Below are 57671 nucleotides of genomic sequence, written 5' to 3' on the forward strand. Positions count from 1 at the left end.
TAACAAACAACGTCAGTTGAATATGCCTTTTGAGACATTTCAAACTTAACAATTGTTGCTAATCGATATATTTGCTTTTAGTGATCCCTGCTATAAAATAAATCAACGATTTCTAATAAGTGTTTTGTATTGAATTGTTCATCAATTTGCATTAGTTCATCCACTGCTGCGTCTCTATGATAAGTCAATTTATCTTCTGCGCCATCTTTTCCTAATAAACTCACGTATGTACTTTTATTATTTTCAAGATCGCTGCCCACTTTTTTACCTAACTTCGCTTCATCACCATAGCAGTCTAATAAATCATCTTTAATCTGAAACATCATACCTAAATGATAACTATAACTTTCTAAATGTTCTTTAGTTGCATCATCGACATTAGCGATATCTGCTGCACTCATAACCGCAAATGTTAATAGTGCTCCTGTTTTTGTTTTGTGTATCATTTCCAAAGTTTCAAGATCAATTGGTTGGCCTTCGCTTTGCATATCTAACATTTGACCGCCGACCATTCCAACATGACCACTTGCTATTGACAGCCGTTGTAGAACTTTTATTTTTACTTCATCAGTTAATCTATCATCACTTGAAATAAGTTCAAATGCTTTAGTTAATAAAGCATCACCTGCTAATATCGCAGTCCACTCACCATATACTTTATGATTTGTTAATTTCCCTCGTCGATAATCATCATTATCCATCGCTGGTAGGTCATCATGAATAAGTGAATATGTATGAATCATTTCTAGTGCAATTGCGCTCTTCATACCTAACTCATACTCGGTATTTAGTGAATCTAAAGTGAGTAATAACAGAACTGGTCTGATGCGTTTACCTCCAGCATTTAATGAATACAACATACTTTCTTCTAGCTGAGTATCCATTACTGATTTATTTATCGCAACCGATAATTCATTATTGACTTCATCTATTAATTTATTCATCGGTAGATTCGTCATTTTTTACATCCTCAGCTTCTTCTTTTATTAAGTCATTCACCTTTTTTTCGGCATTTTTTAAAGTTGTGTCACAAGCTGCTGATAGTTTCATACCACGTTGGTATAAATCTAATGATTCCTCTAAAGATACTGTTTCATTATCTAATTTTTGAACAATTTGCTCTAATTCTTGCATCATTTCTTCAAAACTTTGCGTTTCTTTAGTCATTATTACACCTTACTTTCGTAACTTTTGCATCTACTAAGCCATCTTTCATTGTTAACGTCAATTGATCATTTTCTGTTAAATCTTTAGTACTCGTAATGACTTCGTCTTTTTTATTAACAATTGCATATCCACGCAACATTGTATTAGTTGGACTTAAATTGTTTAAGTTTTCTACTTTATTTTTCAAATCATTTTTATAACTTAATATCTTAGAATTCAATAATTTAACAAGTTGGTTTGTCAATTGAAGATTATTTTGTTGTTCTTGATTAACACTACTTAGTAACGCTTTTAAATTATAGCGTTGTTGCAACAGCATTAATCGATGTCTCTGTTGTTCAAAAGTTGCCTGAATTTGTTGTTTAAGTCTCTTTTCTAAATCATCACGACGTTGTATCTGTTGATCATACAATAAAGTTGGTTGTTTAAACTTGTAATACGATGACAAATGTTCAACATGTTTACGTTGTTGTTCTAAATGTTTCTTGATGAAACGAGTCAATGTAAACTGATATTGCTGTATTTGTTGCAGCAATTCATATTGGTCTGGTGTTGCAATAACAGCAGCTTGAGTTGGGGTCGCAGCTCTGATGTCTGCAGCAAAATCACTTAATGTAAAGTCTGTTTCATGACCTACTGCTGATATAATCGGTGTCTTACAATTATATATTGCACGGACGACAGCTTCTTCGTTGAAATTCCATAAATCTTCTATGGATCCACCGCCTCGACCTACAATAATGGTATCTACACCTAAACTATCTGCATATTCAATTTTTTCAATAATGTCGTCTTTTGCTTTTTCACCTTGAACCAAAGTACTAATTTGTATTTGTTCAGCTAATGGAAAACGACTATTTATCGTTGAATGGATATCTCGAATTGCGGCACCTGTACTCGCTGTTAAAACTGCAATTTTTTTAGGAAACTTAGGTATTGATTTCTTATTCGCTTTATCAAAACAACCTTCTTCAGTTAATTTTTTCTTTAATGCTTCTAATTTTTGATATAAGTTCCCTATACCATCTAATTGCATTTTATTTACATAAATTTGATAGTTTCCACGACGTTCAAAAACAGAAACACGTGCTTCTAATAAGACTTCATCTCCTTCTTTAGGTTCGAAGTTTAATTTAGAAGCACTACCTTTGAACATCATGGCACTTATAACGCTTTCTTTATCTTTCACATTAAAGTATAAATGACCACTTGAATGCTTTTTGAAATTTGAAAGCTCACCTTTAATCAATACAGATTGGAGATGTGGATCTTGATCAAATTTATATTTAATATATTTCGTTAAAGCTGAAACACTTAAATAATCTGACATATAACATCACTCAATTTTATTTTTTTATATTACTCAATACACCATTTATAAATTTATAATGATCATCATCACTGAATTGTTTTGTTAATTCAACTGCTTCATTCATTACGACTTTAGCAGGTGTATCACTGTGTAATATTTCATATGTTGCCATTCTTAAAATAATACGATCCGTTTTTAATAAACGTGCAATAGTCCAATCTTTTAAATAAGGACTAATTGTCTCGTCTAATACAGGTTCGTGATCTTTAACGCCAGAAACTAGCCAATGAATAAATTCGAAGTCTAAATCTGGATTATCGTCTTTAATAAAGCTTATCGCTTCATTTATCGTTAAATCACTGTCCTTCATTTCTAATTGAAATAAAGTTTGAAAAGCTTGCACTCGGGATTCTTTACGACTCATTTTTAACTCCTTCAAACGTTTGTATTTTTCTTTATTTAATTACTGAATTAGGTATGACATTACTTTTCAATAACGATTTGTGTAATGTGAATATTAATTTGCTTAGGTTCTATCGCTGTCATATTAGAAATTGAATTAAAAATTGACGTTTGAATTTTGTTTGCAGTTTTTGAAATATTAACACCATGTTTTAATGCACAATATACATCTATATATATGCCATCTTCTTTACTCTCGATTTTTAAATCACGGCTTAAATTTTTACGACTAACTTTTTCTAAATTTGTTTCTTTTAATTCAGCAAAATGGCCAGTGATGCCTTCGACTTCCGAAGTAGCTATACTTGCAATAACAGATAGCACTTCTGGCGCTATTTCTACTTTACCTAATTTTGAATTTGAATAATCAGTTACTTTGACCATGGATTGACCTCCTATTAACCTTCATCATTCATAATGCTATTTTGCTCTAAAAAGTTTGTATTAAATTTACCGCTTCTAAATATATCGTTATTCAATAATTTAATATGGAATGGAATAGTTGTATCAATACCAAGAACCACAAATTCACTTAATGAACGAATGCCAGCCATAATCGCTTCATCTCGTGTCGGTTCATGTATGATTAATTTCGCTACCATCGAATCATAATATGGCGGTATCGTATAATTAGTATAACATGCTGACTCTATTCGAACACCATATCCACCTGGTGCAAGATATTGCTCAATTTTACCTGGTGATGGCATAAAGTTCTTGTAAGGATTTTCAGCATTAATTCTAAATTCAATTGCGTGTCCTGTTAATTTAATATCTTCTTGTTTATACGGTAACACGTCACCTATAGCAACTTGTAATTGTAATTTAACTAAATCAATTCCTGTTACCATTTCAGTTACAGGATGTTCTACTTGAATACGTGTATTCATTTCCATAAAATAAAATTTATTATCATTTAAATCATATATAAACTCAATTGTTCCCGCATTTTCATAATTTACAGCTTTCGCTGCACGAACTGCGGCATTTCCCATTTCACGACGTGTTTCGTCATCTAAAATTGGGGAAGGTGCTTCTTCCACTAATTTCTGCATACGTCTTTGAATTGTACAATCACGTTCTCCTAAATGAATTACATTACCATAGCTGTCCCCAACAATTTGGATTTCAATATGGCGGAAGTTTTCGATGAATTTCTCCATATAAAGTCCACCATTACCAAATGCAGTTTGAGCTTCTTGTTCTGTCATTCGGAAGCCAGTTTCAAGTTCTTTTTCATCACGAGCAACACGGATACCTTTTCCGCCACCACCAGCAGTAGCTTTAATGATGACCGGATAACCAATTTTTTTAGCGATTTTCTTAGCTTCTGAGACGTCTTTCATTAAACCGTCACTACCAGGAACAACTGGAACATTAGCTTTGATCATTTCTGCCTTAGCAACATCTTTGATACCCATTTTTTGGATAGATTGATAACTTGGTCCAATGAACTTCAATTGGCATGCTTCGCATAATTCTGCAAAGTCAGCATTTTCAGCTAAAAAGCCATAACCCGGATGAACGCCATCACAACCTGTAGAAGTTGCAATAGATAAGATGTTCGGAATATTTAAATATGAATCTTTAGACAAAGTGGGACCTACGCAATATGCTTCATCAGCAATTTGAGTATGTAGCGCATCTTTATCCCCTTCAGAATAGATTGCAACAGTTTGGATGCCTAAATCACGACAAGCGCGAATAATCCTAACTGCGATTTCACCGCGGTTTGCAATTAAAACCTTTTTCATTATTTCACCTTAAATAACGGTTGGCCATACTCTACCATTTGCCCGTCTTCTACTAAGATTTCAACAATTTCACCTGAAATTTCTGCTTGAATTTCATTAAATAGTTTCATTGCTTCTAAAATACACACTGTTGTTTCATTTGAAACAGTGTCCCCAACTTGCACATACGCTTCTTCGTCTGGAGATGGCGATTTGTAAAATGTACCTACCATAGGTGCATTAATTGTTTTGTGATTATCTGAAGTTGGCTTTGGAGCTTCAGTTTTATTGCTATCAGTTGATTGTACTTGAGGCATAGGCATTGCCGCAGCTTCAACTGGCATTTGTGAGATTTGTGGCGTGATAATCTCAGTTTCTTTTTCTTTCTTAAGCGTCACTTTGCCTTTAGTATCTTCAATATTGATTTCCGTTAAAGTTGATTTATCCAGAATTTCAATTAATTCTTTGATTTCTTTAAAGTTCATTATTACTGACTCCTTCAGTTTGTTTTCATCTACCCGTCTATTTTACTTGAGACAACTCTTCAATTCAAGCATGTTCATATTGCTGGCGACATTATAAGTCTATCCCAAAGTTATAATAAAACCACATTTTAAATTAAAAACACTTGTGGATTTATTACTTAACATTGCCTCATCTTAACTCTTGATTAAAAATTTTATACATTCAGTTAAACATATCAATGTTATTTTTATTAGCTATTATGTTTTATCCTCAACAATATGATATGTAGATATATACCCTTACTTATGTCTATGTGTTTTTTCTACCAATTAGACGATTCGTTTTATATTTTAAAATTTAATTTAAAAATAAAAAGCCTCATATCAGCATATAACCTATAATCATTTTAGGCAATAGCTTTATGAGACTTATTTGGAATATCTTACGTTAAATCAGAATAGTGAATACAAGCTATTTGTTAACAAATTAAAGATTATCCTCTTGAAATGTAGCTTCCATCACCAGTGTTGATAATTAAAACGTCACCTTCGTTTACAAATAAAGGTACATTTAATGTATAACCAGTTTCAACAGTTGCCGATTTAGTAGCACCAGTTGCAGTATCACCTTTAATACCAGGTTCTGTTTCAGTTACTGTTAATTCAACAGTTTTAGGTAATTCAACACCGATAGTTTCACCTTCGTATGTTTGAATTTGTACTTCCATACCTTCTTTTAAGTAATTCAATTCTTCTTTTAAGTAATCACTTGAAAGTTCTGTTTGTTCAAAGCTTTCATTATCCATAAATACATGATTATCTCCGTCAGCATATAAATATTGCATGCGACGATTTTCAATCATTGCTGGTTCAACTTTTTCACCAGCTCTAAACGTTTTCTCTTGAATTGCACCAGTTCTTAAATTACGTAATTTTGAACGAACGAATGCTGAACCTTTACCAGGCTTTACATGTTGGAAGTCTATAACTTTCCAAATAGCGTTATCAACAGAAATTGTTAAACCTGTTTTAAAATCATTAACCGAAATCATTCAGTTTCCTCCTCATTTTACACGCTTATGTTAAAACTATAAGGTCTTTTGTGCATTTAGTAAAGACTTGACAACCATTTTCTGTAATTAAAATATCATCTTCTATTCTTATACCGCCCAAACCTTCTATATAAACACCAGGTTCTACTGTAACACAGTTGTTAACTTGAAGTTTATCTTGTATCGTACGAGCCAGCATTGGCCCTTCATGGATTTCTAAACCAATACCATGTCCTAGTGAATGTCCAAATTCTTTTCCATACCCTTTTGACTCTAAATAGTTTCTTGAAATGGCATCAGCTTCTGCACCAGTCATGCCAGGTCTAATCTCATTAATTGCTTTCATTTGAGATTCAAGTACTATTTGATATATTTCTTTCAGTTTAGGATCTGGTTCTCCAATAGCAAATGTTCTAGTAATATCTGAACAATAGCCGTTATAATACGCGCCAAAATCTAATGTAATCATGTCGCCTTTTTCAATAATTTTATCACTTGCGACACCATGTGGTAATGCACCTCTATGACCAGATGCTACAATCGTATCGAATGATGGTCCATCTGCTCCTAATTCTAGCATTTTACTTTCTAAAATTGCCTTTAATTCTTTTTCAGTCATGCCTGCTTTTACAACAGTTAAAATATATTCATATGTTTCATCAACAATATTAGCTGCTTTTTGAATTAAAGCAATTTCGTCAGCATCTTTGACGTCTCTAATTTTATCTACAGTATTAGAAATGCTTATTAATGATATACGGCTTTTATTTAATTCAAGGTATGTATCATAACTTACATGGTGCCCCTCAAAACCTACATTTTCAAAATTTTCTTGGTGTAGTAATTCTTTAATCTCACCAATAATAGTAGATTTACGATTAATAATTTCATAATTTGGCGCCTGCTTAGATGCTTGATCAATATATCTAAAGTCTGTTATCAAATATTGTTTATCTTTAGATATGATAAGTGCTCCACTGGTACCAGTAAAACCTGATAAATATCTTCTATTGTAATCCGAAAGAATGATAATCGCATCTAAATGTTTTTGTTCTAAAATACGATGCACTTGTGTTATTCTGCTCATCTTATTACCTCCTAGTGAAACGTTTGTGCATTTCAACTTTATACATTAAAATAATATCATAATAAGGATAAAAAATAATAGATATTGATTTTAGGGAGATAGTAATGAAAAAATTGGTTTCAATTGTTGGCGCAACATTATTGTTAGCTGGATGTGGATCACAAAATTTAGCACCATTAGAAGAAAAAACAACAGATTTAAGAGAAGATAATCATCAACTCAAACTAGATATTCAAGAACTTAATCAACAAATTAGTGATTCTAAATCTAAAATTAAAGGGCTTGAAAAGGATAAAGAAAACAGTAAAAAAACTGCATCTAATAATACGAAAATTAAATTGATGAATGTTACATCAACATACTACGACAAAGTTGCTAAAGCTTTGAAATCCTATAACGATATTGAGAAAGATGTAAGTAAAAACAAAGGCGATAAGAATGTTCAATCGAAATTAAATCAAATTTCTAATGATATTCAAAGTGCTCACACTTCATACAAAGATGCTATCGATGGTTTATCACTTAGTGATGATGATAAAAAAACGTCTAAAAATATCGATAAATTAAACTCTGATTTGAATCATGCATTTGATGATATTAAAAATGGCTATCAAAATAAAGATAAAAAACAACTTACAAAAGGACAACAAGCGTTGTCAAAATTAAACTTAAATGCAAAATCATGATAGGAGTCTTTTAATGCGTAATATAATATTTTACCTTGTACTTATTATTGCTGCGATTGGATTAGTAATGAATCTAGATGCCTTTATTTTTTCAATCGTCAGAATGTTAGTCAGCTTTGCTGTAATAGCTGGTATTATTTATCTGATTTACTATTTCTTCATCTTAACTGAAGACCAACGCAAATATCGCAAAGCAATGCGTAAGTATAAAAGAAATCAAAGAAGAAAATAGATAAAAAAATGGAAGCACTTGTAGGTAAAATAGTCTACGTGCTTCCATTTTTTATTCTAAAAACTACTTTCTAAACATCCATTCATCTGAACGATATTTTTCAGTTAATTCTTCCACTTCTGCCAATTGAGCTTCTGTTAATTCAAGTGGCTTTAATTCTATATTTAAACCTTTCTTAAAACCTTTCTCGAAAGCTTCTTCCATTTGACTAATAGTAATGTGTTCATCTGAAATATCATTGATGGCAACTGCTTTTTCAACGAATGCCTCTTTCATTTTTAATTTTAATCTTTCATTTTTATAAATAAACATATCAAACAATTCGTCAATATCAATATCTTGTAAAATCGAACCGTGTTGGAGGATTACGCCCTTTTGTCTCGTTTGAGCACTCCCAGCAATCTTACGGCCTTCAACAACTAGCTCATACCAACTTGGTGCATCAAAACACACTGAACTTCGAGGTTGTTTTAATTTTTGACGCTCTTCAGGCGTTTTAGGTACCGCAAAATAAGTATCAAATCCTAAGTTTTTAAATCCTTCTAATAATCCTTGTGAAATCACTCTGTACGCTTCTGTAACAGTAGAAGGCATATTGGGATGCGATTCAGGCACAATCACACTGTAAGTTAGCTCTTTATCATGAAGCACCCCACGGCCACCAGTTTGACGCCTTACGAGACCAAAACCTTTCTCTTTAACCTTATCAATATCAATTTCTTTTTGTAGCCTTTGGAAATATCCTATTGATAACGTTGCAGGATTCCATGTGTAAAAACGTATAACTGGATCAATTTCACCTCTAGAGACAAAATTTAATAACGCTTCATCCATTGCCATATTATAATATGGGTCTTTACTTCCTGTATTAATAAAATTCCAAGTTTCAGTCATATTCAAGAACTCCTATCAGCAAAATGTATAATATTTGATTCGCTAATTAATCAATTTAACTAAATGAATAATAATTGCAATTCTTTAGTGAAATATTTTGATAATTTGACCTAACAGTCTTATAATTATATTATCGTTTAATTAGGGAGGATGCAAGATGAGTGCTAGTTTGTACATCGCAATAATTTTAGTTATAGCAATTATTGCTTATATGATTGTTCAACAAATTCTTAACAAGCGAGCTGTTAAAGAATTAGATCAAAATGAATTCCATAACGGGATTAGAAAAGCTCAAGTCATCGATGTTAGAGAGAAAGTTGACTATGACTACGGTCACATTAATGGGTCTCGCAATATTCCTATGACAATGTTCAGGCAACGATTCCAAGGATTAAGAAAAGACCAACCGGTATACTTATGTGATGCCAATGGGATTGCTAGCTATAGAGCCGCTCGTATTTTGAAAAAGAATGGATATACAGATATCTATATGTTAAAAGGCGGCTATAAAAAATGGACTGGAAAAATAAAGTCTAAAAAATAGTTTTGTAAATTTAATATACGATTTAATAAAATCTGAGTGTTAATTGATCATCAATAACAATACTCAGATTTTAATTTTTTAACAAAGACTGTTACTATATTTCTCTAGCTTCACAGATCATTAAATTTAGTTTCTGCATAATAAAGAAAGTTCAACTCATTTTCAATACGATTCAATTACCGCAATCTAAAAAGTGAAAAGACAATTTCTATGAAAGAATAATGCCAAACCCTAAGAGTTATTAGTTCGGTTTAGTTTTCTTTTTCAAATAGAAATTGTCTTTTTTAATTGATTTTGAAACCATTATCCTTAAATCTTCATGCAAAAGTAGAATAATAATTCCCGGAATATGTGTTTAATACCTTATTTTTCCTGTTTAAGATTTTCAAATTTTAATATTGGTTTACGAGCAGCTGTAGCTTCGTCTAATCGATCAATCACAGTTGTATGTGGTGCTTCTAGCACTTTATCAGGATCATTTTTAGCTTCTTCAGCAATACTAATTAATGTATCGATAAAATAATCAAGTGTTTCTTTAGACTCTGTCTCAGTCGGTTCAATCATCATACCTTCTTCAACATTTAATGGGAAGTAGATTGTTGGTGGATGTACACCGAAATCTAATAATCGCTTAGCCATGTCTAAAGTACGTACACCAAATTCTTTTTGACGCACACCACTTAACACAAACTCATGTTTACAATATTGTTTATAAGGTATTTCAAAGTGTTCAGATAAACGTGCTTTAATATAATTCGCATTAAGAACCGCTGCTTCGGAAACCTCTTTAAGTCCAGTTGCTCCCATAGTTCGAATATACGTATAAGCTCTTAAGTAAATACCAAAGTTACCATAAAATGGTTTTACACGTCCGATAGAATTTTTAATGTCATTATCATATTTAAATTTGTCGCCATCTTTAATAACCATTGGCTTTGGTAAGTAACTTGCTAGTTCTTTTACTACACCGACTGGACCTGAACCAGGACCGCCGCCACCATGTGGACCAGTAAATGTTTTATGCAAGTTTAAATGAACAGCATCAAATCCCATATCTCCTGGGCGAACTTTGTCCATAATAGCGTTTAAATTCGCACCATCATAATATAATAGACCACCAGCATTATGGACGATTTCACGGATTTCCATAATGTTTTTTTCGAAAATGCCTAAAGTGTTTGGATTGGTTAACATAATAGCTGCTGTATTTTCATTTACAACACGTTTCAAGTCATCAATATCAACTTCGCCACGTTCGTTTGATTTTACAGTAACTGATTTAAATCCTGCAAATGAAGCTGAGGCTGGATTCGTACCATGCGCAGAATCTGGCACAATGACTTCATCACGATGACCTTCACCATTATTCTCATGATAAGCTTTAAATATCATCAATGCAGTCCATTCACCATGTGCACCAGCAGCTGGTTGTAATGTTACCTCATCCATACCAGTAATTTCTTTTAATTCTTCTTGCAAACTATAAATAATTTCTAATGAACCTTGAACTTGGTCTTCATCTTGTAATGGATGTGATTCACTGAATCCTGGTATTCTAGCAACCTTTTCATTAATTTTAGGGTTATATTTCATCGTACATGAACCCAATGGATAAAATCCGTTATCTACACCGAAATTTTTATTTGAAAGTTCAGTATAATGACGTACTAAGTCTAGTTCAGCAACTTCAGGAAACTCCGCTTTGTTTTTACGAATAAATTTATCATCTAACAATGACTCAACAGAATTTGTTTTAATATCACTTATTGGTAATGAATATGCATATCTGCCTTCACGAGATTTTTCAAAAATTAATGGACTTGATTTACTAGTCATTTAACTCACCAGCCTTTTCTACAAATGTATCGATTTCATCCTTTGTTCTTAATTCAGTTACAGCTATTAACATGTGATTTTTAAAGTCGTCTGAAACAACACCTAAATCAAAACCACCGATAATATTGTACTTCACTAATTCCTCGTTAACTTGTTGAATTGGTTTGTCAAATTTGACTACAAACTCATTGAAAGACGTACCATCTAATACTTCAAAACCTTTTTTAATAAATTGTTGTTTAGCATAGTTAGCATGTTCTATATTTTGAACTGCAATATCATAGATACCTTGTTTACCAAGTGCTGACATTGCAATTGATGACGCTAGGGCATTTAATGCTTGGTTAGAACAAATATTAGATGTCGCTTTATCGCGTCGAATATGTTGTTCACGTGCTTGTAATGTTAATACAAAGCCACGATTACCTTCATCATCTTGTGTTTGACCGACTAATCTACCTGGCACTTTACGCATTAACTTTTTCGTCGTTGCAAAATATCCACAATGTGGCCCACCGAATTGAGCAGGAATTCCGAATGGCTGAGTATCACCTACAACAATATCTGCACCAAATGAACCTGGAGGTGTAAGTAATCCCAATGCTAATGGATTTGCATATACGATAAATAATGCTTTTTTATCTTCAATAAAGCTATGAATCTTTTCAAGATCTTCAATTGAACCGTAGAAGTTTGGATATTGTACTGCAACAGCTGCTGTTTCATCATCCACTGCTGCTTCTAATTTTTTCAAATCTGTAACAGTGCCATCTAAATCGATTTCCACTACTTCGAATTCCTTACGCGTCTTAGCATAAGTATGAAGTACTTGTAATGCTTGATAATGCAAACCTTTTGAGACTACAATTTTATTTTTCTTTGTTTGACTAAATGCTAAAATACATGCTTCTGCAAAGCTAGTCATCCCATCATACATAGAAGAATTTGCTACATCCATATCTGTTAATTCACAAATTAAAGTTTGGAACTCAAAAATGGCTTGTAATTCACCTTGAGAAATTTCCGGTTGATATGGCGTATATGCTGTGTAAAATTCTGATCTTGAAATCATAGCATCCACAACTGATGGCGCGTAATGATCATAAACACCAGCACCCAAAAATGATGTATGCGTTTCTTTAGTGATATTCTTGCTTGCAATGCGATTTAATCTTCTAAGTAACGTTGTTTCCGCTTCGCCTTCAGCAATATTTAAATCTCTATTTAATAAAATGTCACTTGGTACATCACCGAATAATTCTCCTATAGATTTTGCACCAATTGTTTGTAACATTTCTTGCTTGTCTTTTTCAGTTAAAGGTATATAACGATGACTCACAATGCACACCCCTTTTTAATTATTTATCAATTTGATTTTTCTTAACAATTTTCGCTTTTAATTGACGCTTACGAACTTGAACAAGCAACTCTCTACCCATTTCAAACTCATCTCTTTTTATCATTGCAAGTGCAATTGATTTTCCTGATGATGGAGACTGTGTTCCTGAAGTTACTTCTCCAATAATATTTCCATCTAAATCCATAACTTCATAACCAGTTCTTGCAATTCCTTTTTCAAGTAATTCTAATCCCACTGTTCTTCTTGGTGCACCATTTTCTTTTTGATCTTTTAATACAGATTTACCAATAAAATCAGCATCAATTAATGGTTTACTTGCAAAAGCGATACCACCTTCATATGGTGTAATTGATTCAGTTAAATCTTGTCCATGTAATGGCAATCCGGCCTCTAATCTTAATGTATCACGAGCGCCTAACCCACATGGCATAACATTATACTCTAATAAACCATCCCAAATTTTTTCAGTATCATCGATATTACAATAAATTTCAAACCCATCTTCACCTGTGTAACCTGATTGAGATAAAATGACGTTTGCTCCAAATAATTTGACACCCTGTTTAAATTCAAACATTTTCATTTCAGTTACATCTTCATCAACTAATTGATTAATTAAATCTCTAGCTTTTGGTCCTTGTATTGCTAATTGACCATATTGGTTTGATACATTTTGTACTTCAACATCATATTTCTCTTTGTGTTTTAAAATCCAATTAAAATCTTTTTCAGTATTAGCAGCATTTACGACTAATAAATAATTGTCGTCAGCTAATTTATATATTACTAAATCATCAATAATACCGCCTTCTTCATTACATAAAGCAGTATATAATGCTTTTGAAGTAGTTAAATTATCAGTATCATTTGATAATAAATATTGCACAAACTGACTAGCATCTTTACCTGTTACTTCAATTTCACCCATATGACTAACATCAAACAGGCCAATTTCGTATCGAACAGCATTATGCTCCTCTTTAATACTTGAAAATTGAACAGGCATCGCCCATCCTCCGAATTCCACAATTTTTGCACCTCTATCAACATAATTTTGATATAAAGGTGTTTGTTTTAAATCACTTGACATTGAAATACCCCCTTAAAATTATAAAAACAGGATAGCAATCGCTACCCTGTTTATAAATCACCAATTCAGGAACGCGTTACAGTATTATCCTTTTGCCTGAGAGTTTCGTAATAAATTACTTGCACCTTCGGCGATAGAGTCTTAACGCTCTATTCTCTCTAATACTGATCACTCGCTTTTATTAAATTTAGCAATTCATAATATATTTCTGAAATTGATAGCAAATGACTATCAAATTTCTTGAATGCGATTTCATTATATCTTAAAATCCGCGAGCAATACAAGTCATTTAACTGCTTGATTGTCTTATTATTTGCATTAGGTCGATGTGGGTCATCATTGATTCGACTATATATAATATCAATATTACAATCTAACCAAATAATGTTTTTTTGATTTTTCAAAAAATTAAATGCCTCTTCACTTTCAATAATACCACCACCAGTAGCAATTATATCTGCAGTGTTAATACATTCTTGCAAACATGTGAACTCTAAATTCCTGAAATATTGTTCACCATGTTTACTAAATATTTCTGGTATTGTTAACTTATACTTCTCTTCGATATATGAATCTATATCAATAAATGATAAATTTTGCTCATCTGCAACGTATTTACCAATCGTAGATTTACCGGTACCCATGAAACCAATTAAAATTATTGGTGATTTATCATGATTCATGCGTTTTCCCTTCTTTCAATAACAAAACAATCTTATAGTTATAGTCAGTTTCAATATTATATAATGTCTTTAATTTTAAACTATATTGACTGATATAAAAAGTGAAAATGGAAAAATAAATTGCTGTTAGCATCAATAAGAACGGCGTAACATATCCTTTTTCTTTATATAAATCAAAATTAATAAATTATTTCACATCCTTTTTAATAGTACTCATTTAAATTCTAGTAAGTTATACATAAATAGTTTTAGTCTGCAGATTTGTACCGACTTTAACTGTTATCGTTATTTTAATAATAGATTTATAGTAGATATTTGCAGTAAATGCTGTAACATTATTAATCAATGTTATATTTCCTCTGTCATTTACAACTTTAATAATTTTATTATTTATTAATTTGTATTCGATCATTTCTTCACCTTTATGTAAAATGATACGCTGTTGCCTAATTTCAATATCGTTTCTATCTACTCCTTTAAAATCCTCTAGAATATCTCTTGAGAAAAATTCGAAATCTACAGTTGTTAATTCCCTACTTTCAATTAGAAAAGTTTTGCTAAGTCTAATTAAGTCTGGAACAATTAGTAAAGTTATACTTATAACCATCATCGCTACTAACATTTCAATAAGCGAAAAAGCTTTGACATTAATACTGTATACATGTCTTTTGATAAGAAGTGGTATTTTTTGAAATAGCACAAATTTGTTGGTCACTTTGCTTAATATCATACTTCCCTATAGTTACCCCCTTCTTAAGTTCTTCTTTATTAATTTTAGATACAGTCGTCAAAATTACTTTAGAAGCATCAATTGTTTGTAGTTTATGGTTTATACTCGCTTGCATTTGATTCATCATTGGTATCAATAGTAATGTAATCAATACAATTAGCAAAAATCCAGCCATACTATCTATTAAGAATGATCCTTTACACTTATAGCTTTTCATAACGAATTCTTCCTTTTTCAATATGGAATATTATTCTATAAATTGAATTGTTATTGTCAATTGTTATGCTACCAAATTTATTGATATTCCCTTTTTTATCAAAGGCAATAATATCAACTTTTGCAACATTAATTATTTTGCCTACTTTTAATTTTAGAAATCGTATTTTATTATTCTCTATTACTTTAATAGTGTCACTGTTTTCATAAAATCTAACATTGATATATCCTTGATTTGCTATAGCTTGCGACTTAAAATAATTCAATTCAGTAATAAGAGAAATGATATTTGCCTCATCATCTATTACTCTAAGATTGCTTAATCCTTTAGATGTCATTGTCAAAAGTAAAAATATACTGATTAACATCATTACCACAAGCATCTCAATCATAGTAAATGCTGACTGCTTTCTAATTTGCAACTGCTTCTCCATTACTAATTGTTATTGTCTCTCCTGATTTACATGTCTTTTGTGCTTCTTTTATAAAACCATCTGCAATTAAGTCTTCAATAGACGATGGATTTCTATTATGTTTCAATGCATACGCTTCAATTTGACTATTAACCATTTTTACCTGTGCATTACAACCTGTTGATTGTATGTGAGCAGTTTGTTTAGCAATATTTGGAATGATTAAAATTAATAATAAACTGATGATTAATAACACTAATAGCATCTCTATCAATGTAAACGCTTGAGTTTTCTTTAGAAATTTAAACATATATTAACCTCCATTATTTTATACTTTGCATCATTTGAAACATTGGTAACATAATTACTAAATAAATTGCGACAATAAATAAACCTAAAATCAAAAATAAAATAGGCTGTAAAAACTGAGTCTGTTTTATCGCTTTATCTTCTATTTGTTTTACTAATATTTGCGAATATAACTTTAGTTCTACTTCTAGCTTCCCTCTCTTTTCACCTTGTAGCACAAACTTAATTAATTGAGGCTTAAAGCATTTTAATTTTTCTAAAATTTGAGGCAAACCATATCCCATTTCTGAATAAGTTAATAAGTATTTACCTAGAAACTGTCTAAATGGATCACTACTATGGTTAATATAAACGTCTACTATTGATTGAAGTGTAATACCATTTTTATAAAACAACACTAATTCATTAGTTACAAAATAAGTTTTAAATAATTGGAAATAGCCTGATATTAGCGGTAGTTTCATCACAAAGTTTATCTTATTGAGCATATTCAATTTGTTGTAAATTAACTTCATAATAATAGCCAACATAGATACTATTATGAGCATTACTACAATTATAGTAGGTAAGCTGGTAATGAAAAAAGACAATGTTTTTTGAAAAGAAGATAGTTGAATATTCATAGAAGTATATAATTGTTGAAACTGTGGGATTACTGTGAGGTTTAATATAATAATCATAGCAATAAAAATAGAAATTAGTATTAAGGGGTATTGCAGTGTCTTTAACAATCGTTGTTCTGACTTTCTATTCACTTTCATATAATTTACGGTTTCTTCTAGAACGTCTATAATATTGCCAAATCTTTCTGCCAAATATACTTGCATGACGATAGTATCGCTATAACCTATCAGTGATAATATCTGATTGCATGGTGCACCATTTGAAATTTCACTTAGAATGGTGGTACCTAATTGCTTATTTTTATATGTCATTTGAAGATTTAAAAATTGAAAACTTTGATACAGAGTGAAACCATATTTCAACAAATTACATAAATTTGAAAGTAAATCGATTTGTTGGGCCTTACTTAATTGTCGCTTCTTAGAATGTAGTTTAAATGTATTTATCCATTGTAGTTTCACAAATGACACCTGCTTTTATCATATCATCAAGTTTATCTTCTAAGTTCTTAAATGATGATGGTAATGAATGATTATTGGAAAAGAAATATCGGAGTTGTTGCTGAGATAGAATTTCACATACTAATTGTCGCTGTTGCTTAATAGTAGTTACAAGTCGTTGGTTTATAATTAAGTTAGTTGCCTGTATCAATTCTTGTACAGAAATGCCCATTTCTAATAGCCTTAAAATAGCACCTTTACAATCAGTTGCATGCAATGTAGTCAGAACAAGGTGACCACTTAAACTAGCCTGTATAACACACTTGGCAACATCTTTATCTCTGATTTCACCTATTAAAATAACATCAGGATCACATCTTAAAATAGCTTTAAACGAATTTACATAGTTAATGCCAGCTTTATCATTCACATTAATTTGGACAATACCAGGAATTTGCATCTCTACAGGATCTTCTATAGAAATTACATTTAAATTCAAGGCTTTATTCGCGTATGAGACCATTTGATACATTAATGTACTCTTTCCTGAACCAGTAGGTCCACTAAACAATAGTAATCCTTGTTTCTTATTCATGAGGTGTTTAAAATCATTGAATTTATAAGTTGATTTCTGTTGTTGAAAAAATTGAGGTACAATTCTGATTACACAACTTTCTTGGCCAAGTGACAATGGTAAAGTTGATATTCTCAAAAAATATATTTTATTGAAATGGTAACTATATCGACCGCTCTGTGCGACTTGCTGTGTAGAAACATCAAGCCCAGCTTGAAACTTCATATAAACTAATAATTTTTGATAAATGCTATTCCCAATTTGTTCATACTGCTCCAAGTTATCATTAATTCTAAATTTAATACTTACTTCATTTTTAACTGGAATAAAATGTACATCACTCGCTTTCATTTCTATCGCTTTATTAATTATTTCTTGAAATAGAATCTTCAAAAAAACACCTCCTACATATAATCACGTAGGAGGTGTTTTTATTACTTCAATTTAACCGTGTAAAAATGGATTTAATTGTTCATCATCAACCGTCGTATATGGACCATGTCCAGGGAATAAAGGTAAATCGCCTTCTAATTCAAATATTTTATCTTGAATAGAATCAACGAGCGTTTCATAATCACCTTTATATAAATCTGTACGTCCGATTCCATTATTAAATAATGTATCTCCAACAACTGCGAATTCATCGAACACATATGTTAAACTTCCTGGTGAATGTCCAGGTGTGTGTAACACATTAAACTTAAATCCTTCTATTTCTGTGCTACCTTCGTTTAACTTTTCAGGAGTTACCTTACTTGTAATAATTGGTAATCCATATTGCTTAAATTTATCTGCCCCATTTTTAACGGGATCTTTTAGAAAATCAAACTCTGCTTCATGCATATAAACCGGGACATCGAATCGATCAACTATATCATCGACTGCTCCGATATGATCAAAGTGTGCATGTGTTAATAAAATAGCTTTTAACGGTTTATTTATTTGGTTTAATTTTTTAATAATTTTTTCACTTTCACCTGAAGGGTCAATCAGGATAACAGCTTTGTCATTTTCGATGAAATACGTATTAGTATCAACTAAGCCTAAAGTTAAGCTTGAAATCCTCATAGGTTTTCACCACTATTTTCTAAATGTTTTTGTACTGATGTTAGTTTATCATTCATTTTTCTAGATTTGTCTCGTCGGTCATCAATACGTATATTTGTACAAACTCTACTTAAACCTTTATCAAAAGGTAATTCATGTATCACTTGCACAACTTCTAATACATCGCTTAATTCACCTTCAATTAGAGTATTCATTGGTGTTAATTGAAAATCAATTTTACCCATTGCTTTATATTCTTGAAGTTTTTTCTGAATATCTGCAATATATTTACTAACACTCGGACCTTCCGTTCCAACTGGAATAACAACCACATCAACAATAGCCATTATTTTACCCCCTCTTTATCTAATACATAGGTCTTGATTAATCCTGCTGCTCCTGTAATACCTGCATCATTACCTAATTTCGCTTGTACAATTTCAGTTTCAAATTGAGCAGGTGTAAATGTTAAATTATGATATTCTGTTTTAATATTTTCAATTAAAATAGGTCCTGCAGTAGACATTCCTCCACCTAGAACGATATATTTCGGATTACTTGTAACACTAATAATACTACATAAATATCCAATATAGTTTGCAACCTTTTCAGTAATGAAAATACAGAATTGGTCACCAGCTTTTGCCGCATCAAAAACAGCTTTTGCTGTAACCTTATTTTCTTTAATCAATTCTAATATAGAAGATCTAAACGTCAACTTCGGATAGTAGAAGTTAACTAAGTTAACAACGCCTGTCGCTGAAGCAACTGTTTCAATACATCCAGAACGACCACAATTACATTTAAATCGTTGATCGAAGTCTGCTCTAAAATGACCTATTTCTGCGCCAGAGCCATTATGACCATGTACGATTTCACCATTTGAAATAATTCCTCCACCTAGACCAGTACCAAGTGTGATGGCAACAACATCATCGGCACCTTCACCAGCACCTTTGTGTTTCTCCCCTAAAGCAGCTATGTTAGCATCATTATCTACATACACTGGACAATCAACGAATTGTTCAAAAATCTCACGTACATTAACTTTTTCTGGCCAATATAAGTTTACTGCTCCATTGACTGTACCTTTTTCAAAGTCAACAGGACCTGGTACACCAATACCTACGCCAAGTACATTTGAAAAATTATAATTATTTTCATTTACTTTTTCAACAAACGAATCATAAATTCCTTTCAAAAGTGTATATCCTGTACTATCAGATGTATCAGTGTGAATAGACCATTTATGTAATTGTTCTAATTCAGGTGTGAAAATACCTAATTTACAAGTCGTCCCGCCTACATCAGCTGCTAAAATAATTTTTGTCATTTCTGTTCATTCCTTCTCTGATTAATTATCAACGTACATTTCAAATATTCTTCCTTAGATAACAGTTCATATTGATACAATGATGAAATCTCCTGTTGAATCATTTCGTACATATCTTCTGGATTTTTAAAATATATTAGAAATCCGTAACTTTTCAATAACTGTTGTACATCATAAAAGTTATTTATTTTTCGACTCATTTGATTTAGTCAACTCTTTTTCTAAGTTAATATAATCTGTATTTTTAGGGTCAGCATTTAATGCTTTACGCACATATTTTAATGCTTTTTCATCATCATTTAATGAACGATTTGCTATCGCTAACTCAAAATTTAATAAACCTGATTTAGGAAACATTCTAAGTCCTCGCTCCCATTCTGTCATACCTTCAGACTTAGAATTGATAGTAGCCATAATCATACCACTTAAATAATATGTTTGATCATCGGCATAATTTTTATTTATTGTCTGCTTCACAATATTTTGAGCATTATCATAATTACCACTAGTCATATCATCTTTAATCAATTTATTATAAATATTATCTTCTTTAATTGTAAAAATTCTAATTTGAAGTGCAATAAATATAACAAGCATACCAATTAGTAAAATCCAAAAAATATTACGATTCACCTTATAGTAATAGCCAATTAAAGTTATTAATAAACCACCAATGAATCCTCCAATATGCGCCACAATATTTATATTTGACATAAACAGAGAAACACCAACTAATATCACTAATGCAATTAATAACTGTCCTAACATTTTTTTGTTAAATGTTTTTGAAACATACATCATCGCAAAAATTGATCCAATCAGACCAAATATAGCACCACTAGCCCCAACTGAAATTGTAGTCGTATTAAATGATAGTGATACAAAGTTTCCAAACAGCCCTGCAATAAAGTATACAGTTAACATCCTCCATGAACCAATAATTGCTTCGACTATTTTACCAAAAATAAATAATGAAAGCATATTCATAAGTATATGTTCAAAACTAAAATGTAAAAACATCGATGTAACAATTCGATACCATTCACCATGTACGACATTAAAATGCACTAACCCGCCAACATCTAATAATTTTACATCCGAAAAATTATTTAAATATAAAATCATACATAACCATATTAAGACATTTACAAATATTATTGTGTATGTTGCCGGTGAAAATTTCTGCATATATTTATCTAAAAAGTTATCGGTTAGTACTTTGCGTTTATAGAACATATATGTCTTTTTATCATTATCTTCTGAAATAAGTCTAGCCAAAAATATATTCGGCATATGCTTTATCAAATCTTTTGTGTGTCTTATAACATTGAATTTAATTCTAATTGGCGAAACTTCATTTAATTGTTCTTCTGAAAATTCCGATTCTGTAAAATAATAAAATTCAAAACTTTGTGGTTCGAAAGAAATAAAATTTGCTATTTCATCTTTGTGTTCAAGCACTTTCGCTTTGTCAAAACGTATTTCTTGGGTAGACTTAATATGTTGTTTAAAAATGACTACTTGTTTTTTTCTTTTATGGGCTAACCAAATTTCTTGATCATCTTTTTCCCTACTGACAATATCAAAATTCAAGTACCTAATCCAATAATATATTGTTTTCCAAAATTGTTTGTCTATGTTCATTTAGTCCTCCACTATGCTGATTGATATATAATCAATTTATCGACTGGTTGATCGAATGATTCCGGTTCAAATGATGTTATTTGAAAATCGTATAATAAGCTTATTGTCTTTGTCTGATAATTAGCTAAAAACCTGTCGTAATAGCCACCACCATACCCAATTCTATATCCATCGTTTTGAAATCCGACACCAGGAACAACAATTAAATCTAGGTTATTCGTTGTTTCACCTTTTGAAGTTGGATAGTAAATCCCCTTATTATCGACATCAATATCTTTGAGATTAAATATCTCTTTAAAAGTCATTTGATGGTTTAAATAATCCATTTTCGGTACAAAAATACGTTTATGATCCATTAAGGCTTGTTCAATTATAGAAAAAGTATCTACTTCATGATTAAAAGAAAGAACTAGCGCAATTGCGTTTGCTTCTTTGTATTCTTCAGTTGAAAAAAATTGATTTCTTAACCATGTGTCTGCTTTTCGCTTTTCAGCTTTATTAAAATTCTTCATTTTATGTAAAATGTATTTTCTAATCTCATTTTTAGTCACATTATCACCCACTTTATTCAATTCTATTATATCGTTAATAACAATACATGTCATTATGTTGTCATGATGAATTATGCGACAATTCTAAAATTTATTATTTCAATTGAAAATCTTTTATCATTTCATACGTGTGCACAATTAAAAAGGTGAAACCTCTTATTTTGAGATTTCACCTTTTTTATTGTTAATTTAAATTTAATTTTAATGATTATTTTGTTTCACGGTGTAAAGTTTGTTTGTTTTCACGTGAACAGAATTTCTTCATTTCAACACGTTCTGGATTATTTCTTTTGTTCTTAGTTGTAATGTAGTTTCTGTCACCACATTCCGTACAAGCTAAAGTTACGTTTACGCGCATGGTTATTCCTCCTTATCATTTCTAAATACGACTTTATTATTATACCAACATCTATAATATTTGCAAAGTTAAAATTTTACAACCATGCGCTACACAATCGTCAGGTTAAATTTTATTTGTCTTTGTCTTTATTTTTATCATCTTTACCTAACTGCTTAAAGTAGTAGTTAATTACATCTCTACCTAAGTCTCCACCTGTTAACCATGGTGGTGGTACAGGCTGATTTGTATATACAATTGAAAACGCTAATTTTGGATCATCAATTGGCGCGTATCCTATATAAGTAGAGTTAACTCTTGGCTCTCCGTTTTGGAACACTTCAGCAGTACCCGTTTTACCAGCAGTAGGTACTACTGTATCTTTAAAACTAACATATCCAGTACCATCTTTATCATTAAATGCCATTTTGAATCCTTCTTGAATTTGTTTGATTTCTTTTTCAGTATTATTAACCTTGTTCAAGACGGTGCCATTAATTTTCTTTTTGAGTGGTCCAACCTCATCTTTATTAGTTGATTCATGAATCGTTAATCCAATGTGTGGCTGTATTCTATAACCATCATTCGCTATAGTTGAAACATATTGTGATAATTGTAATGGTGTATAGGTATCATATTGACCAATTGATAAATCTAGATAATTACCTGGATTATTTGTTAATGGTTCGATTTGACCTCTTGTTTCATTTGGTAAATCTATACCTGTTTTCACACCTAAGCCTACTTGATTTAATCCTCTTCTTAGCTTTTGGGCAGGTGAACTTATGTCTGAAGGTAAAGCCATACCAGAATAATAAGGGTCTCCCGCTAATTTTAATGCTGTTTTAAACATATATACGTTTGATGAATGCATCAAAGCTTGCTTATCATTAATAGATACATGCCCGTTTTTATTAAAGTATGATCGTTTTGTCAAACCACCTTGGAAATGTAATGGTTCATCGACCATTGTTTCTCCAACTTTGATAGCTTTATTCTGATAACCAGCTAATAATGTTCCACCTTTTACAGAAGATCCAACCGCAAATTGAGAAGTAAACGTACCAATGTCATAATCAGTCATTTTACCACTCTTATTAATCTGCTTTCCGGCAAGCGCAAGAATGTCTCCATTTTTAGGATTTTGTACAACCATCATAGCATTATCCATATCTTTTGCACCTTGGCTGCGAAGCTTCTTAATTTGTTTATCTAATAATGCTTCTACTTCTTTTTGAAGATCTATATCGATCGTTAATTTCAAATCTTGACCGCGAGCGCCAGGATTTAACACTTCTGAAGATGTAACTTTACCAGATTTGTCCGTTGTGTATTTCATTTCTTTCTTCTTACCACGCAATACATCTTCATATTGATATTCTAGGTAAGATTTTCCAACACGATCATTGCGTGAATATCCTTTGGATAAGTAATGTTCTGTCAATTCTTTTGGAATACCTTCAGCAGGTGTCGATACATCTCCGAATATACCTCTTAAAGTGTCGCCATATGGGTATTTTCTATCCCAATCCATAGACGTGTTAACACCTGGTAATTTGGAAAGTTGCTGAGAAACTGCTGCATACTCTTTTTCACTGACATCTTCATTTTTTATCATTTGTGGATCTAAAACTGTTCCTGCATTCATCTCTCGAAAAATGGCTAAAACTTGTAAATCTTTAGAAGACAATTCATCTAATTGTGATTTTCCGATTTTCGATAACAGTTGATTATCATATTGATCTTGTTTAATACTTCCATCTGCTAACATAGCTTGTTCTTTTGTCATCATTGCTTTTGCTTTTTTAGGATGCAACTGAATCCAGAAATCTTTCTTATCACGTTCTGTAATCTTCTTAGTATCCATCTTGATTAGCTTCGATAACTTTTCAGCCGTATCCAACATTTCCGATTGTGTTGTTTTTCGACCCCTAGTATATGTAATAGCCATTTTAGAAGCATTATCAACTAAAACTTTCCCATTTCTGTCTAAAATACGACCTCTTGGCACAGACTCATTCACTGTAATGTTTTCATCATTTTTTATAATTTGTTTATAATGTGAGCCTTGTGCGATTTGTAAATAACCTAAACGTAGTACTAGTACTGCAAAAATAAATACAATCACACCAAATATAAAGTTAATTCTCTTGTTAATTGTATTTTGAACGATTTCATCATTTGATTTTTCTTTTAGTCTTTTTAACAAAACTACCTACCTCTATTCAAAGTCTTTCACTTTAAATCATATATGAATTTAGAAATTATTTCTATCTTTTTGACAAAAAAATAACGGTCTCATTTAAGAGACCGAACAAGTAATCATACTTTATTTTGTTGCATTATATAATTCGTCAACTTTTTCCCAGTTAACTACATTCCAAAATGCGCCAATGTAGTCAGGGCGTTTGTTTTGATATTTTAGGTAATAAGCGTGTTCCCATACGTCTAAACCTAAAATAGGTGTTTTACCCTCAGTTAATGGATTATCTTGGTTTGGTGTAGTCACAATTTCTAACTGGCCATTGTTTACGACTAACCAAGCCCAACCTGAACCAAAGCGTGCAGCTGCTTTGTCAGCAAATTCTTTTTTAAATTCTTCTAAAGAACCCCATTGTTCTTTAATTTTTTCTACTACAGTACCTTTTTCTTCTGAGTTTGGTGAAAGTAACTCCCAGAATAATGAATGGTTTAAATGTCCACCGCCATTATTACGTACAGCAGTTTGGATGTTAGCTGGTACACTGTCTAAATTAGCAACAATTTCTTCAATAGATTTAGATTCTAAATCTGTACCTTCTACTGCAGCATTTAATTTCGTAACATAAGTGTTATGATGTCTGTCATGGTGAATTTCCATAGTTTCTTTGTCAAAATGTGGTTCTAATGCATCAAATGCGTATGGTAATTTTGGTAATTCAAAAGCCATAAATAATCATCCTCCTAAAATGTCTGTAAGTAAATAATAACAAGCAGTGACTGGTTCAACAAAGAATTTGCTTAAATTCTACTACTTATTATTTTCTCTACTCATTTAATATAACTCAAATCAAAAATAATTAAACATTTTGTAAATAAAAAGTTAACAGATTTGCCATAAAATCATACGAACGGAGTATGAAATGAACCTTTATCTTCTATAATTTAAAAAATGAGATTTATGCATACATCTGACCAAATGTGCATAAATCTCATTTCTTTATATTAATCTTGGCAAGACTCACATACACCATAAACTTCAAGTTTGTGTTTGTGAATATTAACACCAGGTAGTGATAATTTTATCTGATCTATTGGACAATAATCTATTACCTTTGTATCTCCACACTTTTCACAGATAAAATGATGATGATGATGGTTTGTACAAGCGATTCTAAACTTCATTTCACCATCAAGTTCTGTATTTTCAATAATCCCTAAATCTTTAAATAAGTGCAGGTTTCTATATATTGTGTCGAATGAAATTCCAGGATAATTTTCATCCATAACTTGTTGTATATACTTTGCGTTTATATACTTATCTTCTTCGACAAAAATATCTAACATATCTTTACGTTTATCTGTATATTTTAATCCGTTCTCTTTTAAAATTTTAATAGCATCATTTGTATTCATTGATATTAGCTCCCTTTTTAAACTTCATTCGCATTTTCTGATAAGCCATTGTAATCATAAGTAAAATAACTAGTAGAACTACAATTACACCACCCGGAGAAATGTCCATATAGAAAGCTAGGACTAAGCCTAATATTACTGATAATTCACCTAAAAATACACTTAGTAATATCAATTGCTTAAAACTTTTTGTTATTCGCATACTTATTGCAATTGGTAACGTGATTAACGCACTTACTAACAGGATCCCTACAACACGCATTGAGGCAGAAATAACCATCGCTACAATAACAATAAATAAAAATTGAATCCATTTAGGAATGCCAATGACTTTACTATATTCCTCATCAAATGACAATATAAATAATTCTTTATAAAACAATGTAATAAACAGAACAACTATGATGGCAATGACAATAATCGTTGTTAAATCACTTATATTCACTGCGCTTATTGAGCCAAATAGCAATCCAACAATTTCTTGATTGAACCCATCAGCTAATGAAATGAAGATTGCACTCAAGGCGATACCAGCACTCATTATAATTGGAATAGCAATTTCTTGGTAAGCAGTGTATGACGTTCTTAATTTTTCAATTAGAAGCGCACCTACTATTGCGAATAAGATTCCAAACCACATTGGATTAATAAATACTAGTGTTGGCATAATAGTAAGTAAAAACATACCGAAGGATATACCACCTAAAGTTACATGACTTAGAGCATCAGCTATAAGTGATAGTCGTCTAACAACGATAAAAGCACCGATTAGAGGCGCAATAAAACCTATCAAGATACCACTAATTAAAGAGTACCTCATAAAATCAAAATTCAATAATGCATCTATCAATTGTGACACGCCTTTCCATTTTAAATAAACTCAAATCTTTATTAATTACAACATTCTCGATTATGCTGATGATCGACAAAACGTACAGGATGTCCATAAATTTTTGAAATTTCAACTTCATCAAGTGATTTAAACTCATCAGTTGTACCATGGAAATGCAAATGCTTATTTAAACATGCTACTTCAGTAGCAGTATCTGCTACAACACCAATATCATGAGTAACTAAGATAATAGTGATACCTTCTTGTTTTAATTGATCTAAAGTATTATAAAATTCACTTACATGTTTTGCATCAATACCATTCGTTGGTTCATCAAGTACTAATACTGCAGGTTCTGAAATCAATGCTCTAGCAATCATTACACGTTGTTGTTGACCACCTGATAATTCTGCTATATTTTTATGAATTAAATCACTTATATTCAGTCTTTCTAGTACTTTAATCACTTTTTCATTATCTTTGCTATTAAATGTTTGGAAAAGACGTTTTGTCTTTGTTAATCCGCTTAAAACAACTTCTTTAACACTTGCTGGGAAACCTGAATTAAAGGCATTTGCTTTTTGTGATACATAGCTTAATTTAATTGATGTTTTCTTATTTTTAAAATCAATACCTTCAACAAAAATCTCACCACTTTGTAAAGGTAATAATCCTAGAATCAACTTCAATAATGTTGATTTACCAGCACCATTTGGTCCAACAATTGCTAAAAATTCACCTTTATTTATTTTAATGTTTATATTTTCTAACACTTTTTTATGATCATAGTAGTAATTGACATTTTTCAATTCAAAGACTGGTGTCATCGTATTCTCACCTCGCATTCAACTATACAACTCCTAGTAACATATGTAAACAGTAATGTTTACGACTCAAAATTAGACAAAATAAAGAGATATGCCCTCTTCAAGTTTTATTTATCGCATTTCTTGAAGAGAGCATTATCATTTTATTGTTGCATAACCTTATTTTTTAAATCTGGGTCGAATTGCTGTTGTTTTAACATTTCAATTTCAAGTTTATATGGCGGTTTTTTATTTTTCTTATCTTCACCAACATAAGGTGTTTCTAAGATTTTCGGAATATCTTTAAAACTATTATGATGCACAATGTAATTTAATGCATCAAAACCAATGTAACCGAAGCCAATATTTTCATGTCGGTCTTTTTGAGCGCCACGGTCATTTTTAGAATCATTGACATGAACAACTTTAATTCTGTCGACTCCAATGATTTTATCAAATTCATTTAATACGCCATCAAAATCCTCTTTCACATTATATCCAGCATCATGCGTATGACATGTATCAAAACATACTGATAAACGTTCGTTATTATGAACTCCATCAATAATACGTGCTAACTCTTCAAACGAGCGACCAATCTCTGTACCTTTACCTGCCATCGTTTCAAGCGCAATACGTACATTATTGTCATTCGTTAAAACTTCATTTAATCCTTCAATAATCTTATTAATTCCGGCATCAACACCTGCTCCAACATGCGCACCTGGATGTAATACAATATCTTTAGCGCCTATAGCTTGCGTTCTTTCAATTTCTTGTTGCAAGAAATCTACACCAAGATTAAACGTTTCTGGTTTGGTTGTATTTGCAATATTAATGATGTATGGTGCATGAACAACAATATTAGATAAGCCATATTTTTCCATCACTTCATGACCTTTAGTTATATTTAAATCTTCAATACTTTTACGGCGCGTGTTTTGAGGTGCACCAGTATAAATCATAAATGTTGTTTCACCATATTCATGCGCTTCTATAGCAGAACCTTCTAACATCTTTTTACCACTCATTGAAACATGTGATCCTAATAACATAAAACACACCTAACCTTTTTTGTTTTGCTTACGTTTTTGTCTATTTTGCTGCTTACTAAATTGTTTACGCTCTTGACGTTTCATTTTTTCAACTTCTTGTTTAAATTTCTTCTTATAACCTGGTTTAACTTTGTTTTTAATTTTACTTCGAACTTTGTTCTTCACTTGATTAGTTAAATGGTCATCTTTGCGCATTCTTGCTTGACGCTGATTGTGCGCTTTAACTTCTTTTAACTCACCATCTTTAATATCAACAGTATTGAAAACAAAACCGCGATCTTCTATTAATGAAATATTGTGTTCTTCATCAGGACTATAAAGCGTAATTGCTACACCTTTATAATTCCCACGGCCAGTTCGGCCGACTCTATGTGTAAAGAAGTCAATATCATTTGGCACATCAAAATTGATGACATGACTAACACCTTCAATATCAATACCACGAGATGCTAAATCGCTGGCTATAACGTATTGGAATTCTAAATTACGTATACGTTTCATTTGTTGTTTACGTTCACGTGGCGTTAAACCACCATGAATCATACCAACTTTAATACCAGCTTCATTTAGTGAACGTGCTAAATCATTTGCATTATCTCTACTATTACAGAAAATAATACATAAGTATGGATTTAGTATATCAATTAAATTTAAAGTCTTTTCAACTTTAGCTGCACCTTTAGTAGGTATTAAAAAGAATTCGATGTTCTTTTTATTTTGTTTTTTACTGTCGACAGCTACATATTCTGGATGACTTAAATATTTATTTAAAAATGGTTGTAACTGTTGTGGAATTGTAGCACTAAACACCGCAATATTTGCATTATCTTCCAATCTTGCAGCAATGTAATCTACATCTTCAATTAATCCTAAGTCAATCATAAGATCCGCTTCATCAATAACTAAATATGATGCTAAGTGCACATGTAAATGTCCCGTTTTAGCTAAGTCATTAATTCTAGTAGGGGTACCTATAATCAATTGTGGTTGTGCATTACAACGTTGTCTATCTTTCTCTATATCTGTACCACCAATAAAAACTTTAACTGAAACACCAGCTTTAAATTGGCTTAAATGGTTCGCTGCATCGTATAGTTGTTGTGCAAGTTCTCTTGTTGGTGCAACTACGATTGCTTGTGGTTCTTTTATTTCACTATCAATTAACTGCATTAATGGTAATAAAAATGCATGAGATTTCCCTGTACCCGTTTGAGATTGACCAATTAAATTTGTTCTCTTTAGTATTCTTGGAATAATTCGATTCTGAATTTCAGTTGGTTTTTCAAAATTAAGGTCTTTCACAGCGTCAATTAAACTAGATTCTAGATTAAATTGTTCGAATGGATGTTTTGCCATGATTTGGCCTCCTTATATGTTCATCTTTACTATTATAAAGTATAAATGTGCTATTTTAAATAAAAATATTAAAACCTCGAAATTTCAAAATTTAGAAATCCCGAGATTTTAGTTTAAATATATTGAAATGGATCTGTATTAATTGTAGATGCTTCAACATCTATATTTATTTTTTCTGTATTGAACCAATTCATTAGTAACGTTTTTAAACCTTCTTTCATCACATATTCGCTGTAATGATTAATATCAATTAAGTTCACACCATGAATTTTAGCATCTAAGGCATCATGATGTTTAATATCACCTGTAACAAAGACATCTGCGCCTTGTTGAACAGCTTGATATTCATATCCAATACCTGAACCACCAATAATTGCAATACGTTTAATTTTCTGATTAGACTCACCAACAAAACGGACACTTGGGATATTTAATTTAGATTTAATATCAGCTGCGAAATCTTCCAATGTCATTTGATTATCCACTTCTGCCATAACGCCAAGTCCATAAAGGGATGTTTGTTTTATCTCAATAAAATCAAATACCGGTGTTTCATATGGATGGTATTGTTTAATTAATTGCTCAGCCCTTGGCTTTTGACATGCATCTATCATAAATTCAATTTTAACTTCATCTACATATTCAATTTTATCAATTTGTCCTATTGTTGGATTAGCTTCACCAACTGGTTTGAATTGCCCTCTTCCTTCACTTTCAAAGAAACAATATTCATAATTACCTTCTTGTGCTAATCCATTTTCACTAAGCTTATCTTTAAATGGTCCAACATTATCCTTAGGTATATATGTTTGAACTTTATAGTATACATCTTGTTGATTATTTATTATTGAAATGTTCTTCAATCCCATCGCCTTCGCCAACATCATATTGACACCATGAGGATTTACATCTAAATTTGTATGCATCGCTATTAAATTAATGTCATGTTGAATTAGTTTTCTAATAATTAAACCATAACCATTAGCTTTTAATGATGTTACACCTTTAAAGATTAGAGGATGATGACTAATAATAGTATTATAACCTTTTTCGATTGCTTCATTTACTACTTCCAACGTACAGTCTAATGCTGTTAAAACACCAGTAACTTCAACATCTTCATCACCTATTAACAATCCTACATTATCCCAAGATTCAGCAGTACTAAATGGCACATGATGATCTAACAATGTCATTAAATCAGCTATTTTCATTACTATAACACCCTTTCAATTACAGCAATTTCGTCATTAATTTGAGCTAAACGTTGATGATGTTGTTCAGTATTGAGTTTCGATTTAATATGATAAAGTGCTTCTAACTCTCTTTGCCATTTTTTTATAAAATATTCATTTTTGTTGTTCAGCAATTTTGGTCCGAATTTCAATTCATCAGATGATAGCTCTATTAATTGCATAGAATATTCTGCTACAACAATTTCATAAATATGGCCTTTTTCTTCCATTATTATTTCATCAATTATTTCATAATTCAATTGTTGTAATGTTTGTCTTAAATTTTCAGTTTGGATATTACTTTGTAAAATCAACCTTGGATGTTGACTTAACTTATCTTGCCCATCTTTTAAAATTTTAGCAATAAGTGGTCCGCCCATACCACAAATTGTGATATTATCGATTACGTCCTCAGGATGAATAACACTTAAGCCATCCCCTAAACGTACATCAATTCTTTCTACTAATTGATTTGCAGCTACATTTTTCACAGCAGCTTGAAAAGGGCCTTGAATAACTTCTCCTGCAATACCGTAATCGCATAAATGGTTTTGAATTGCATAGATTGGCAAATAAGCATGATCTGAGCCAATATCCGCGATTGTACCTTGTTTTAAAAATCGACTTACCGTCGTTAATCGGTTATTTAACGAAATCATTTTATTCTCCTTTATGAAAAAAGAGGTTGAACATTATTCAATGTACCAACCTCACTCAAGTTAAATCTTAATCTAAAAATAAATAAGCGCTTATTCATGTCTTGGTATCAATCATTAAAATTGATATAAATTAATCCATAAAGTCTTTCAAACGTTTACTACGACTTGGATGTCTTAATTTTCTAAGTGCTTTTGCTTCGATTTGTCGAATACGTTCACGTGTAACACCGAAAACTTTACCAACTTCTTCAAGTGTTCTTGTTCTGCCGTCATCAAGACCAAATCTTAATCGTAATACATTTTCTTCTCTATCAGTTAATGTATCAAGCACATCTTCTAATTGCTCTTTTAATAATTCATAAGCAGCATGATCTGAAGGACTTTGTGCTTCCTGATCCTCAATAAAGTCTCCTAAATGACTATCATCTTCTTCACCAATTGGTGTTTCTAATGAAACAGGTTCTTGCGCAATTTTTAAAATTTCACGAACTTTTTCTGCTGGTAAATCCATTTCTTCACCAATTTCTTCTGGTGCTGGATCTCGACCTAAGTCCTGTAATAATTGACGTTGAACACGAATTAATTTATTAATTGTTTCTACCATATGCACAGGGATACGAATCGTACGTGCTTGGTCAGCAATTGCACGAGTGATTGCTTGTCTAATCCACCATGTTGCATATGTTGAAAACTTAAATCCTTTGTTAAAGTCAAATTTTTCAACAGCTTTAATAAGACCCATATTACCTTCTTGGATTAAATCAAGGAATAACATACCACGACCTACGTATCTTTTAGCAATACTTACAACTAAACGTAAGTTCGCTTCTGCAAGTCTTGATTTTGCTACTTCATCACCTTGTTCAATACGTTTGGCTAATTCGATTTCTTCTTGTGCACTTAATAAGTTAACACGCCCAATTTCTTTAAGGTACATACGAACTGGGTCATTTATTTTAACACCTGGAGGGGCACTAAGATCACTTGGATTCAGTTTCTCGTCAGTATCTGAACTATCTTTTTCATTAACTAGTGAAATATCATTATCATTTAATTGATCAAAGAAATCATCCATTTGATCAGAGTCGATATCGAAATTCTGAAGTTTTTCAGCAATTTCTTCATGACTTAAATGACCCTCTTTTTTACCTTTTTCAATTAATTGCTTCTTAACATCTTCTAATGTTAATGTCGGATCAATTGTTTGTTTTTTAATTTTAACTGTGTTATCAGACATGAAACGGCCTCCCGATTTTAAATATGAACATTCGAAATTTATTCAATATTGCTATTTTAAACTAAATTCTTAATTAATTCATCCATATTTTTAATTTTATTTTACAAATAGGAACTAATCCCAATATTTATTTTTCAATAGTGTTGTTTAAATGCGGTAACTTTCATTTACCCTTATACATTTTGACATAATCATTATTCGTATTATTCTTTAAAATCACATGCTACATACGTTCCTTATTTTTAGCAACAATTTGCTGTAAATAGTATTTCTGTAATTCTACATCGCCAATCCTTGTTGCTTCCCTTAATTTATGATTCAATGACTCAATTGTTTCTTGTCCGTTTTCATTAATAACATTGACATAATCATCAATTTCATTTTCATATGGTTCATCATTCAAACTATATTGTTCTAAGCTAATTAGTGTTTCTCTCAACTCATTTGAATTAACATACTGCACAGCATCACTGATATTATATTGATCATTTTCCGCATAAAAATCATGTAAGACTTCGAATACATATTTAAAATGCTGATTTGTGAAGTTATCCTTATCAACACTTTCATAATAATTTAAAAATGTATCTTTATCTCTCATTAAATGTTTTAAAAATGCTCGCTCCGCTTTTTCTTGACGGCTCAAATTGTCAAATTGTGCCATACCAATTGGCTCAGGTTCAATGTAACCGCCATACTCATCTTCTGGATAATAATTGGCTGGTGCTTGATTGAATTGTATTTCGTTAGCTAACTGCTCAGGACTAACATTGAAAAATGGCGCAACATCATTTATAGCCTTTTGTTGTAGAATTGATGACTTCATAAGTGAAATGTCATGACTCAGTTCTTTCAAATAACGTTCATATGAAAGGTCATTATGTGCAATTTCATCTTTTAATATACTCACTTTATAATGTGCAAATGACTTTTTATCATTTTTTACAAAAGTAGTAAATGCGTCGTTGCCATACTTACCAATGTATTCATCAGGATCCATGCCAGATGGCAATTGTATAACAAATACATTTAGCCCTTGCTGTAACAAATGTTGACCTGTTTTAAGTGTTGCTTCACTACCCGCAAAATCCCCATCAAACATTAATGTTATATTTGATGTTAACTTTCGTATAAAGGTAATATGTTCATCTGACAACTGTGTACCCATTGTTGCAACAACATTTTTCAAGCCAGCAGTATCAGATTTTATAACATCCATAAAACCTTCTAGTAATACAATTTCATCTAATTTTCTAATTGATTTACGTGCTTTATCTAAGTTATATAACAACTTTCTTTTTTGAAAGATAGGTGTTTCAGGACTATTTAGGTATTTTGGTTCTTGACTGGTATATGTTCGACCTGAATATCCAACAATTCTTCCTTGCGCATTTTTCAAAGGAAACATAATACGATTTCGAAATCTATCGTAATAACTGAAGTTTTCTTCGTTACGTGATAATAATCCGGCTTCATATGCTAATTCAATATCGTAACCCTTTTTTTGAAGAAAATCATGACAAAAATGTGAGCTATCGGGTGCAAAGCCAATGCCTCGCTCTTTAATAAGCGCATCTGTAAAACCACGTTCTTGTAAGTATGTTAATGCTTGTTCGCCTTCGACTGTCTTTGTTAAAGCGTAATAATAAAATTCTTGTATTAACTCATGCATTTCAATCATTTGTAAATCATCAGAAGCAATTTGAACATTTGAGTTAGATTGTGTTGTCTCAATATCTACAGCAACATTAACTCTATCACCTAATTCTTTAACCGCTTCAACAAATGATATGTCTTTAATTTCTTGAGTAAATTGAAAAACATTGCCACCTTTTTTACAACCAAAACAATGACAGATTTGTTTATCTTCAGAAACTGTAAATGAAGGTGTCTTTTCATCATGAAAAGGACACAAACCTATATAATTGCGTCCTCTCTTTTCTAATTTTACATATTCACTTACCAAGTCTAAAATGTCGGTTTTATCTTTTATTTCATTAATGATCGATTGATCTATTCGCAAATTAAATCACCTATTAAGCATTAGTTATACTATTATACCTAATTTTTGACAAAAATGAAATCATTTCGATTTATTTTGTTCAATATAATGGATTATATCGTTCGCTGTTTCTTCGATTGCTTTTTGAGAAACATCAATGACAGGACATCCAATTTCACTTACGATTTCTTCAAAGTAATTCAATTCTTCTTGAATCCGTGCTTCTGTTGCATATCGAGCTGTGTCACCTAGTCCTAATTGTTTTAGTCGCTCTTTTCTAATGCGATTTAATTTTTCTTCACTTATTTTAAGTGCGATACATTTCTTTGGATCAATATCATATAAGCCATCTGGCGGTGTCACTTCTGGTACAATCGGTACATTCATAACTTTGTAACTTTTATGCGCTAAATACTGGGATAATGGTGTCTTTGAAGTTCTCGAAATACCAAGTAAAACAATATCAGCTTTAGGTAATCCTTTAGGATCTTTACCATCATCATATTTAACTGCAAACTCTATCGCATCAATTTTCTTGAAATATGCATCATCTAATCTATGGACGATACCTGGCTCATTATAAGGTTTTTCTTCAACCGATGCTGATAATAAATCCATTAATGGCCCCATAATATCGACGGACTTCAATTGGAATTCTGCTACTTTCTCACTCATATATTGCTTCATTTCAGGTTTAATAAGTGTATAAACAATGATAGCATTTGTATCTTTTGCAACTTGAATCACTTCATCAACATCTTCAAAAGATTCAATATATGGATATCTTAATAATTCATTTTTACATTGCTTAGGATTAAATTGTGAAATACCTGCCCTTGCAACTAACTCTGCCGTTTCACCTATAGAATCTGAGGCTACGATAATTTTAATTTTTTCCATTACTTCTCACCTATTCTTTATATAATGCTACTAATAACTTAGCTATTGTTGTTTTGGAAATTCTTCCAATTACTTCATACTTTTGATTATCTTTTTTTCTTACAATTGGAATCGAATCAATTTCTTTTTCAATCATTCTATCTGCTGCGTATATGACTAATTCGCTTTCCTCTAAATAAGTGACATTAGGCATACGTGTCATATTTACACTGATAGGTACTGTATGAATATCTGCTCCAATCATTGAAGCTCTTAATAAATCTTTTCTTGAACACACACCAACAAAATCGTTATCTTCATTAATAATAAATAATGTACTTACATCTTCTAAAAAAATTGTACAAATAGCGTCATAAACTGTTGTATTCTCTCTTAGCACAACAGGTTGAGACATATAGTCCTTAACCTCAAATTGTCGAAGTTTTTCATTAAAAAATTTACCTTTTGATTTACCTGAATAATAATATCCAACTCGGGGACGCGCTTCTAAAAAACCTGACATTGTTAATATCGCTAAATCTGGTCTAAGCGTTGCTCTTGTTAAATTCAACTTATCTGCTATTTGTTCACCAGTAATGGGTCCTTGAGTTTTAACAATTTCGATGATTCGTTCTTGTCTTTGACTGAGTTCTATAGGTCTTCACCCCTTTTTTATTCACTTATTATTATACCGATATTTCTTTCATGTCACAAACACATTAATTTTACTTGCCTTTAAATAATCTATCAATTAGAATAAACGTACAGCGAGTTAAGGATAGTGTAAGCTTAACAATAAGATTGGCGCAACGAATCATTTTAAAATAAAAGCGAGTGACTACACTAATTTGGGTGGAACCGCGGGTTAAATACGTAACTTATTTTGTATTATATACAATTTAAAATATTAACTCGTCCCATGGAAGTAAAGCATATTTACTATGCTGTTATTTTCCATGGGGCGTTTTCATGTATGAGGAGAGGTAATTATGGCAAAAGATATGGATACAATTGTTTCATTAGCAAAACACAGAGGTTTTGTGTTCCCTGGTAGTGATATTTACGGTGGTTTATCAAACACATGGGATTATGGTCCTTTAGGTGTTGAATTAAAGAATAATGTTAAAAAAGCTTGGTGGCAAAAATTCATTACACAATCACCGTTTAACGTTGGTATCGATGCTGCAATCTTAATGAATCCAAAAGTATGGGAAGCTTCAGGACACTTAAACAACTTCAACGACCCAATGATTGATAATAAAGATAGTAAAATTCGATATCGCGCTGATAAATTAATTGAAGATTATATGCAAGATGTTAAAGGTGATGAAAACTTCATTGCCGATGGTTTAAGTTTTGAACAAATGAAAAAAATTATTGACGATGAAGGTATTGTTTGTCCTGTAAGTAAAACTGCTAACTGGACTGAAATTCGCCAATTCAATTTAATGTTTAAAACATTCCAAGGTGTAACTGAAGATTCTACAAATGAAATTTTCTTACGTCCTGAAACAGCTCAAGGTATTTTTGTAAACTATAAAAACGTGCAACGTTCAATGCGTAAAAAATTACCATTTGGTATTGGTCAAATTGGTAAATCATTCCGTAATGAAATCACACCAGGTAACTTCATTTTCAGAACAAGAGAATTTGAACAAATGGAACTTGAATTCTTCTGTAAACCTGGTGAAGAAATCGAATGGCAAAATTATTGGAAAACTTTTGCAAGTGACTGGTTAACAAGCTTAAATATGAGCAGTGAAAATATGCGTTTACGTGATCATGATGAAGATGAATTATCTCATTACTCAAATGCAACAACTGATATTGAATATAAATTCCCATTTGGTTGGGGTGAGTTATGGGGTATCGCAAGTCGTACAGACTTCGACTTACGTAAACATGCTGAACACTCTGGTGAAGATTTCAGATACCATGATCCAGAAACGAACGAAAAATATATTCCATATTGTATCGAGCCATCACTTGGTGCAGATCGTGTAACATTAGCTTTCTTATGTGATGCATATGATGAAGAAGGCGTTGAAGGTAGTAAAGATGCACGTACAGTTTTACACTTCCATCCTGCATTAGCACCATATAAAGCAGCGATTTTACCTTTAAGTAAGAAATTATCTGGCGAAGCGATTAAGATTTTTGAGCAATTAAGTTCTAAATTCTCAATCGATTTCGATGAATCACAATCTATCGGTAAGAGATACCGTCGTCAAGATGAAATCGGTACACCTTATTGTGTAACATTCGACTTTGATTCATTAGAAGATAATCAAGTTACAGTACGTGACAGAGATTCAATGGAACAAGTTCGTATGCCAATCTCAGAGTTAGAAGCTTTCTTAACTGAAAAAACAAAATTCTAATTAAAAAGACTCTCCACCATATGTGGTGGCTATATAATTTATAAAAAGAGATACTGGTTAGTAAAATTGCCAGTATCTCTTTTCTATTCGAAAAAGGTATTCAAATAAACCCATCTATGTGGCTACTTGAATATCTTTTATTATTTTATGTTATTGTTCCAATCTTTTTAATTGGTTGATTAGTTTCTGACTTTTAAAAAACATACCTGCATATTCACGATATAACATTAAAATGATTTCTGACATTTCATCAATAATTTCTTGATGGATATTCAATGAATTCATTTTATCTATTGGTAATTTTTGTAATACATCTAATAAATATAGTGTTTTATTCGATAATATAACTGCATGTACATCTTTAGAAGCCTCTTGCCTTGAAATCGCACCGTCAAACTTAAAACTATAACCTATTAAATCAGCTTGTGTGTCATTACCACTCACAGCACAGCGATTAAATGATGCGGTAAAACCAAATCGTTTCATACACTTTAACATAACAACGACTGACATTAACTGTGCAGATGTACCTGATTCTATTTTTTCAAGAACAAATTGTAATAATTGATAGTTATATGGTGCAATGTCACCTTCATCCATTGAGCGCTCAATAGTTTCAGCTGCCAGAGATGCATAACTGCTTACGTAAAGGTCCATTTGTAATTTATAATGTTGACTAATAACATCTACAGAATTTAACGTTCCCATACCTCGCCACTGATTGTAAATAAACAAACCATAAACAAACAATTGCGTTTGCGCTTGTAAACCCGTCTTAACTTTTTTAGCACGCCTTGCCATAAGTGGTACTTTTGCACCATGCTCATTTAAAATCGTGATAATTTTATCAGATTCACCATAATCAACTGCTTTGATGATAATCCCTTTTTGGCGCATTAACAATTATCTTCACCACTTTTAAGATTAATCTTGGTCTTCAACATAACCAATTTGGCGAATAAAGTTAACTTTGTTTCGCCAGTCTCTTTGAACTTTGACCCATAATTCTAAGTAAACTTTAGAGCCTAGAAGCATTTCTATATCACGTCTCGCACGTTTTCCTACTTCTTTTAACTTTTTACCGCCTTTTCCAATGACAATTCCTTTTTGCGAATCTCTTTCAACATATATAGTTGCTTCGATATGAACACGATCTTCGCTTTCTTTAACCATACGGTCCACATTAACACCAATCGCATGAGGGATTTCTTCACTTGTAAGATGAAGGATTTTTTCACGAATGATTTCACCCACTACAAATTGTTCAGGATGGTCTGAAATTTGATTATCTGGATAATATTTAGGTCCTTCGGGTAAATACGTCTTTAATACATCGATAAAATGATCTACATTTAGCCCTTCTAATGCTGAAATAGGTACAATCTCTGTAAAGTCCATATAACTTTGATATTCTTCAATCTTTGGCATTAATTCATCTGGATGCACTAAATCTATTTTATTTAATACTAAAAATACTGGTGTCTTAACATTTTTCAACATTTCTATAATATATTCATCGCCTCGTCCAATTTCCTCATTGGCATTAACCATAAACATGATTGCATCTATCTCAGATAATGTATTTTTAGCGACTTTCATCATATAGTCACCTAATTTGTGTTTAGGTTTATGAATACCTGGCGTATCAATGAATATAATTTGCGCATCATCTCTTGTCATTACACCTTGAATTTTATTTCTAGTTGTTTGAGCTTTATCGGACATGATTGCTATTTTATGGCCAATCACTCTATTAACAAATGTTGACTTCCCTACATTTGGTCTACCTATAATTGAAACAAATCCTGATTTATGTTCTGTCATTTATTCTAAATCCTTTCCTGAAAATCCAAATGGTAGTAACTCTGCGACTGTCATCATAACCATATCTCCTTTATGATTTGTCATATACACAGGCATATCATCATCACATAATTCCTTCAAAACTTGACGACATGCACCACAAGGTGATGACGGTTTATCTGCATCTACGGTTACAGTTATTGATTCAAAATCACCTGGTCTGTATCCTTGAGAAATTGCCGATACCAAACTAGCTCGTTCAGCACATATCGATAATGGATAAGAAGCATTTTCTACATTGGTACCATAAAAAGTTCTACCGTCTTTCGTTTTTAAATAAGCCCCTACTTTAAAATGACTGTATGGCGAATATGATTCTTGTTGTGCTTTTCTAACTTCTTGAAAATAATGAGGTTGATAACTCATATATGCCTCCCTAAAATAACGCTATAAAATGTGGTAAAAATACTATTAAACCTATGATAAATGCTAATATTGAAACTATAAGTACACTAAAAGCCGCTATATCTTTAGCGTATTTAGCTAAATCATGATATTCAACGGTCACTAAATCTACAACATATTCAATAGCAGTGTTTAAAGCTTCAACAGTGAGAACTAATGCAATAGCAATGAGTATAAATATCCACTCAATCCGATTAATATTTAGTACGAGACCAAAGACAATAGCAACAATCATTGCAAACACATGTAAAAGAAATTTATAGTCTTTTTGAATTAAGATTTTCAGCCCATCAAGTGCATATTTAAACCTTTTCATAATTAGTCTCGTGTTAATCCATATGCGTTTAATATTGTATCTTGTCGACCAAACATTTCCTTTTCATCCGCTTCAGTCATATGATCATAACCTAATAGATGCAAAAATCCATGTAATGCTAAAAATCCTAATTCTCGTTCAAAAGAATGTCCATAATTGTTTGCTTGTTCTTGCGCTACATCCGTACAGATAATTATATCCCCTAAAACACGTGGTATATCAAGACCACTAAAATCAATATCTGGCTCATCTTCTTCTAAAGCAAATGAGATTACATCTGTAACTTTATCTTTATCTCTATATGTTCGATTAATTTCTTGTATTTCTTGTTTATCTACAAATGTAACAGAAAGCTCAGCATCGTCTTCTATATGCTCTTCTTTTTTAGCAAATTCTAATAAATCTTCAATTTGTTTATACCAAGCATCTTTAACTAAGCCTGTGTGATCGCTAAAATCTATCGTAAACATTTAATTCTCTCCTTCATAATGTTCAATGATCTTACTTACCAATGGATGTCTTACTACATCGCTCTGATCTAATTTCAATATACTTATACCTTTAACGTTGTGTAACCTACTGACCGCTTCCTTAAGTCCACTTTTAACACCTTTAGGTAAATCGATTTGAGTTTGGTCACCAGTAACTACCATTTTTGAGCCAAATCCTAGTCTTGTTAAAAACATTTTCATTTGCGCATGTGTCGTATTCTGCGCCTCATCAAGAATTACAAATGCATCTTCTAATGTTCGTCCGCGCATATATGCAAGTGGCGCTATTTCGATAATGCCTCTTTCAATAAATCGCTCTGTTTGTTCACGCCCAAGAACAGTATATAGACCATCATATAAAGGTCTTAAATATGGATCCACCTTTTCTTTCAAATCTCCTGGTAAAAATCCAAGTGACTCTCCTGCTTCAACAGCAGGTCTTGTTAATACAATACGTTTAACAGCACCTTTACGGAGTTGCTTTGCTGCATAAACTACAGCTAAGAATGTCTTACCTGTACCAGCAGGACCTATACCAAATACTAAATCATTATTTTTCATGGCATTAACATATATACGTTGCCCCATCGTTTTCGCACGAATCGTCTTACCAAATGCATCTTTAGTTATCTCTTCATCATATAAATCTAACAGATGTTGAATTGTGTTATTATGTGCCATTTTAATAGCTGCTTCAACATCTTTAATTGTAATATTATTACCTAAATCAATAACCTTCAGCAAATTGATTAATACTGATTCCGCTTTTTCTACGTTTTCTATTTTTGTACCTTTAACGGCAACTTCTTGTCCTCTTGCATGGATGACAACATCGAAACTCTCTTCAATTGCTTTTAAATGTTCATCATTATTTCCAATTAAAGCTTGAGATTGGTTCATATCGTCTATTTGTATAATTCCAGGCATACACGCGCTCCTTTTCATATATCATTTATATTCATTCTATGATGCTTTAATATCTACTTAATTATATCATGCAATTGATTGATTTAAACATCTTTGCATTGACTTACTCATTTTTCTTTAATTTAAAATAATCATTTATACTTTTCACATTGTCATAAAAGCAGTTTCAATTTTAGACTAATCAATTTTTTGCTGTAATTTAAATAACTAATATTTTTCGAAAGATTCTCTTTGTTTTTCAATTTTTCTTAACATAAAAAAACAAGCAACTACCATTACGATAGTGCTTGTTTTCAAAAATTTTATAATTGTTTTGGTTTAGCTAAAATTTCTGACCATATCATACCATTGATTACTTCATCTTTATCAAATTGGAACGCTGATTTAGTCAAATCTTTTTCGACATTTTGAGAATTAAGCAACTGCTTTAATTTCAAACGTTTTGTACGTTCAGATAAGTATTTATCCTCAATAATATCTCTAGCACGTTTTTCCATTTTAGCAATTTGCTTTTCTTTTTCTCTATCAATGTCAGTACGAATCGTTTTAATATCATCTCTAAGTGATTTTTCTAATTGACGTCTAATTTCGTCAGAATTATCTTGTCTAGAAGGTCTATGTTTCTGTTCCACCGGTTCTGCTTTAGGCACTGTAATTGGTTTCTCTGTCATCGGTTTTGTTTCTTGTTGTTTTTTAGGTGCCATAGGTTCTACAACAGGCTTCGATTTAGGCTCTTCCTTTGGAAGTTCATCGAATAAAGGTGGTAACGTATCATCATATTTTCGTTTCGATGATTTCTTTTCTTCTTCATTTAATTCTTCACTTATTTCTTTAAACGTTCGCTCAATTTCTTCAAAAAAGCCACCTTTTTTTGGTTCATTATCGGTAGATGTTTTTTGAGGTGGCTTTTGATTTTGTCTATCTTTATGACTATTTTCGCGCATAGTAGTAATGATAGAAATGATCACTGATATGACAAAAATTAGAATACCGACACTCATTTAATCACCTCTCGACTTAATGTTCAGGTGACTCATCATCACTTTGATCAGTTCGTTTATTAATTGCATTTCTCATGCCTGTATCAGCTTCGATATTTTTCAAATTATAATAATCTTTGACACTGATATTACCTGAACGTAATGCTTCAGCCATAGCTAATGGTACTTCAGATTCGGCTTCAACTACTTTAGCATGCATTTCTTGTACACGTGCTTTCATTTCTTGCTCAGTTGCTACAGCCATAGCTCTACGTTCTTCAGCTTTTGCTTGTGCAATATTTTTGTCTGCTAATGCTTGTTCAGTTTGTAAGTCTGCACCAATATTTTTACTAATATCAACGTCAGCAATATCAATTGATAAAATTTCAAATGCAGTACCTGAATCTAAACCTTTGCTTAATACTGTTTTAGAAATATTATCTGGGTTTTCAAGTACTTCTGTATGATGCTTACTAGAACCAATTGTTGAAACGATACCTTCACCAACACGTGCGATGATTGTTTCTTCACCAGCACCACCAACAAGTCGAGCAATATTAGCTCTAACTGTGATACGAGCTTTGGCTTTCACTTCAATACCGTTCATTGCTACACCTGCGATAAATGGTGTTTCAATGACTTTAGGATTAACAGACATTTGAACCGCTTCTAATACGTCACGTCCTGCAAGGTCAATTGCAGCAGCACGTTCGAAAGGAAGATCAATGTCAGCACGTTGTGCAGCAATATTAGCGTCAACAACTCTGTCAACATTTCCTCCTGCTAGATAATGCGATTCTAATTGGTTTGTTGTTAATGCTAGTCCTGCTTTATGCGCTTTAATTAATGGCGCTATAACTTTTCTTGGAGATACACGACGTAAACGCATACCAACCAATGTACCTATACCAACATGAACGCCAGCTGCTAACGCTGAAATCCATAAACCAATCGGTACAAATGAGAATAAAATAAGTAATGCAACTACTATAATAACTGCTATTACGATAAAACTTAAACTAAACATGGTATCGCTCCTTTTAATTAATCTACTTCCCTCACAACTACTCTTGTTCCTTCAACCTCAAGGATTTTTACCGTTTTATTGCGTAAAATAAAGTTGCCATCTGAAACAGCATCAATACGTTCATTTTCACAAAAAATAATCCCTGCAGGTCGAAGATCTGTAACTGTTTGAGCAGTCTTTCCTACGAGGTGCGAGCGGTTATCATGAGAATTGTAACCTGACTCAGAATTAGTTGAATCTTTTAAGATAACTTTATCCAAAAACGGAATCTTTCTGTTGAAAATCTTCACTAATATCACCCATTCTACAATCGTTAAAATCAAGGCAACGATAACATTCGCAAGCATAAATAGCAAATTATCACCGAGCGTTGTTATGCTTATAGTTATCAGTATCATGCCAATAATACCAATTACTGCACCAACTACAAATAATTCAATTACAACTAATATAACGCCAATTGAGAATATTAAGATAGAATGCATATTGACATTTCCTTGGATTAGAAATCCCAAAAATAAAATAAGTAATGATAATGTGGCGATAATACCAGCTGCATTGATTTTTTTAGAGTAAAGTTGATATACAAATCCTAAGAATGTCAAACAGGTTAATATTAACGTAAAAATAGGTTGAACAATTATATTACTAACTTGTTCAACCCAAGTATCTCCAGCCGTTGATTCCAAGATAGTCGTCATTTGTAAAAAATTATTATAACTCACAATTTCACCTCGCCCTCACATTAATTATACATGAAATTGAATATACTTTATAGTTATAAGAACCTATAGAATATCAATTTGATTATTTATAAACTATATAACTTTTTTTAATTAAAAATTGACAACAAAAAAACATCACATATTAGTGCCAGACACTAACTTGTGATGTTTATTTTATATAATTAATATTCGTGTTGAGGGAGTCAACAGAGGTATTAATTATTTGAATTTACGCTTACGTGCAGCTTCTGATTTCTTTTTACGTTTTACGCTTGGTTTTTCGTAAAATTCACGTTTACGTACTTCTTGGATTGTTCCACTTTTAGAAACTGAACGTTTAAATCTACGTAACGCATCTTCAAGTGATTCATTTTTACGTACTACTGTTTTAGACATCTGTATTTCCCTCCCTCCAAATATCAACGGAACTTTATAGTCAATTGCACAGTAAAACTATGCATTTATAAGTATAATATATCTGTAATTTATGGTCAATTAGTAAATTGTTTTTTATTTGAAACATATTTCACATCAAAATCACAAAGACTTTTAGATTTTGTTCTAAAAATCTCTTAATAATTTATTTAATGAGAAGAGTTGCTTATATAGTAAATTGTGAAGCCGTTAAAACAACGTTACAAAACCTATATCTTTAGTACGGAACCTTATGGTATGAATCAAGGAATACTTATACTAAAACTTCTCTATCAGATTTATTTGTTGCAAAATCAACAACTTTAATTGCTTGCCCTTCATTTAATGGATAATTTGCTTGCGTAATTTTAACTTTTACAATTTGACCTATGAGTGATTCGTCACCTTCAAATTGTACTTTCATATAATTATCTGCATATCCAACTAATGTACCTTCTGTGTCACCCTGTTCCTCAGGAATTACTTCAAGCACATCTTGATCAAATTTAGACGCATATAACTTTCCAAGTTGATTGCTTAGCGTAATTAACTTATGCACGCGTTCATTTTTAATTTCTTCATCAATTTGGTCATCCATTCTTGCAGCTGGCGTGCCAATTCTAGGAGAATAAGGGAAAACATGCAGTTCAGAGAACTTATGCTTTACGATAAAATCATATGTTTCTTGGAACTCAGCTTCAGTTTCACCTGGGAAACCAACAATTACATCACTCGTAACTGCCAAGTCTGGTAAAGCTTTATGCAATTTTGTTAATCGTTCTGAAAATCTATCCATTGTATACTTACGTCTCATACGTTTTAATACTGTATCTGAACCAGATTGTAATGGAATATGCAAATGACGCACAACTTTTGTTGAACGTTCTAAAACGTCAATTACTTCATCTGTAAGTTGACTTGCTTCAATTGAAGAAATTCGAATTCGTTCTAATCCATTAATCGTTTCAAGATCACGTAATAATTGGGCCAAGTTATAATCTTTTAAATCTTGACCATATCCACCTGTATGAATTCCCGTCAATACAATTTCCTTATATCCTGAATTCACTAGTTGCGTCGCTTGTTCAACTACTTTTTCCGGATCTCTTGAACGCATTAAGCCACGAGCCCATGGAATAATACAGAATGTGCAAAAGTTGTTACAACCTTCTTGAATTTTTAATGACGCACGTGTTCTATCTGTAAAATAAGGGACATCTAATTCTTCATATTTACGATTTTTCATGATATTTCCAACACCATTAATTGGTTGGCGTTCTTTACGGAATTCATCAATGTAGCCTAATAGTTTGTGTCTATCTTGTGTACCAACTACTACATCGACACCAGGAATTTCCATAATTTCAGCTGATGAAGTTTGCGCATAACAACCTGTTACACAGATTACAGCATCAGGATTTTGTCTTATTGCACGTCTAATTATTTGACGACTTTTTTTATCACCTGTATTCGTTACTGTACAAGTATTAATAACAAATACATCAGCATTCGCTTCAAAGTCAACGCGCTCATAGTTTGCTTCTTTAAATAATTGCCAGATTGCTTCAGTTTCATAATGGTTTACCTTACAACCTAATGTGTGAAACGCAACAGTTGACATAAATATTCACCCCATTAATTCTTTTTCATAACTTATTGCACTTAACGCATACAATGGCGCAGTTTCTGCCCGTAAAATTCTCGGTCCAAGACCAACAACTGTACTAGTATTACTAAATAATGAAATTTCATTTTCTGACAAACCACCCTCAGGACCAAAAATCATCAACACTTTATCCTGAGCCTTGAATTGTTGTAAAGTTTGCTTGAAATTGCTTAACTCACCATCTTTTGCTTCCTCTTCATATGCAATAAGAATATAGTCATAATTATCAATAGTATCACAAATTAATTTTAAATTCGACTCGAATTGAATAGATGGAATCACTAAACGATAGCTTTGTTCGGCAGCTTCTTTAATTATTTTTTGCCAACGCTCTATCTTTTTGACAACTTTTGCCTCGTTTAATTTAACAATTGAACGTTCCATGCTAACAGCTATAAATGATGAAGCACCCAATTCAGTAGCTTTTTGCAGCAACCACTCATATTTGTCAGCTTTAATTAGCCCACTGCAAATCGTAACATCAACTGGCAATTCTGTATTAATATTTTGTTTTTCTTTTAAATCAACTGCAATTTTATCACTTGTTATATCAGCAATTTCACATAAATAAACTGTTTGATCATTAAAAGTTAAAATAATTTTACTACCAACATCATATCTCATTACATTTGTTATATGATGAATATCTTCTTTTTTTGTAATAAAAAAACGCTGACTTACATCAGCGTTTTGGTCTATGAAATAACGTTGCACATTATTCACTCACTTTCTGGCCAACAAGACAAACCCAACCGTTGTCATGTTGTTCTGAAATAATTTTAAAACCTACACGCTCCATATGTGACTGTATACCTTCATACTTCTCTTTTATAATACCAGAAGTAATAAAATAACCGCCTTCATTTAGAGTATTATAAGCATCTTCAATCATTTCATCAATAATATGCGCTAAAATATTTGCTATTACAATATCAAATTTTTCTGTTTCGTCTTTCAATAAGTTACCTGGAACAGCTTCAATTAACGTTTCACAATGATTTCTTCTGAAGTTTTCTTTAGCTACACTCACTGCCATTTCATCAATATCCAACGCTTTAATACGTTTTACACCGATTAGATGACTTGCAATACTTAATATACCTGAGCCAGTACCAACATCAATTACTGAATGCTGTGGCAATACATATGTTTCTATTGCCTTCAAACACATACTTGTAGTCGGATGATCGCCTGTTCCAAAAGCCATACCTGGGTCGAGCTCAATGCAAAGCTCTTCATCCGCTTCTTTAGCATATGTTTCCCAACTAGGGACTATTGTGAACTTCTTCGACGCTCGGAATGGATGGAAATAGTTTTTCCATTCATTTTCCCAATCCGTTTCTGCAATGATTTGCTCACTGAATTGAACGTTTTGTTGATCAAGTTCATCTAAATTTAATAACTCATCTTTAATTCGCTGTCGCAACTTATCATCATAAGTCATCTCATTAAAATAGGCTTTCAATCTTACTCCCTTATCTGGATAATCCTCTTTTTTCAAAGCGTAAATTTCACCGTATTTATCTTCTGGTTGATTAATTAAATCATCTGAATCTTCTATCACGACACCATTTGATCCATGATTTTCAAGTATATTGGTAGCCAATTCTACTGCTTCATGATTAATAATAATTGAAAGCTCTGTCCAGTTCATACTTTATTCTCCCTTAAAGAATCTTTTTGCTCTATCTTTAAAATTCGAAGGTTGTTCATTAATTTCTTCACCATTTAATTGGGCAAATTCTTTCATTAGTTCTTTTTGTCTATCTGTTAATTTAGTAGGTGTTACTACTTTAATATCAACATATAAATCTCCGTATCCATAGCCATGAACATTTTTTATACCCTTTTCTTTTAAGCGGAATTGCTTACCTGTTTGTGTACCAGCAGGGATTGTTAACATAACTTCATTATTTAATGTTGGTATTTTTATTTCATCGCCTAAAGCTGCTTGTGGGAAGCTAACATTTAATTTGTAATAAATATCATCACCATCACGTTTAAATGTTTCAGATGGTTTAACTCTAAATACTACGTATAAATCGCCAGCAGGTCCTCCATTCACGCCTGGAGAGCCTTCACCAGCTAATCTAATTTGTTGTTCATTGTCAACACCTTCAGGTACTTTCACTTCTAATTTAACTGTTTTATTTTCAGTACCTTTACCGTGACATGTTGGACAAGCTTCTTCAAATTCTTGACCACTTCCATTACATTTAGGACAAACTTGTTCAGTACGAACTCTACCTAAAATTGTATTTTGTTCTACAGCTACATGACCAGCGCCATTACAGTAACTACAAGTCTTTTTACTTGTTCCAGGCTTTGCACCATCACCATGACATGTTTCGCATGTTACATCTTTACGGATTGAAATTTCTTTTGTTGTACCAAATACCGCTTCTTCAAATGTCAATGTCATTGTATACTGAAGATCATCACCTTTTTGCGGTGCATTTGGATCTCTTTGTCTGCCGCCACCGAAGAAAGAGCTAAAGATATCTTCAAAACCGCCGCCACCGAAGCCACTAAAACCGCCAAAGTCAGAGCCATTGAATCCTTGTCCACCAAAACCTTGTGGCCCATCATGTCCAAATTGATCATAGCTTGCGCGTTTATTATCATCACTTAAAACTTCATAGGCTTCAGAAATTTCTTTAAACTTTTCATCTGCACCTTCTTCTTTGTTAATATCTGGATGATATTTTTTCGAAAGCTTTCGATACGCTTTTTTGATTTCATCTTTTGAAGCATCTTTACTAATGCCTAAAACTTCATAATAGTCTCTTTTGGCCACAGCTATCTCTCCTTTTCTTAATTAACTCATATAGTTTAACGTAATATGTCATACTATCCAAATAAAAAGCCAAAGCCAATGTTCTATTGACTTTGACTTTTCAGATCATGACAACATTCTAATTGTATTGTTTAATTATTTTTTGTCGTCGTCTTTTACTTCTTTAAATTCAGCATCTTCTACAGTACTATCGTTGTTTTGACCAGCATTAGCACCTTGTGCTTGTTGTTGCTGTTGAGCCGCTTGCTCATATACTTTTGCTGATAATTCTTGAATCACTTTTTCAAGTTCTTCTTTTTTAGATTTAATATCTTCTATATCTTGACCTTCTAAAGCAGTTTTAAGAGCGTCTTTTTTATCTTCAGCAGATTTTTTATCTTCTTCACCGATATTTTCGCCTAAATCAGTTAAAGTTTTTTCAACTTGGAATACTAGGCTGTCAGCTTCGTTTCTTAAGTCTACTTCTTCACGACGTTTTTTATCTGCTTCAGCGTTAACTTCAGCATCTTTTACCATACGGTCGATTTCTTCGTCTGATAATGAAGAACTTGATTGAATTGTAATTCTTTGTTCTTTATTTGTACCTAAGTCTTTTGCAGTTACATTTACAATACCGTTTTTATCGATATCAAACGTTACTTCAATTTGAGGTTTACCACGTTCAGCTGGTGGAATATCAGTCAATTGGAATCTACCAAGTGTTTTATTATCCGCAGCCATTGGACGTTCACCTTGTAATACGTGTACATCTACTGATGGTTGATTATCAACTGCAGTTGAATAGATTTGAGATTTAGATGTAGGAATCGTAGTGTTACGTTCAATTAACGTATTCATACGTCCACCTAAAATTTCAATACCTAAAGATAGTGGTGTTACGTCTAATAATACTACGTCTTTAACGTCACCTGTGATAACGCCACCTTGGATTGCAGCTCCCATTGCCACTACTTCGTCTGGGTTTACACCTTTGTTAGGTTCTTTACCGATTTCTTTTTTGACAGCTTCTTGTACCGCTGGAATACGAGTTGATCCACCAACTAAGATAACTTCATCGATATCTGAGTTTGTTAAGCCAGCGTCTTTCATTGCTTGGCGTGTAGGTTCCATTGTTCTTCTAATTAATGAATCTGATAATTCCTCAAATTTAGAACGAGTTAAGTTTACTTCTAAGTGTAATGGACCGTTTTCACCAGCTGAGATAAATGGTAATGAGATTTGAGTTTGTGATACACCTGATAAGTCTTTTTTAGCTTTTTCAGCAGCATCTTTCAAACGTTGTAATGCCATTTTATCTTGAGATAAGTCTACGCCATTTTCTTTTTTGAATTCTGCAACTAGGTAGTCAATAATTACTTGGTCAAAATCATCACCGCCAAGTTTGTTGTCACCGGCTGTTGATAGTACTTCGAATACACCGTCACCTAATTCTAGGATAGATACGTCAAATGTACCGCCACCTAAGTCAAAAACAAGAACTTTTTCATCTTTATCAGTTTTGTCTAAACCATATGCTAATGCTGCAGCTGTTGGTTCATTAATGATACGCTCAACTTCTAAACCAGCAATTTTACCAGCATCTTTAGTTGCTTGACGTTCAGCGTCGTTAAAGTATGCAGGTACTGTAATTACAGCTTTGTCAACTTTCTCACCTAAATAGCTTTCAGCTGTATTTTTTAAGTTTTGTAAAATCATAGCTGAGATTTCTTGTGGTGTGTATGATTTACCTTCAATATCTACTTTATAATCAGTACCCATATGACGTTTAATAGATTGAACAGTATTTGGGTTTGTAATAGCTTGACGTTTAGCTACTTCACCAACTTGAGTTTCTCCATTTTTGAAAGCTACAACAGATGGTGTTGTACGTGAACCTTCAGGATTTTGAATTACTTTTGGCTCATCGCCTTCTAATACTGTTACACATGAATTTGTTGTACCTAAGTCTATACCAATAATTTTACTCATAATAAAATTCCTCCATTTAATCATTAAATTAATTTGATTTTTAAACAATGTCGTTTCGCCAAATTTAAGTTATTGGTTTACTTTGACCATTGATGGTCTTAATACTCTATCTTTCAGCTTGTATCCTTTTTGTAGTTCTTGAGTGATTTCGCCAGATTCAAAATCAGGGTTATCATCTTGAACTACAGCTTGGTGAATATTTGGATCAAATGCTTCACCTTCAGTTTTAATAACTTCAAGACCATTATCTTTTAGTGCGTTAATCAAACTTTCATGCACCATTTGTACACCTTTTTGAAGAGATTTAAAAGTCTCATCATCACCTTCAATTTGAAGTGCACGTTCTATATTGTCTATTGCTGGTAAAATATCTGTTAACACACGTTGTGCTTGATATGTTTTATTTATTTCATTTTCTTTTTGAATTCTACGCTTATAATTTTCAAACTCAGCGTAGAGCCTTAAATATTTCTCTTCGTTTTCATCTGCTAATTGTTGAAGTTCATTAATTTTTTGATCTTTTGGATCTATTTCTTCAATAACATTCTCGTCAGACGTTTCTTCTATTGCTTCATCTTGTAAATGACCTTTACTTTCTTCAGTTTGTTCAACTGAATCATCAATATTTTGTTTGACGTTTGTTTCTTCAACTGTTGATTCAGTGTTTTTTTCAACTGATTCGTCTTTATTTGTCATTTTCTGTCCTCCAATACTTTCTAATCCATCATTACCAAATTCTATTTAATAATTGAATGACATTTTGATAATGCATAGCTGTAGGTCCAATCACAGCGATTTGACCTTTTAACGTTTCATCAAAATGATATTGACTTGTTACAATTGAAATATCACTTAAGCTGTCATCAATTTCATTACCAATTTTTACATTAATATTTGGTGAAGATATATCTTGTAATAATTCTGCAATTCTATTTGATTCTATATATTGTAGAATAGGCTGAATTGAAGATACATTACTTTCATTCAATGCATCAATAAGTTTAACCTTTCCACCCATATAAATGCTATTACTTTGATTAGAAATATGATTATTCATCGTATTTAACAATTTATTGATAAATATTTCTTCCTGCTCTGATTGAACAAAAGAGACAATATCATCTTGTAAATTCTGATTAAACTCAGTTAGTTTGTTAGTAACAAAATTTGATATTGTATTTAGTTTGTCATTACTAAACGGTATGTCTGAAGCAAGATGTACATGCTCAACATGACCTGATGAAAATACGATAACCATTATAACTAAATTAGGATTAGCACGAATCAAGTGTACATTATTGATAATATCTTGTTTATGATTAGGATGAACAACTAAAGTTGTATATTGAGATATATTTGATAATTCATCTGCAAAATATGTCAATGCTGATGATACATCATATTGATTCTCAACTAACAATTGATTTAATCGTCTTAATTTATTTGTTTTTTGATGAGATGTTTGTTCAAGTAAACGATTGACATAATACCTAAAACCTAATTGTGATGGCGAACGCCCTGAAGAACTATGTGTCTTTTCGATATAGTTTAAATCTTCAAGCTGTTTCATCTCATTTCTAATTGTAGCAGGACTAACATTCAAGTTATGTCGCTCAATTAGTGTTTTAGAACCAACGGGTTGTCCAAAATCAACATAATCCTCAACAATTGCGTTTAATATACTCAATTGCCTATCTGTAATCATGTTTTCACCTCATTAGCACTCACTTATCTCAAGTGCTAATTATAATTTATCAAATTGGTCAAAGTAAGTCAATGTTAAAGACTCGAAATTTCAATTTTTTTTAATCATTTATTAGGAAAGCTTCAAAAACCTCATTACCAATGACTTTCCCTCGATTTGTAAGTGCAATCGCATCGTTCTTTTCTACAATTAATTTCTTCTCTTTTAAATTATTTATTGTTTGACCAAAGACACTTTCAATAGATTGGTCAAACTTTTTTTTGAACCTTCTACTGCTCACACCTTCATTTAAACGCAACCCAAGAAACATTTCTTCTTCCATTCTCTCAGTCAAAGAAGGTTTATTTGATACTAAAATTGCTTTACTTTCTTTATTTATAGCTTTGATATAATGACTCACTGGATTGATATTCGTATAACGAACACCATCTACATAACCACTTGCACCTGCTCCAAATCCATAATATTCCTCATTAAACCAGTAAACCTTGTTATGTTCTGATTCATGGCCATCTAATGCAAAATTAGATATTTCGTATTGATGGAAAGGAGATTGTTCTATCTTAGACAACAGCAACTGATACATGTCAGCACCTAAATCCTCATTAGGAAGTTTGAGCAAACCTTTTCTATACATATTATAAAATTGGGTTTTAGGTTCAAGTATTAAGCCGTAACTCGAAATATGTTGAATATCCATATCTAAAGCTAGATCTAAACTTTGTTCAAAATCTTCAATCGTCTGCTTCGGTAAATGATACATTAAATCTAAACTGATTGATTTAATACCTGCGTTTTTAGCATTTAACACCGAAGTGTAAATATCTTCAGTATTGTGCGTTCTACCTAAAACAGACAATAACTCCGGCTTGAATGTTTGAACGCCCATTGAAATTCTGTTTACTCCATATTTCTCTAATAGTTGGACTTTCTCTTTAGTTAACTCATCAGGATTTGCTTCAAATGTATACTCGCCTGTGATTGTAAACGTATCACGTATTGCTTTAAGTAATCTTTCCAACTGATCAATAGAAAGGGCCGTTGGAGTGCCGCCACCTACATACATGGTCCTTAAGTTCCTATATTTTGCTGTAGACATTTCTGTGATTAGTGCATCTAAGTACTCATCTACAGGTTGATGCTGTATAAAATATTTATTGAAATCACAATATGTACATATTCTTACACAAAATGGAATATGTATATATGCACTTTGTACCGTCATTTTAATGCCCCGCTTCTCAGACTTTTTATCCAATCGGCTATATCCTGTTGGACTATCTGCAATTATTCTTACTTTTAACTTTAACGTTTAATCAATGATTGTCTAATATATCGATTCATTTTAATATTTATAAATGTTAAGAGAGAGTGAGATAGAAATAATAAAGAACCACTAATGATTTATTATGTAGTGGCTCTTACACATTAGCCAGAGGTAATATGTACTTAAAAATAGAATTACATGAGTTAAACTCATGCATAAGGGAGTGGGACAGAAATGATATTTTCGCAAAATTTATTTCGTCGTCCCACCCCAACTCGCACATTATTGTAAGCTGACTTTTCGTCAGCTTCTTTGTTGGGGCCCCGCCAACTTGCATTGTCCGTAGAAATTGGGAATCCAATTTCTCTGTGTTGGGGCCCACACCCCAACTCGCATTGCCTGTAGAATTTCTTTTCGAAATTCTCTGTGTTGGGGCCCCATTGTTATAAGCTCATTCTAACTCGGTCGATGACTGCCAATATAACATTGTAAAGCCCAGGACGTTAATTTATCCTAGGCTCCCGCTTTTTAGTTATTAAACTTTATTCATTGTAAATTGCTAATTGATTTTTTAAAAATTATTCGTCATCCATTTTCAATACAGCCAAGAAAGCATCCTGTGGAATTTCAACATTACCAACTGCTTTCATCTTAGCTTTACCTGCTTTTTGTTTTTCAAGTAATTTACGTTTACGGCTTATGTCACCGCCATAACATTTAGCTAAAACATTTTTACCCATTGATTTAATATTTGTACGTGCTACAATTTTTTGTCCTATTGCAGCCTGTACAGGTACTTCAAATTGCTGTCTTGGAATTAACGTTTTAAGTTTTTCAACTAATGCTTTACCACGTTCATATGCAAAATCTCTATGAACTATGAAGCTTAGAGCATCCACTTTATCACCATTTAATAAAATATCCATCTTCACTAAATTACTTTCTTTATTTTCGATGAACTCATAATCAAATGATGCATATCCTTTGGTATTAGATTTAAGTTGATCGAAGAAATCAAATACAACTTCAGCTAAAGGTAATTCATAAACAATATTTACACGAATATCATCTAAATAGTCCATATTTATAAATTGTCCACGTTTACGTTGACATAATTCCATTACTGCACCTACATAGTCATTTGGAACCATCATAGTTGCACGAACATATGGCTCAAATATTTTATCAATTTTATCACGATCTGGCATTTGTGCTGGGTTATCAACCGTCACTTCTGAACCGTCCCTTAAAATACATTGATAAATTACAGATGGTGCGGTTGCAATTAATTCAATGCCAAATTCTCTTTCAATTCTTTCTTGAATTATTTCCATGTGTAACATACCTAAGAAACCAGTTCTATAACCAAAACCTAATGCTTGTGATGATTCAGGCTCGAATTCTAATGATGCATCATTCAATTGTAATTTTTCTAATGCTTCTCTTAAATCATTATAATTTTTGTTATCTATCGGGAACAGTCCACAATATACCATTGGATTCATTTTCTTATAACCTTGCAATGGTTCTGATGCAGGTCTACTAGCTAATGTGATTGTGTCACCAACCCTAGAATCATCAACATTTTTAATACTTGCAATAATATAACCAACATCACCAACTGTTAATTCATCAACTGGAAGCTGCTTAGGTGTATTAATTCCAACTTCTGTTACTTCGAACTCTTTACCAGTGGCCATCATTCGAATTTTATCTCCGGCTTTAACAACACCGTCTACAATTCTTATCGATGAAATTACCCCTCTATATGGATCATACTCAGAATCAAATATTAATGCTTTTAATGGTGCTTCTGGGTCACCATCTGGAGCTGGCACAACTTCAACTATTTTCTCTAGTATCTCTTCAATTCCAATGTTAGATTTAGCACTTGCTAAAACAACATCGTCTTGGTCTAAACCTATCATATCTTCAATTTCTTGTTTCACGCGTTCAGGTTCAGCAGCAGGTAAATCAATTTTGTTAATAACAGGCAATAACTCTAACTCATTATCTAATGCTAAATAAACATTTGCTAATGTTTGTGCTTCGATACCTTGAGCCGCATCTACTACTAAAATCGCGCCCTCACAAGCTGCCAAAGAACGTGACACTTCATATGTAAAATCGACGTGTCCAGGCGTATCGATTAAATGGAATGTATAAGTATTTCCATCTTTAGCTTCGTACTTTAAACGTACTGCGTTTAATTTGATTGTAATACCACGTTCTCTTTCTAAATC

General features: G+C 32.1%; 64 protein-coding genes and 1 riboswitch (1 of these 65 only partly in view). Of the genes, 4 read left to right on the top strand and 60 right to left on the bottom strand.

The window, feature by feature from the left end:
* Positions 1–77: 77 nt before the first annotated feature.
* The 9 genes from IDG45_RS07480 to IDG45_RS07520 all read right to left on the bottom strand — a co-directional run bounded on the left by IDG45_RS07480 (position 78) and on the right by IDG45_RS07520 (position 7277).
* Complete coding sequence (locus tag IDG45_RS07480; protein ID WP_000183374.1) at positions 78–959, bottom strand: polyprenyl synthetase family protein; 882 nt, start codon at positions 957–959, stop codon at positions 78–80.
* Positions 937–1167: an exodeoxyribonuclease VII small subunit gene (locus tag IDG45_RS07485; RefSeq protein ID WP_000159865.1), complete on the bottom strand. Its 231-nt coding sequence runs from the start codon at positions 1165–1167 to the stop codon at positions 937–939. The genes IDG45_RS07480 and IDG45_RS07485 overlap by 23 nt, the downstream gene beginning before the upstream one ends.
* A complete protein-coding gene (xseA, locus tag IDG45_RS07490) occupies positions 1160–2497 on the bottom strand; it encodes an exodeoxyribonuclease VII large subunit (protein WP_001286928.1) in 1338 nt (445 codons plus the stop codon). Before xseA ends, IDG45_RS07485 begins: the two co-directional genes overlap by 8 nt.
* Before the next feature lie 16 nt (positions 2498–2513).
* Complete coding sequence (gene nusB, locus IDG45_RS07495) at positions 2514–2903, bottom strand: transcription antitermination factor NusB (RefSeq protein WP_000087385.1); 390 nt, start codon at positions 2901–2903, stop codon at positions 2514–2516.
* 59 nt (positions 2904–2962) lie between these two features.
* A complete protein-coding gene (locus tag IDG45_RS07500; RefSeq protein ID WP_000241588.1) occupies positions 2963–3325 on the bottom strand; it encodes an Asp23/Gls24 family envelope stress response protein in 363 nt (120 codons plus the stop codon).
* Positions 3326–3339: 14 nt separating this feature from the next.
* The gene (accC, locus tag IDG45_RS07505; RefSeq protein WP_000756610.1) at positions 3340–4695 is read right to left on the bottom strand and encodes an acetyl-CoA carboxylase biotin carboxylase subunit; all 1356 of its coding nucleotides are present in this window, start codon (positions 4693–4695) and stop codon (positions 3340–3342) included.
* Positions 4695–5159 carry an acetyl-CoA carboxylase biotin carboxyl carrier protein gene (accB, locus tag IDG45_RS07510; RefSeq protein WP_001009520.1) on the bottom strand — a complete coding sequence of 155 codons (465 nt, stop codon included), beginning with the start codon at positions 5157–5159 and terminating at the stop codon, positions 4695–4697. Before accB ends, accC begins: the two co-directional genes overlap by 1 nt.
* Positions 5160–5632: 473 nt before the next feature.
* Positions 5633–6190, bottom strand: coding sequence for an elongation factor P (gene efp / locus IDG45_RS07515; protein ID WP_000626504.1), 558 nt, complete (start codon positions 6188–6190; stop codon positions 5633–5635).
* A 25-nt stretch (positions 6191–6215) separates the two neighbouring features.
* Positions 6216–7277, bottom strand: coding sequence for a M24 family metallopeptidase (locus IDG45_RS07520; RefSeq protein WP_000087099.1), 1062 nt, complete (start codon positions 7275–7277; stop codon positions 6216–6218).
* Between the two features lie 104 nt (positions 7278–7381).
* On the opposite strand from IDG45_RS07520, the gene IDG45_RS07525 reads away from it, so the two are divergent.
* Entirely contained in the window at positions 7382–7963 is a 582-nt protein-coding gene (locus IDG45_RS07525) for a hypothetical protein (protein ID WP_000737686.1), read from the top strand.
* Positions 7964–7976: 13 nt separating this feature from the next.
* Positions 7977–8195 (top strand): SA1362 family protein, encoded by a 219-nt coding sequence (locus tag IDG45_RS07530; RefSeq protein WP_001244301.1) that lies wholly within the window; start codon positions 7977–7979, stop codon positions 8193–8195.
* A gap of 63 nt (positions 8196–8258) precedes the next feature.
* Here the strand turns inward: IDG45_RS07530 and lipM are convergent, their stop codons facing one another.
* Positions 8259–9089: an octanoyltransferase LipM gene (lipM, locus tag IDG45_RS07535; RefSeq protein ID WP_000141109.1), complete on the bottom strand. Its 831-nt coding sequence runs from the start codon at positions 9087–9089 to the stop codon at positions 8259–8261.
* A 157-nt stretch (positions 9090–9246) separates the two neighbouring features.
* On the opposite strand from lipM, the gene IDG45_RS07540 reads away from it, so the two are divergent.
* Positions 9247–9633 (top strand): rhodanese-like domain-containing protein, encoded by a 387-nt coding sequence (locus IDG45_RS07540; RefSeq protein WP_001276571.1) that lies wholly within the window; start codon positions 9247–9249, stop codon positions 9631–9633.
* Between the two features lie 363 nt (positions 9634–9996).
* On the opposite strand, the gene gcvPB is transcribed toward IDG45_RS07540, so the two are convergent.
* The 31 genes from gcvPB to ccpN all read right to left on the bottom strand — a co-directional run bounded on the left by gcvPB (position 9997) and on the right by ccpN (position 37151).
* Entirely contained in the window at positions 9997–11469 is a 1473-nt protein-coding gene (gcvPB, locus tag IDG45_RS07545; RefSeq protein ID WP_000202175.1) for an aminomethyl-transferring glycine dehydrogenase subunit GcvPB, read from the bottom strand.
* Positions 11462–12808 (bottom strand): aminomethyl-transferring glycine dehydrogenase subunit GcvPA, encoded by a 1347-nt coding sequence (gene gcvPA / locus IDG45_RS07550; RefSeq protein ID WP_000019687.1) that lies wholly within the window; start codon positions 12806–12808, stop codon positions 11462–11464. Before gcvPA ends, gcvPB begins: the two co-directional genes overlap by 8 nt.
* Positions 12809–12827: 19 nt before the next feature.
* Positions 12828–13919 (bottom strand): glycine cleavage system aminomethyltransferase GcvT, encoded by a 1092-nt coding sequence (gene gcvT / locus IDG45_RS07555; RefSeq protein WP_000093354.1) that lies wholly within the window; start codon positions 13917–13919, stop codon positions 12828–12830.
* 74 nt (positions 13920–13993) lie between these two features.
* Positions 13994–14091: riboswitch (glycine riboswitch) on the bottom strand.
* The gene (locus IDG45_RS07560; RefSeq protein ID WP_001015120.1) at positions 14078–14602 is read right to left on the bottom strand and encodes a shikimate kinase; all 525 of its coding nucleotides are present in this window, start codon (positions 14600–14602) and stop codon (positions 14078–14080) included. Its footprint overlaps the riboswitch before it by 14 nt.
* Positions 14592–14738 carry a hypothetical protein gene (locus IDG45_RS07565; RefSeq protein WP_001789879.1) on the bottom strand — a complete coding sequence of 49 codons (147 nt, stop codon included), beginning with the start codon at positions 14736–14738 and terminating at the stop codon, positions 14592–14594. The genes IDG45_RS07560 and IDG45_RS07565 overlap by 11 nt, the downstream gene beginning before the upstream one ends.
* Before the next feature lie 96 nt (positions 14739–14834).
* Entirely contained in the window at positions 14835–15332 is a 498-nt protein-coding gene (locus IDG45_RS07570) for a competence type IV pilus minor pilin ComGF (RefSeq protein ID WP_001825340.1), read from the bottom strand.
* On the bottom strand, positions 15250–15549 hold the full coding sequence (locus IDG45_RS07575; RefSeq protein ID WP_000844415.1) for a hypothetical protein: 300 nt from the start codon (positions 15547–15549) through the stop codon (positions 15250–15252). The genes IDG45_RS07570 and IDG45_RS07575 overlap by 83 nt, the downstream gene beginning before the upstream one ends.
* Entirely contained in the window at positions 15536–15982 is a 447-nt protein-coding gene (comGD, locus tag IDG45_RS07580) for a competence type IV pilus minor pilin ComGD (RefSeq protein ID WP_072357807.1), read from the bottom strand. The genes IDG45_RS07575 and comGD overlap by 14 nt, the downstream gene beginning before the upstream one ends.
* Positions 15960–16271, bottom strand: coding sequence for a competence type IV pilus major pilin ComGC (gene comGC / locus IDG45_RS07585; RefSeq protein ID WP_000472256.1), 312 nt, complete (start codon positions 16269–16271; stop codon positions 15960–15962). Before comGC ends, comGD begins: the two co-directional genes overlap by 23 nt.
* A 13-nt stretch (positions 16272–16284) precedes the next feature.
* Positions 16285–17355, bottom strand: coding sequence for a competence type IV pilus assembly protein ComGB (gene comGB / locus IDG45_RS07590; protein WP_000776413.1), 1071 nt, complete (start codon positions 17353–17355; stop codon positions 16285–16287).
* Complete coding sequence (gene comGA / locus IDG45_RS07595) at positions 17327–18301, bottom strand: competence type IV pilus ATPase ComGA (protein WP_168779967.1); 975 nt, start codon at positions 18299–18301, stop codon at positions 17327–17329. Before comGA ends, comGB begins: the two co-directional genes overlap by 29 nt.
* 51 nt (positions 18302–18352) lie before the next feature.
* On the bottom strand, positions 18353–18976 hold the full coding sequence (locus IDG45_RS07600) for an MBL fold metallo-hydrolase (RefSeq protein WP_001223008.1): 624 nt from the start codon (positions 18974–18976) through the stop codon (positions 18353–18355).
* Positions 18973–19302 carry an MTH1187 family thiamine-binding protein gene (locus IDG45_RS07605; RefSeq protein WP_001018871.1) on the bottom strand — a complete coding sequence of 110 codons (330 nt, stop codon included), beginning with the start codon at positions 19300–19302 and terminating at the stop codon, positions 18973–18975. Before IDG45_RS07605 ends, IDG45_RS07600 begins: the two co-directional genes overlap by 4 nt.
* The gene (locus IDG45_RS07610) at positions 19302–20288 is read right to left on the bottom strand and encodes an ROK family glucokinase (protein WP_000161315.1); all 987 of its coding nucleotides are present in this window, start codon (positions 20286–20288) and stop codon (positions 19302–19304) included. Before IDG45_RS07610 ends, IDG45_RS07605 begins: the two co-directional genes overlap by 1 nt.
* Positions 20285–20488 carry a YqgQ family protein gene (locus tag IDG45_RS07615; RefSeq protein WP_000087561.1) on the bottom strand — a complete coding sequence of 68 codons (204 nt, stop codon included), beginning with the start codon at positions 20486–20488 and terminating at the stop codon, positions 20285–20287. Before IDG45_RS07615 ends, IDG45_RS07610 begins: the two co-directional genes overlap by 4 nt.
* A complete protein-coding gene (locus IDG45_RS07620; protein WP_001017867.1) occupies positions 20469–21932 on the bottom strand; it encodes a rhomboid family protein in 1464 nt (487 codons plus the stop codon). Before IDG45_RS07620 ends, IDG45_RS07615 begins: the two co-directional genes overlap by 20 nt.
* An 11-nt stretch (positions 21933–21943) precedes the next feature.
* Positions 21944–22483, bottom strand: a complete 540-nt coding sequence (locus tag IDG45_RS07625; protein WP_000164552.1) for a 5-formyltetrahydrofolate cyclo-ligase — start codon at positions 22481–22483, stop codon at positions 21944–21946.
* A gap of 208 nt (positions 22484–22691) precedes the next feature.
* On the bottom strand, positions 22692–22841 hold the full coding sequence (gene rpmG / locus IDG45_RS07630; RefSeq protein WP_001265709.1) for a 50S ribosomal protein L33: 150 nt from the start codon (positions 22839–22841) through the stop codon (positions 22692–22694).
* 112 nt (positions 22842–22953) lie between these two features.
* Positions 22954–25029: a peptidoglycan D,D-transpeptidase FtsI family protein gene (locus IDG45_RS07635; protein WP_000919778.1), complete on the bottom strand. Its 2076-nt coding sequence runs from the start codon at positions 25027–25029 to the stop codon at positions 22954–22956.
* A gap of 120 nt (positions 25030–25149) precedes the next feature.
* Positions 25150–25749: a superoxide dismutase gene (locus tag IDG45_RS07640; protein WP_000863556.1), complete on the bottom strand. Its 600-nt coding sequence runs from the start codon at positions 25747–25749 to the stop codon at positions 25150–25152.
* A gap of 275 nt (positions 25750–26024) precedes the next feature.
* Entirely contained in the window at positions 26025–26435 is a 411-nt protein-coding gene (locus IDG45_RS07645; RefSeq protein WP_001095260.1) for a Fur family transcriptional regulator, read from the bottom strand.
* Complete coding sequence (locus IDG45_RS07650) at positions 26422–27285, bottom strand: metal ABC transporter permease (RefSeq protein WP_000564316.1); 864 nt, start codon at positions 27283–27285, stop codon at positions 26422–26424. Before IDG45_RS07650 ends, IDG45_RS07645 begins: the two co-directional genes overlap by 14 nt.
* Before the next feature lie 41 nt (positions 27286–27326).
* The gene (locus tag IDG45_RS07655) at positions 27327–28112 is read right to left on the bottom strand and encodes a metal ABC transporter ATP-binding protein (protein ID WP_001213908.1); all 786 of its coding nucleotides are present in this window, start codon (positions 28110–28112) and stop codon (positions 27327–27329) included.
* Positions 28113–28237: 125 nt separating this feature from the next.
* Complete coding sequence (locus IDG45_RS07660; protein WP_000924216.1) at positions 28238–29128, bottom strand: deoxyribonuclease IV; 891 nt, start codon at positions 29126–29128, stop codon at positions 28238–28240.
* A 9-nt stretch (positions 29129–29137) separates the two neighbouring features.
* Complete coding sequence (locus tag IDG45_RS07665) at positions 29138–30484, bottom strand: DEAD/DEAH box helicase (RefSeq protein ID WP_001062177.1); 1347 nt, start codon at positions 30482–30484, stop codon at positions 29138–29140.
* A gap of 113 nt (positions 30485–30597) precedes the next feature.
* Positions 30598–31698 carry a Nif3-like dinuclear metal center hexameric protein gene (locus tag IDG45_RS07670; RefSeq protein WP_000683926.1) on the bottom strand — a complete coding sequence of 367 codons (1101 nt, stop codon included), beginning with the start codon at positions 31696–31698 and terminating at the stop codon, positions 30598–30600.
* 2 nt (positions 31699–31700) lie between these two features.
* Positions 31701–32378, bottom strand: a complete 678-nt coding sequence (locus IDG45_RS07675; RefSeq protein WP_000624574.1) for a TrmK family tRNA methyltransferase — start codon at positions 32376–32378, stop codon at positions 31701–31703.
* Positions 32379–32508: 130 nt separating this feature from the next.
* A complete protein-coding gene (gene rpoD, locus IDG45_RS07680) occupies positions 32509–33615 on the bottom strand; it encodes an RNA polymerase sigma factor RpoD (protein WP_001283055.1) in 1107 nt (368 codons plus the stop codon).
* 223 nt (positions 33616–33838) lie between these two features.
* A complete protein-coding gene (gene dnaG / locus IDG45_RS07685; RefSeq protein ID WP_001217266.1) occupies positions 33839–35638 on the bottom strand; it encodes a DNA primase in 1800 nt (599 codons plus the stop codon).
* Between the two features lie 60 nt (positions 35639–35698).
* On the bottom strand, positions 35699–36517 hold the full coding sequence (locus tag IDG45_RS07690) for a pyruvate, water dikinase regulatory protein (protein ID WP_000411298.1): 819 nt from the start codon (positions 36515–36517) through the stop codon (positions 35699–35701).
* A gap of 10 nt (positions 36518–36527) precedes the next feature.
* Entirely contained in the window at positions 36528–37151 is a 624-nt protein-coding gene (ccpN, locus tag IDG45_RS07695) for a transcriptional regulator CcpN (RefSeq protein WP_001794939.1), read from the bottom strand.
* A 334-nt stretch (positions 37152–37485) separates the two neighbouring features.
* Between ccpN and IDG45_RS07700 the strand changes: the two genes are divergently transcribed.
* A complete protein-coding gene (locus IDG45_RS07700; protein ID WP_001030080.1) occupies positions 37486–38877 on the top strand; it encodes a glycine--tRNA ligase in 1392 nt (463 codons plus the stop codon).
* Between the two features lie 150 nt (positions 38878–39027).
* Here the strand turns inward: IDG45_RS07700 and recO are convergent, their stop codons facing one another.
* The 19 genes from recO to lepA all read right to left on the bottom strand — a co-directional run.
* Positions 39028–39774 (bottom strand): DNA repair protein RecO, encoded by a 747-nt coding sequence (gene recO / locus IDG45_RS07705; RefSeq protein WP_014532636.1) that lies wholly within the window; start codon positions 39772–39774, stop codon positions 39028–39030.
* A 27-nt stretch (positions 39775–39801) separates the two neighbouring features.
* Positions 39802–40701: a GTPase Era gene (era, locus tag IDG45_RS07710; RefSeq protein ID WP_111063759.1), complete on the bottom strand. Its 900-nt coding sequence runs from the start codon at positions 40699–40701 to the stop codon at positions 39802–39804.
* Positions 40702–41106, bottom strand: coding sequence for a cytidine deaminase (gene cdd, locus IDG45_RS07715; protein ID WP_000121871.1), 405 nt, complete (start codon positions 41104–41106; stop codon positions 40702–40704). It abuts the gene before it with no gap.
* A 10-nt stretch (positions 41107–41116) separates the two neighbouring features.
* Positions 41117–41461, bottom strand: coding sequence for a diacylglycerol kinase family protein (locus IDG45_RS07720; protein WP_000819532.1), 345 nt, complete (start codon positions 41459–41461; stop codon positions 41117–41119).
* A gap of 2 nt (positions 41462–41463) precedes the next feature.
* Positions 41464–41931: an rRNA maturation RNase YbeY gene (ybeY, locus tag IDG45_RS07725; RefSeq protein ID WP_000494130.1), complete on the bottom strand. Its 468-nt coding sequence runs from the start codon at positions 41929–41931 to the stop codon at positions 41464–41466.
* On the bottom strand, positions 41932–42879 hold the full coding sequence (locus IDG45_RS07730; protein WP_001117767.1) for a PhoH family protein: 948 nt from the start codon (positions 42877–42879) through the stop codon (positions 41932–41934).
* Between the two features lie 302 nt (positions 42880–43181).
* Positions 43182–43880, bottom strand: coding sequence for an SPOR domain-containing protein (locus tag IDG45_RS07735; RefSeq protein ID WP_000110603.1), 699 nt, complete (start codon positions 43878–43880; stop codon positions 43182–43184).
* Between the two features lie 16 nt (positions 43881–43896).
* Complete coding sequence (floA, locus tag IDG45_RS07740) at positions 43897–44886, bottom strand: flotillin-like protein FloA (RefSeq protein WP_000492114.1); 990 nt, start codon at positions 44884–44886, stop codon at positions 43897–43899.
* Between the two features lie 17 nt (positions 44887–44903).
* Positions 44904–45587, bottom strand: coding sequence for an NfeD family protein (locus IDG45_RS07745; RefSeq protein ID WP_001802667.1), 684 nt, complete (start codon positions 45585–45587; stop codon positions 44904–44906).
* A 243-nt stretch (positions 45588–45830) separates the two neighbouring features.
* On the bottom strand, positions 45831–46007 hold the full coding sequence (rpsU, locus tag IDG45_RS07750; protein ID WP_000048060.1) for a 30S ribosomal protein S21: 177 nt from the start codon (positions 46005–46007) through the stop codon (positions 45831–45833).
* A 292-nt stretch (positions 46008–46299) separates the two neighbouring features.
* A complete protein-coding gene (gene mtaB, locus IDG45_RS07755) occupies positions 46300–47646 on the bottom strand; it encodes a tRNA (N(6)-L-threonylcarbamoyladenosine(37)-C(2))-methylthiotransferase MtaB (protein WP_000108667.1) in 1347 nt (448 codons plus the stop codon).
* A gap of 6 nt (positions 47647–47652) precedes the next feature.
* Positions 47653–48405, bottom strand: a complete 753-nt coding sequence (locus IDG45_RS07760; protein WP_001190120.1) for a 16S rRNA (uracil(1498)-N(3))-methyltransferase — start codon at positions 48403–48405, stop codon at positions 47653–47655.
* 1 nt (position 48406) lies between these two features.
* Positions 48407–49345, bottom strand: coding sequence for a 50S ribosomal protein L11 methyltransferase (prmA, locus tag IDG45_RS07765; RefSeq protein WP_001104616.1), 939 nt, complete (start codon positions 49343–49345; stop codon positions 48407–48409).
* Between the two features lie 3 nt (positions 49346–49348).
* Entirely contained in the window at positions 49349–50488 is a 1140-nt protein-coding gene (dnaJ, locus tag IDG45_RS07770; RefSeq protein ID WP_001119021.1) for a molecular chaperone DnaJ, read from the bottom strand.
* A gap of 135 nt (positions 50489–50623) precedes the next feature.
* A complete protein-coding gene (dnaK, locus tag IDG45_RS07775) occupies positions 50624–52456 on the bottom strand; it encodes a molecular chaperone DnaK (RefSeq protein ID WP_000034714.1) in 1833 nt (610 codons plus the stop codon).
* A 69-nt stretch (positions 52457–52525) separates the two neighbouring features.
* Positions 52526–53152 carry a nucleotide exchange factor GrpE gene (grpE, locus tag IDG45_RS07780; protein WP_000182221.1) on the bottom strand — a complete coding sequence of 209 codons (627 nt, stop codon included), beginning with the start codon at positions 53150–53152 and terminating at the stop codon, positions 52526–52528.
* A 31-nt stretch (positions 53153–53183) separates the two neighbouring features.
* Entirely contained in the window at positions 53184–54161 is a 978-nt protein-coding gene (gene hrcA, locus IDG45_RS07785; RefSeq protein WP_000627147.1) for a heat-inducible transcriptional repressor HrcA, read from the bottom strand.
* A gap of 100 nt (positions 54162–54261) precedes the next feature.
* Positions 54262–55386, bottom strand: coding sequence for a radical SAM family heme chaperone HemW (gene hemW, locus IDG45_RS07790; RefSeq protein WP_000218087.1), 1125 nt, complete (start codon positions 55384–55386; stop codon positions 54262–54264).
* 620 nt (positions 55387–56006) lie between these two features.
* Positions 56007–57671, bottom strand: the 3' portion of a protein-coding gene (gene lepA, locus IDG45_RS07795; RefSeq protein WP_000368338.1) for a translation elongation factor 4. 159 nt of this gene lie beyond the right edge of the window; the window shows 1665 of its 1824 coding nt (coding positions 160–1824); its start codon lies beyond the right edge, outside the window — the gene reads right to left on this strand; the stop codon is at positions 56007–56009.

Source organism: Staphylococcus sp. EG-SA-10 (assembly GCF_017151945.1).
GTDB lineage: Bacteria > Bacillota > Bacilli > Staphylococcales > Staphylococcaceae > Staphylococcus > Staphylococcus aureus.

Bases quoted from the DNA above. Each gene is read 5' to 3' on its own strand.
- IDG45_RS07480 (WP_000183374.1), bottom strand. From the start codon at position 959: ATGACGAATCTACCGATGAATAAATTAATAGATGAAGTCAATAATGAA.
- IDG45_RS07485 (WP_000159865.1), bottom strand. From the start codon at position 1,167: ATGACTAAAGAAACGCAAAGTTTTGAAGAAATGATGCAAGAATTAGAG.
- xseA (WP_001286928.1), bottom strand. From the start codon at position 2,497: ATGTCAGATTATTTAAGTGTTTCAGCTTTAACGAAATATATTAAATAT.
- nusB (WP_000087385.1), bottom strand. From the start codon at position 2,903: ATGAGTCGTAAAGAATCCCGAGTGCAAGCTTTTCAAACTTTATTTCAA.
- IDG45_RS07500 (WP_000241588.1), bottom strand. From the start codon at position 3,325: ATGGTCAAAGTAACTGATTATTCAAATTCAAAATTAGGTAAAGTAGAA.
- accC (WP_000756610.1), bottom strand. From the start codon at position 4,695: ATGAAAAAGGTTTTAATTGCAAACCGCGGTGAAATCGCAGTTAGGATT.
- accB (WP_001009520.1), bottom strand. From the start codon at position 5,159: ATGAACTTTAAAGAAATCAAAGAATTAATTGAAATTCTGGATAAATCA.
- efp (WP_000626504.1), bottom strand. From the start codon at position 6,190: ATGATTTCGGTTAATGATTTTAAAACAGGTTTAACAATTTCTGTTGAT.
- IDG45_RS07520 (WP_000087099.1), bottom strand. From the start codon at position 7,277: ATGAGCAGAATAACACAAGTGCATCGTATTTTAGAACAAAAACATTTA.
- IDG45_RS07525 (WP_000737686.1), top strand. From the start codon at position 7,382: ATGAAAAAATTGGTTTCAATTGTTGGCGCAACATTATTGTTAGCTGGA.
- IDG45_RS07530 (WP_001244301.1), top strand. From the start codon at position 7,977: ATGCGTAATATAATATTTTACCTTGTACTTATTATTGCTGCGATTGGA.
- lipM (WP_000141109.1), bottom strand. From the start codon at position 9,089: ATGACTGAAACTTGGAATTTTATTAATACAGGAAGTAAAGACCCATAT.
- IDG45_RS07540 (WP_001276571.1), top strand. From the start codon at position 9,247: ATGAGTGCTAGTTTGTACATCGCAATAATTTTAGTTATAGCAATTATT.
- gcvPB (WP_000202175.1), bottom strand. From the start codon at position 11,469: ATGACTAGTAAATCAAGTCCATTAATTTTTGAAAAATCTCGTGAAGGC.
- gcvT (WP_000093354.1), bottom strand. From the start codon at position 13,919: ATGTCAAGTGATTTAAAACAAACACCTTTATATCAAAATTATGTTGAT.
- IDG45_RS07560 (WP_001015120.1), bottom strand. From the start codon at position 14,602: ATGAATCATGATAAATCACCAATAATTTTAATTGGTTTCATGGGTACC.
- IDG45_RS07570 (WP_001825340.1), bottom strand. From the start codon at position 15,332: ATGATATTAAGCAAAGTGACCAACAAATTTGTGCTATTTCAAAAAATA.
- IDG45_RS07575 (WP_000844415.1), bottom strand. From the start codon at position 15,549: ATGAAAAGCTATAAGTGTAAAGGATCATTCTTAATAGATAGTATGGCT.
- comGD (WP_072357807.1), bottom strand. From the start codon at position 15,982: ATGGAGAAGCAGTTGCAAATTAGAAAGCAGTCAGCATTTACTATGATT.
- comGC (WP_000472256.1), bottom strand. From the start codon at position 16,271: ATGTTTAAATTTCTAAAGAAAACTCAAGCGTTTACATTGATAGAGATG.
- IDG45_RS07600 (WP_001223008.1), bottom strand. From the start codon at position 18,976: ATGAGGATTTCAAGCTTAACTTTAGGCTTAGTTGATACTAATACGTAT.
- IDG45_RS07605 (WP_001018871.1), bottom strand. From the start codon at position 19,302: ATGGCTATTGTTGATGTGGTTGTTATTCCAGTTGGAACGGAAGGTCCG.
- IDG45_RS07610 (WP_000161315.1), bottom strand. From the start codon at position 20,288: ATGACAAAAATTATTTTAGCAGCTGATGTAGGCGGGACGACTTGTAAA.
- IDG45_RS07615 (WP_000087561.1), bottom strand. From the start codon at position 20,488: ATGAGTCGAAAAATAAATAACTTTTATGATGTACAACAGTTATTGAAA.
- IDG45_RS07620 (WP_001017867.1), bottom strand. From the start codon at position 21,932: ATGAACATAGACAAACAATTTTGGAAAACAATATATTATTGGATTAGG.
- rpmG (WP_001265709.1), bottom strand. From the start codon at position 22,841: ATGCGCGTAAACGTAACTTTAGCTTGTACGGAATGTGGTGACAGAAAC.
- IDG45_RS07640 (WP_000863556.1), bottom strand. From the start codon at position 25,749: ATGGCTTTTGAATTACCAAAATTACCATACGCATTTGATGCATTAGAA.
- IDG45_RS07645 (WP_001095260.1), bottom strand. From the start codon at position 26,435: ATGAATACAAATGATGCTATTAAAATTTTAAAAGAGAACGGATTAAAA.
- IDG45_RS07655 (WP_001213908.1), bottom strand. From the start codon at position 28,112: ATGCGAGGTGAGAATACGATGACACCAGTCTTTGAATTGAAAAATGTC.
- IDG45_RS07660 (WP_000924216.1), bottom strand. From the start codon at position 29,128: ATGTTATTAGGATCACATGTTTCAATGAGTGGTAAAAAGATGTTAGAA.
- IDG45_RS07665 (WP_001062177.1), bottom strand. From the start codon at position 30,484: ATGGCAAAACATCCATTCGAACAATTTAATCTAGAATCTAGTTTAATT.
- IDG45_RS07670 (WP_000683926.1), bottom strand. From the start codon at position 31,698: ATGAAAATAGCTGATTTAATGACATTGTTAGATCATCATGTGCCATTT.
- IDG45_RS07675 (WP_000624574.1), bottom strand. From the start codon at position 32,378: ATGATTTCGTTAAATAACCGATTAACGACGGTAAGTCGATTTTTAAAA.
- rpoD (WP_001283055.1), bottom strand. From the start codon at position 33,615: ATGTCTGATAACACAGTTAAAATTAAAAAACAAACAATTGATCCGACA.
- IDG45_RS07690 (WP_000411298.1), bottom strand. From the start codon at position 36,517: ATGGAAAAAATTAAAATTATCGTAGCCTCAGATTCTATAGGTGAAACG.
- IDG45_RS07700 (WP_001030080.1), top strand. From the start codon at position 37,486: ATGGCAAAAGATATGGATACAATTGTTTCATTAGCAAAACACAGAGGT.
- recO (WP_014532636.1), bottom strand. From the start codon at position 39,774: ATGCGCCAAAAAGGGATTATCATCAAAGCAGTTGATTATGGTGAATCT.
- era (WP_111063759.1), bottom strand. From the start codon at position 40,701: ATGACAGAACATAAATCAGGATTTGTTTCAATTATAGGTAGACCAAAT.
- cdd (WP_000121871.1), bottom strand. From the start codon at position 41,106: ATGAGTTATCAACCTCATTATTTTCAAGAAGTTAGAAAAGCACAACAA.
- IDG45_RS07720 (WP_000819532.1), bottom strand. From the start codon at position 41,461: ATGAAAAGGTTTAAATATGCACTTGATGGGCTGAAAATCTTAATTCAA.
- ybeY (WP_000494130.1), bottom strand. From the start codon at position 41,931: ATGTTTACGATAGATTTTAGCGATCACACAGGCTTAGTTAAAGATGCT.
- IDG45_RS07730 (WP_001117767.1), bottom strand. From the start codon at position 42,879: ATGCCTGGAATTATACAAATAGACGATATGAACCAATCTCAAGCTTTA.
- IDG45_RS07735 (WP_000110603.1), bottom strand. From the start codon at position 43,880: ATGAGTGTCGGTATTCTAATTTTTGTCATATCAGTGATCATTTCTATC.
- floA (WP_000492114.1), bottom strand. From the start codon at position 44,886: ATGTTTAGTTTAAGTTTTATCGTAATAGCAGTTATTATAGTAGTTGCA.
- IDG45_RS07745 (WP_001802667.1), bottom strand. From the start codon at position 45,587: ATGACGACTATCTTGGAATCAACGGCTGGAGATACTTGGGTTGAACAA.
- rpsU (WP_000048060.1), bottom strand. From the start codon at position 46,007: ATGTCTAAAACAGTAGTACGTAAAAATGAATCACTTGAAGATGCGTTA.
- mtaB (WP_000108667.1), bottom strand. From the start codon at position 47,646: ATGTCAACTGTTGCGTTTCACACATTAGGTTGTAAGGTAAACCATTAT.
- prmA (WP_001104616.1), bottom strand. From the start codon at position 49,345: ATGAACTGGACAGAGCTTTCAATTATTATTAATCATGAAGCAGTAGAA.
- dnaK (WP_000034714.1), bottom strand. From the start codon at position 52,456: ATGAGTAAAATTATTGGTATAGACTTAGGTACAACAAATTCATGTGTA.
- grpE (WP_000182221.1), bottom strand. From the start codon at position 53,152: ATGACAAATAAAGACGAATCAGTTGAAAAAAACACTGAATCAACAGTT.
- hrcA (WP_000627147.1), bottom strand. From the start codon at position 54,161: ATGATTACAGATAGGCAATTGAGTATATTAAACGCAATTGTTGAGGAT.
- hemW (WP_000218087.1), bottom strand. From the start codon at position 55,386: ATGACGGTACAAAGTGCATATATACATATTCCATTTTGTGTAAGAATA.